Genomic DNA, 41096 nt, shown 5'->3' with positions numbered 1-41096 from the left:
ATAGTTCCCTTTTTCTCTAATTTACGTTGGACATTAATTTAGCAATCATTGGACAATGGTTACCGTCAATCGATGGACATTAAGCCGTGTCAGTAACATTTAACCTTTTCTTGAATGTCACCGATACGATTTAAAATCTTACCTTTCAAATTAACCCCTCCAATACTATTCCTTCCTCCACTAACCTGCCCCGTTAGTAAAAAAGGCACTACTCCTTCTTGAAGTAAAGCACCCTTTAGCTCAATATGAGATTTTCATCTTTTCACCAATCAAATCTCAATGAAGTCTTACCATATTAGTTTTATTATCGTTGAAATTATAAAATATAATATAAATCCTAATAAAAATATTTTTATTGTTCCTTTGTTAATATATTTTTTCATCTTAATTACTCCCTTCTTCCGTACAACCTATGTAGTTGAAGAAGTCTTAATGAACTAAAGCCCCTTTAGTGTAAGAAGAACAGCGACACTTATTTAAGAATCGCGCCCGGTTCTTGATTAACCCTCTCCTAATAAAAGTTATACAATCGATTCATCAACATAAATAATTTGAAAGACTAGAATGGATAACCTTCCGAAAAATAGAAAACTAGAAACAAAGCCAGAAACATCGTAGCACCTAAAGATTGATAATAATATGACTTTTCTTCCCGATTAAATGCCCAGAGCTCCAATCCTCTGATTACTTGAAGAGTGAAATGCAGCACAACAATAAGTTTTGGAATGAAGGTCCGAGAAAAATGCGCCGACTCAGCTAGATTTAAATAAACAATACCAATGACTGTGAATGCAATGATTGAGATGATTTCTGTGATTAAAAACAATTTATTTCTGTTTTTTGAAAAGGGGCGTAACCTTTTTTCTTCAATGTTTAATTTTCTTTTAAAAACGAAATGACTAATTAGGATATATAACAAAAGAATAATAGCCGAAACTGTAATAAAAACTAACACTCTTTCACTCCCCTCCCTAAGATAACTTGTCCCACAAAATTGCCCGATTGTTAAACACAAGTTAAACAACACTATGTTGATGAACTATTCATTATCATAGCACCATAATTACCCATTTAAAAGGCATTAAAAAAACACCTCAGATAAGGTGTTTATGCTACACATTATGGTCCGGATGTGCAAAAAAGCCAACTGAGTGTTGATTTAAATTGCTAAACTAAAGCACCCCGTTAGTTTAATAAGATTGATTTTGATAAATGTCATTTTTTGTTTTGTTTAGAATTTAACCGCCATTGATTTTGTTCCAAATTTTTAATGCACTTGGATAACAATTATTAATCGAATATACTTCATCAACCGAAAACATTATAACAAATACCTCATGTATCACTACAGCTAATTTTTCAACAGAAGTTGCTGTTGGTAATAGGTCTACAATCATCTCTATTTCTGGGTTATATTCATCTTCAGGTGTCTGATGTAAAAATTGCTTCGGGTCCCAATCATCAATTACTTCTTTTACAATTTGGTAATTGTTGTTCATAATATCCCTCTTTTAAAATATTGTATTGTTAGTGATTTATTCTATGCCCTTCTTGTTCAACAAACCCTCTTGTTAGTTCAATATAAAAGTGCCAGTCCCACCTGAAAGTAAAGCCCCCCTTAGAGCGCCTTCACTTTTGTTCAAAAATTTACATACTTTAACTTATTCAACACCATTCAAAATAAACCTTCTTCTTAAACTAACCTGCCCCGTTAGTAAAAAAGGCACTACTCCTTCTTTGAAGTAAAGCACCCGTTAGTTGAATTAAATTTTAAACGTTTGAATTAGACATAGCTCATCATCAATTAGGTCTTGTCTTTCATGAGTTTCTATATTTAACTCATTATAAACTTTTTTCCAAAATGCAACCGCACGCTTATTTTCAACAACCTGCATTACAAAATATTGCCCTGTTTTCTCTTCAAATATCTTTCCTGCAGCCTGTACAGCCAATCCTTTCCCTTTGTACTTATTGAGTATAAAAAAGTCGTTTATTCCATAATCATTGCTTTTTTTCAAAAATGGGCGTTCTAATAGTAATATAAAACCGATAATTTCATCATTCAACTTAATAAAATAGGGGGATAATCCATCTACGTCCCAGAATTTATCCAATTCCTCATAATGAAAGACACCATCTTCTCCAACATCTAAATTCGTGGTGAAATTCGAAAGCTCGTGAAGATACAACGAGTAAAAGTTACGCAAAATAGATTTTTCTATTTCCAAAACTTCTTTAAGTTTAACAGTCATCGTATAATACCCCTTATCTTTTTAAAAATTATAGCATATTAGTTGTCCCAATTTTCACATATTTTAATATTTTCTTATTGAACTAACCTGCCCCTTTAGTTCATTAAGAAAACAGCTTTACTCCTTCTTGAAGTAAGCACCCGTTAGTGAAACTAAAAAGCATTATGGCGATAATTCAAGAAAGTAATCCCTTATTTCTGTTGGTAACTCTTCAACTGCAAGAACTTTTAACTTTCGGATACCTTGTGTACCTGGTGAAGTCATAATCAGATAAGATCTTTCATCATATTCAAAAAGGGCAAATTGATTTATACTGTTTGCTACTGTTTTCGTTCCATTGATAAATTCAAAATCTTCTTCCTTAAAATTAGCCTCGTATCCTTCTAACATTAAACTTTGTGCCTCTTCAAAATCATCTGCAAAAGTCATTGATTGATATAGGTCTAATGAATTTTTAGGTTTGAAAAGATGGAAATAATAATTAACCGAAATAAGAATAACAAAAACGATTATGCCAGTTATTAACCTACTTTTTAATGACACTTTCTTCAAACGTTCCATTGTTCCACCTCACTTTTCACCTGATTCTATCATAAATAAAATATAAACCGTTCTTTCACTAACCTGCCCGGTTAGTTGAACAACAACAGTCCTAATAGTGATACGTTCTTAATGAGTTATAAGTTTCATTAACTGTAAATAAATAACTTAATACTATCATTTTGCTTAAAGACCATTATCACTTCTACACTTCGAAATATCCAGGAACTGGAATATACTAAAATTAAGGGCACTTACAGTCTCTATATAAAGTCATCTATTCTTTTCTTTCGAAGCAAATGCATTTTTCACTTGAAGATTGTTGAAACGCGGCAGGCAACTATTCGCAACAGGATTTCCGAAATAGTTGGAAATAGTCCAGTTAAAATGAAGGTTTTCAAGCCATTTTCACTAGTGTTTTATGCACGTAAATCGTTAAATAACAGACGTGACGCCAAAAATCTCCCTACAACTATTTCGTAGGGAGATTTTTGGTTATTTTTTAAAAAGTGAATCCGCCTGTCTGACAATCATAGAAAAGCCTTCACGCTCGATTAGTTCCCTTTTTTCAGTGTCATAAATAGGGATTGCCAAATTTTCTATAGAATCATTCATGTCAATCGCACAATGGATCTCTGCCAGCTTTCTTGATAAATGAAGCATATCTATATCTTCTTCGATTTTTTTACGCATGCCAGGGGTTAATTCATGTAAGGCCTCAATTACACCCTCAACCGAACCATATTCCTTAATTAGTTTAAGCGCAGTTTTCGGTCCAATCCCTTTAACACCAGGATAACCATCGCTGGTATCGCCTGTGAAGGCCTTCGTGTCTATAAACTGCTTTGGTGAAATGCCGTATTCTTCTACAAAACGTTCATATGTATAGATATCATAAACGTTGTATCCCTTTTTCATGAACGCAATTTGAACGCCCGGTCTGAGTAGTTGGAGCAGGTCTTTATCACCTGTTACGATTGTGATCTCCGCTTTACCATCCCACGTCTCGACCATCGACCCAATTAAATCATCTGCTTCCATCCCAAGTATTCCGTAGTTTTTCCATCCGATTAGTTCAGAAACACTTCTTGTCATATCGAACTGCGGAACAAGCTCTGGTGCCGGAGCAGGTCGATTCGCTTTATACCCATCGAATAAATCATTGCGAAACGTATGTGCACTCATATCCCAACAAACTGCCATATGTGTCGGTTTGAATATCGACGTTGCAGTCATCGTATGACGCGCAAATCCTTGTACCCCATTTGTCGGTACACCTGCGGCATTGGGAAAGTAGTGTCCCATAGCTGATGTTGCAAAAAATGAACGGAATAGAAGTGCCATTCCGTCGATTAATAAGATATGTGGTTTTTCTTGATTATCCATCGAAACTCCCCCTAAAATCATTGCTCGTTCTATCATAGCATAATGGCCAATAATCGATTTCAAATCAGATTCAGAATGAAAAATAAAGATCAGACATTCAAGTAGATGACTAATCTTCATTTTTATCGTTATACAATTTTTTGAATAGCATCGTGCAAAGATAACCTTTTTTAATGAATCAATTCATTTTTCTTATCTTCTCAATTGCTTCTTTATCCAGATGAGTTACCTTGGCAATAAAGTCAATTGACGCGCCCTCTTTTAGCATTTCAAGTACGACTTTCGCTATACCTTGCTCTATTCCTTGCTCTATACCTCGCTCTATTCCTTGCTCTATTCCTTTTCTTTCTCCCTCTTCTCGTTCCATGGCGAAGATTGCAGCTAGAGTTGGTGATGGGTTTTCTTCGTTAAATTGAACCATGTCGTTGGCCTCCTCTTTTAAAATAGGGCGAATTATTTTTGCGAGTTGTTCGGATAACTCCTGCGGTAACCGTAATAAGTAGTCTATAAAATAAAATACAGCTTGAATCGTCGTGCGCGAATAAATGGGGTGTTTAATAATTTCCCGCATTAATTTCATTTTAAACGCATAGCGTTTGTCAGCATCTTGCTTCGTTTCGTTCATATATTTGGTCGCAAGGACAACTTTACTGAATAGCTTATCTGACTGCTCCAATTCTTTATAATCGTAATCGGCAACCTTATAATTAGTATACGCATAATCCAGCTTTGTGCCAAAATAGGAGTAGCGAAATTGAGTAGAAAATTCGCTTTGATGCGGCGATGTCATGATGGCTAATGCAACAATTTCTCGATCAAACCGATCATAAATGCGATAAAAGTATTGAAACATTCGCTTAGCAAAATCTTTTTCATTGTCACTTTGCACTTCCACATGTACTAAAATCCACTTTTCTTCACCGTCAACCAGATACACTTTGACAAGTTGGTCTGCCATTCGGCGCCCTTTCTTTTCATCCATAATTTCTTGAAAAAGTTCCTGTTGCAAAAAATCCGGTGCTTTTGAAAAATCTACTTGTGCATGTAATGTTGGTGCGAAAAACAACAAAAAGTCTTCGAATAGTTCTCCAATCACTTTTTTCCATAGACCGTCTTGATCCAAGTCTCCCGCTTCATAATCCGCTGGCTTTTCCCATACTAACGCTCTCACCATACCGCTCAGCCCCTTCATACTGATTCTTTCATCCACCTTATAACAAAAGGAATATAAAGTGAATTTAGCAGAAAGACGAATAATTCCATTTTGGGTATGAAATCGTAACTTTTGATCAATTATGAAGCCAAAACGGGGATTAAAACTAATATTTGATATAGTGAAATTTAGTAAATTCGGGTGCCAGGTACCGGATGCGATGATCGGTTCGCGCTGCTTTATGATTGGTTCCAACTTTCATCACTTCATTCAACACAAAAGACCGAAGCTGTCAAATCTCGCTTCGGTCTTTTGCTCGTTACCCTACCAAAAACTGAGCAATCTTTTCAATATCCGGTGTAAAGATACGGTCTTCATCTATCGGACTAACAATGGCACTTAATTGCTCGAACTTCTCACGCGTTTTCGGAGCCATTTTTTCTACTTCTCGAATAGAACAGCCTGTCATCGCACAAAGCGCTTCAATCCCAAGCACGTTTCGCGCATTTTTAATGATGGCATGCGCATGCCTCGCGCCAATCGTTCCCATCGAGACATGGTCTTCCTGATTACCGGACGATGGAATCGAATCCACGGACGCTGGATGTGCAAGTGTTTTATTCTCAGAAACAAGGCTTGCTGCTGAATATTGCAAGATCATTGCACCCGATTGTAAACCCGGTTCCGGGCTAAGGAACGGTGGTAATCCTTCATTTAAATGTGGATTAACGAGCCGTTCAATACGACGCTCGGAAATACTTGCAAGTTCTGCCACGCCAAGCTTCAAGAAGTCCATCGCAAACGCAATTGGCTGACCATGGAAATTACCACCTGATACAACAGTATCCCCATCATCGAAAATTAGTGGATTGTCTGTCGCAGCATTCATCTCAATCTCCAGCTTCTCTTTTACATAGCCAAGCACTTGCCAGCTCGCGCCGTGCACTTGTGGAATACAACGAATTGAATAAGCGTCTTGGACACGTTTTTCGCCTTGGACGGTCGTAAGCTGACTCCCTTCCAACCAATCCAACATTCTCGCTGCAACATCCATTTGTTCCGGATAACCGCGCGCTTCGTGAATCGCTGGATGAAATGCGTCTGTAATTCCATAGAGCGCTTCCATTGTCATTGCCGCAATCCATTCACTAGCATACGCAAGTGATTCTGCCTCCAAATAATTGACAACGCCTTGCGCAGTCATCGCTTGCGTGCCATTAATAAGTGCGAGCCCTTCTTTCGCTTCGAGCACAATCGGCGACATGCCATGCTCTTTCCAAATAGTTGCAGCTGGAACATGCAAACCATCTTGCCAGACAAAACCTTCACCAAGCAAAACAAGTGCGAGATGGGACAATGGCGCAAGATCGCCTGATGCACCAAGTGATCCTTGCTGCGGAATGACCGGGTGAATGCGATTGTTCACCATATAAGCAAAGCGTTCCAACACTTCTGCACGGATTCCTGAGAAACCTTTCAAAAGCGCGTTCAGGCGAAGCACAACCATCGCACGCGAAACCGTTTCAGGAAACGCTTCTCCAACGCCGCATGAGTGGGATCGAATCAAGTGCAATTGCAATGCTTTCGTATCTTTTTCATCGATTTTAACGTCGCTAAATTTACCAAAACCTGTATTAATTCCGTAAACAGTCCGGTCTTCCCGAACAATTTTTTCGACAGCTGCACGGCTTTTATTCACGCGTTCCACGGCTTCCTCGTTCAATGAAACCCCAATCTCTTTATATAAAATGTCGTTCATTTGAGCCAGACTTAGAGACGAACCTGTTAATTCAATCATGACAACCATCCTTTAGTAAAATTAATCATCCAACGACTTTTACACCTTTTTTCCAAACGGACTTAACGTGGTTTACCCCAAACAAGTATTGAAGTTCTTGGTAGTTTGAAATGTCCCATAGAACGACATCTCCTTGTTTACCTGGTTCCAGTGATCCCGTCGCGTTTTCCATCCGAATCGCACACGCCGCGTTATATGTCGCGGCAGTAAGCGCTTCTGCCGGTGTTAGGCGCATCGATATGCACGCTAAGTTCATAACAAGTGGCATCGATGTTGTCGGTGAAGATCCAGGATTACAATCTGTCGAAATTGCGACTGGTACGCCAGCATCAATCATCTTGCGCCCTTCCGCTGCCTGCTCTCTAAGGAATAAAGCCGTTGCTGGCAATAAACAAGCGATCGTCCCCGCGTCTGCCATCGCTTTAATTCCTTCATCAGACGCTTTCAATAAATGCTCTGCTGAAATCGCTCCAACTTTTGCCGCAAGTTCCGCACCGCCATAGGGTTCAATTTCATCTGCATGGATTTTCGGTATCAGACCAACCTTTTTCCCAGCTTCCAAAATTCGTTGTGATTGTTCAGGTGTGAAAACACCGACTTCACAAAATACATCGTTGAAGACTGCGAGCTTTTCATTGGCAACAGCAGGAAGCATTTCATTGACAACTAGATCTATATAATCGTCTTCTCGCCCTTTGAATTCTGTTGGGACTGCGTGTGCACCCATGAATGTTGGCACAAGGTCAATCGCGTGTTCTTGCTGCAAACGTTTCATGACACGCAACTGTTTGAGTTCCGTTTCTAAATCTAAGCCGTAACCGCTTTTTCCTTCGACAGTCGTGACGCCATGTTTCAAAAATGAATCCAGACGTTTCTTCGCCTGCTCAACAAGTTCATCTTCAGTCGCTTCGCGCGTCATTTTTGTTGTCGCATGAATACCGCCGCCTGCATTCATAATGTCCATATAGGTCGCACCTTCAAGTCGCATTTCAAATTCACGTTCGCGACTGCCGCCATAAGCAACATGTGTATGTGGATCGACAAGCCCCGGTGTAACGAGATGACCTGTCGCGTCTGTGATTTCAGCTTCATGGGCGCGGTCTTTGAACTGCTCTTCAAGTTCCTGCGTTGTTCCGACCGCTTGAATGATGCCCTCTTCAATCCAGATACTGCCGTCTTCTATGATTGTTAACTCATTCATCGCTTGTTTTATTCGCGGTGCTGAACTTGGTTGGGCTAGCGTCGCGAGTTGTGTTGCGTGTTTAATCCAAACAACGTTTGTCATTCTTGAATCGCCTCTTTTGCCATCATTGGGATATTGACGCCTTTTTCACGGGCTGTTTTCTCGGCGAGTTCATAGCCCGCATCTACATGACGGACAATGCCCATTCCCGGATCCGTCGTCAATACACGTTCGATTCGAGCTTCCGCTTCTTTGGTTCCGTCTGCGACAATCACCATGCCTGCATGAACCGAGTAACCCATTCCAACGCCGCCCCCATGATGAATGGAAACCCAAGTAGCTCCGCCAACCGCATTGATCATTGCATTCAACAACGGCCAGTCAGCTACTGCATCCGATCCGTCTTTCATCGCTTCCGTCTCACGGTTTGGCGATGCAACTGACCCGGAGTCAAGATGATCTCGCCCAATGACAATCGGTGCTTTTAATTCGCCCGAAGCCACCATATCATTAATGATTTTCCCGAACCGAGCACGTTCCCCGTAACCTAGCCAGCAAATCCGTGAAGGCAATCCTTGGAATTGAATTTTATCTTGCGCCATCCGAATCCAATTGCATAAATGTTTGTTGTCACTGAATTCGCGTAAAATCACTTCATCCGTTTTATAAATATCTTCAGGATCTCCTGATAAAGCTACCCAGCGGAAAGGACCTTTTCCTTCACAAAACTGTGGACGTATATAGGCAGGAACAAACCCTGGGAAATCAAACGCACGCGTAACACCTTCGTCTTTGGCCACTTGACGGATATTATTACCGTAGTCGAACGTAATCGCACCTTTATCCATCATTTCTAGCATTGCCTCAACATGTTTTGCCATGGATGCTTTCGAACGTTTCACATACTCCTCGGGGTTATCCGAGCGAAGTTTTGCAGCTTCGTCGAGTGACATGCCAGACGGGATATAACCGTTTAACGGATCATGCGCAGATGTCTGATCAGTCAACACATCCGGAATAAATCCGATTGCAAGCATGGCAGGAAGAACTTCTGCTGCATTTCCTAGCAAGCCGATTGACAGTGCACGGCCTTCTTTTTTCGCTTCTAGCGCAAGACGAATCGCTTCTTCCAGTGAATCTGTTTTCACATCGGTATAGCGTGTTTCAATTCTGCGATCAATTCGGGTTTCATCCACTTCAATGCCGATACAAACGCCCCCGGCCATCGTAACCGCTAGCGGCTGTGCAGCACCCATTCCGCCAAGTCCGGCAGTTAGTGTGATCGTCCCTTTCAGCGACTCCCCGAAATGTTGCTTCGCCAGTTCTGCAAATGTTTCGTATGTCCCTTGCACGATTCCTTGTGAACCGATATAAATCCAGCTTCCCGCTGTCATTTGTCCGTACATCATAAGTCCTTTTTTATCGAGCTCATGGAAATGTTCCCAGTTGGCATAGGCCGGGACTAGGTTCGAGTTTGCTATTAATACTTTTGGTGCATCTGTATGTGACTTGAATATCGCAACTGGTTTCCCCGATTGCACAAGTAGTGTTTCATCATTTTCAAGTTCTTTCAACGAGCGGACAATTGCGTCGAACGACTCCCAATTGCGTGCCGCCTTTCCAATGCCACCGTAAACGACTAGATCATCGGGATGCTCCGCTACTTCCGCGTCTAAGTTATTCATAAGCATACGAAGCGCCGCCTCCTGCTGCCACCCCTTCGTGTTCAACTCAGTCCCACGGTAACGAATAACCATTTCAGATGCTTTCCCCACTATGAACCCCTCCTTACTAATCTACTAATATCGTACACGATGAAAGCGGTTTATTGTACGGTATTCAGAAAATTTAGTTCGTGCTAATAGGGTGCTATTGTAGTGGGATGAAGCGGTGAAGTTGCTATAATAGTTGGCAATTAAAAAATGGTGTGTGATTCCTATATCGCTTAGTCGCTTGGTGATGGCCTTACGCAATAAGCCCGTCAGAAGATCACTAGGGAGGAATTGAACTACATGCCTCCTAGGTATTATTGCTTCGGCGATATTGGGCTGCCTATCATTAGTGTCGCCCCTTCGCTAGATTTGCTCGTTATACGGGTGGGGTATAACGCCTGGTAAATCCTAAATAGATAGTACCAAGAATCTAATCGGAGTGAAGTTGATAAACTTAGTAACCCATAGAACGAACTGTAATACAGCATCGCGAATCTCTACAACAGCGACAATTCTTTATCAAATAAAAAAGGTTCTAGCATCCTCCTATAAAATGCATCTTTATATGTAAACATAAGTGACAGGTTAGCATCATGATTTACTACAATCGCTTTTTCCGCCAATTCCATAGCAGTCATCCCCACTCATACAGTAGATCCGCTAAACTCGAAAAAGCTTCCCGAGAATAAAAGTCCATTCCTTTTCACCCATTGTCGCATAGGATAAAGAGAATCGCTTGGAAGGAGTGGACGAATGGTTAACATGCAACCAGGTGGTCAAGGGGAACAGCAATGGTACCCGAAATTACCTGAAGGATATGAAGGCAACCGGGCGCAAGATACGTCAGGCTATGCGAATGACAGCTGGTCTCCAGGCATGGGGATGTCCGGACAAGGAATGCAAGGTTACGACATGCAAGCTTTTTCTCCAGGGCAAGAGATGCAAGGCTACGACACGCAAGCTTTTTCTCCAGGGCAAGAGATGTCAGGTTACGGGATGCCAGAACAAGAAATGGTTGCTTTCCACTCAGGACACGACATGCAGGGGTATGCTCCACCAGGCCAAGGAATGCCAGGATTTGGGCCTCCGGGACGACCACCTGGGCCAGGAATGCCAGGATTTGGACCTCCGGGACCACCGCCGGGTCAAGGGATGCCAGGATTCTGGCCTCCAGGACGACCACCGGGTCAAGGGATGCCAGGATTCGGTCCTCCAGGACGACCACCAGGTCAAGGACAGCCGGGATTTGGACCACCTGGACAGCCTGGTGGACAACAAGGTCCATCGTCACCGCCGCCAAACACAATACCCGCATATCCAAGTAATCAGTTGTTTGCAGTAGATCCAGGTGCAATCCGCGGTTGTCTCTACCGACAAACATATGTTTGGTTATCAAGAAGACAAGGTTTTTGGTTTTATCCAGTCTTCGTCGGACGTACATCTGTTGCCGGCTACAGATGGCGTAATAGGCAAAGAAGATGGGAATATACGGGGATCGACCTTAACCAAATCGAGAGGTTCTCTTGTTTTTAACAAGCTACATTCTATTACTTACACTCACTTATTGAAAAAAAACGATTCCATCACCAATGGAATCGTTTTTTCATTGTGCTTATTTGTTTAACAATAGAAAGAAAGGGGAATGAAAGGAGAAGTACGTGCATGGGATTGAAGATTAATGGACAAGATTAATCTAACTGTTATGTACCATTATTTTATTAAGAAAAATAGGTGATTAGATGAAAAAAGTATCAAGCGTTTTTTGGATTACGCTAGTTCTTGTAGTATTGGCGGTTTCATTCGGGGCCTTTGCGCCGGAAAGCTTTGAAAATGCAACAAATAATATGAAGAATTTCATCACTACCTCATTCGGCTGGTATTATTTACTTGTCGTCACTGGAATTGTACTGTTCTGCGTGTTCTTTATCGTCAGTCCAATGGGGCAGATTACACTCGGTAAACCTGATGAAGAACCTGAGTATTCTCGCATTAGCTGGTTCTCAATGCTGTTTTCAGCGGGCATGGGAATAGGGCTCGTCTTCTGGGGAGCAGCCGAACCTTTATCGCATTTCGCTATAGACCCTGCAACTGAACTACCGGGAAGTGCCGCTGCTTTTCGTGAATCCATGCGCTTTACATTCTTCCATTGGGGCATACATGCATGGGCGATCTATGCTGTCGTTGCCATGTCACTCGCTTATTTCCAATTCCGTAAAGGGGAACCTGGATTGATTTCCTCAACATTGAAGCCGCTTTTCGGAGATCGGATGAACGGCCCTTTAGGCACATTGGTCAATGTACTCGCTGTCTTCGCGACGGTAGTAGGAGTTGCAACGACTTTAGGATTTGGGGCTATTCAAATCAACGGCGGATTATCTTATGTATTCGATATCCCCATCAGTTTTTCCGTTCAGATTATCATCATCATTATCGTTACGATTTTATTTCTCGCTTCTGCTTGGTCTGGTATAGGTAAAGGTATTAAATATTTATCTAATATCAATATGGTACTTGCGGTCGTCTTACTGGTTCTGGTTATCGTACTTGGACCTACTTTATTAATCTTCAATACATTTACCGATACAATCGGCCTATACTTACAAAATTTAGCCCGTATGAGCTTCCGGGCAGCACCGCTTGATGTTGCCAATCGGGAGTGGATTAATGGTTGGACCATTTTTTATTGGGCATGGTGGATTTCATGGGCCCCGTTTGTAGGGATCTTCATAGCACGCGTATCTCGTGGACGGACCATCCGCGAATTCTTGGTCGGTGTCTTGATGCTACCCACAGTGCTTAGCTTTTTCTGGTTTTCTGTTTTCGGTGCCACAGCAATGGATGTGCAAATGAAAGGAACTGATCTATCTGGGCTGAAAACGGAAGAAACGCTTTTCGCCGTTTTCCAAGCGATGCCATTGTCAATGTTGCTATCGATTGTAGCCATAATCCTTATTTCAGTCTTTTTCATCACATCCGCGGATTCTGCCACATTCGTGCTCGGAATGCAGTCGACATACGGATCACTAAATCCGCCAAATATTGTAAAACTAACATGGGGTATCGCACAAGCAGCGGTTGCTATCATTCTGCTCTCGGCCAATGGACTAACCGCATTGCAAAATGCATTGGTAATTGCGGCACTTCCCTTCTCCTTCGTCATCATTTTCATGATGATTTCCTTTTACAAGGCTCTTGATAAGGAACGGAAGGAGATGGGTCTGATGGTGAGGCCTTATAATAAGACTAAGAGGAAATAGCCAAATATAAAAGACGCCCTGTATCTAATCGTATGACTAGATACGGGGCGTCTTTTTATGAATAACATTCTGAACTTGTACACTAAATCCTATAGGTCTGTCTCGATTACGTCAGACAAACCAGGTTTTCTCTTCCAGCCAGGAGCACTCTATATTTTCTCCAAAAAAGCTATCCATTGAACAGAATCATACAATCGCCTCGTATTCTAGCTCTATCAGAAACTTTTTCATCAAACCGAGAACGTCTTTTTTCAACTCTGGACGATCTAAAGCGAACGCCAATGTCGTCTCAATAAACCCCAATTGTTCGCCCACATCATATCTTTTGCCTTCAAATTTGTAAGCATATACATCCTGAATTTCCTTAAGCCGTTGAATCGCGTCGGTAAGTTGGATTTCTCCTCCTATCCCTATTCTTTTTTCTCCTAAAAATGAAAAAATTTCTGGTGTAAGTATATAACGGCCGATAATCGCCAAGTTCGATGGAGCAAGTTCTTTTGAAGGTTTTTCTACAAGATTTCTTATCTGCATTAGATCTGATCCCTTATAAAAGGTGTCAACGATTCCATATTTATGAATACTTTCAGCATGGACTTCTTGTACACCAATGACACTTGAACCCGTTATCTCATGTTGTTCAATCAATTGTTTCAACACTGGGGTTTCACTTCTGACAATGTCGTCACCAAGCATAACTCCAAACGCTTCATTGCCAATGAATTTCCGTGCACACCATATTGCATGACCTAACCCAAGGGGTTCTTTTTGGCGGATATAGTGAATATCTACAGTCGATGACTCTAGCACTTTTGCCAGAAGTTCAAATTTTTCTTTTGCGATAAGGTTGGCCTCAAGTTCAAATGCATTATCAAAATGATCTTCAATAGCTCGTTTACCTTTACCAGTGACAATAATAATATCTTCTATTCCTGCTGCAATAGCTTCTTCGACTATATATTGTATTGTTGGTTTATCAACAATTGGAAGCATTTCTTTTGGCATCGCTTTTGTTGCGGGTAAAAAACGAGTTCCTAAGCCAGCTGCTGGAATGATTACTTTTTTGATTTTAGATATTGGCGTTACTCCTTTCATCATTTAAGTAGCGTTCATAAATGTCATCCATTTCTTGTAGTACGCAATGCAAGCTATAGTTTTGAATCTTCTGCAGTCCATTTCGTCCATAATTCAACCTTAGTTGCTTACTCCGAAGTACTGTAACAAAGCTTTCAACGAGACTGGCTCCATCGCCAAGTCCTACAACTATCCCCGTTGATTCGTGTTCTACTAAGTCGCGTGATCCCCTGACATTTGTCGTCACAACAATTTTGGCGCATGCCATAGCTTCCATTAAACATTTGGGAAGCCCCTCATGCTTCGATACTAATGTGACAATATCAGAAGATGATATAATTTGATTTATATCACTTCGAAAACCTATCAAATGTACATTTGGTATTCTATTACTTTCAATATATTCTTTTATTTCCTTTTCACTTTTTCCCGTGCCAACAAGAACTAGATGGGCAGTCGGACACTTAGCCACAATGGATTTCCAATTTCCCAATAAAAAAAAGTGATTCTTCCTAGCGCTTAGTTCTGCAATACAACATACGATAAGCGCATCGTCCTCCACTCCCAATTCCTCACGAATATCCATGTCGCTATCCCTGACAGTCGATTGAAACTCCGCTAGATTGACGCCGACACCATGCACTTTAAACAGATTTTCTTTTTCCTTATAGCCAAGCTTCTTTCCCAACTGGTAATCTTCTTTGTTCATGACGATTAGACCATCAGTCCATCGTACTGCAAGTTTCTCGGCGAAATAAAACAACAACCAATTCTTCATAGGGGCCCCTTTATAGAAATGAAAGCCGTGCGCAGTATAAATTATCTTTCCTTGTTTATGTTTCGAAGCTATATATCTCGTGAGAAATGCGGCAGTCGGAGTGTGAACATGAATTAATTCAAAGTACTCATGTCTAATTAAATCATCAAGCGTCTTCAATGCCCGTATATTTTTACTCGATAAAGGTATTCGATAAAAATCCATGTCATGGCAAATTATCCCCATAGCTGTCAGCTCATTTTTTCTGCCCATAGAATTACTACCGATTGCATGGACTTCAAATCCTTTTTCATGAAACATTTTCATGAACGGTTTATGAAAGGACGCAAGATGATGATAGACAGTTGCTACAAATAGGATCTTTTTCATGTTCAGCCTCCCCATTTTCTTCGTTCAGCCTTATCGAAAGTAGCTATGGGTCCTCACACCACACTAAGGTTCTATAGTAAAGGCAAGCCAACTAAAACAAAGGATTGAAATAAATAGATACTGTCATTTATAAAATCATTTAATTTCTCCCGCTTTCTAACTATCTTAAATTCACTTTCCTCTACCGCGATAATGGGAGGCCTTTCTTTAATAAAAGGTGGATCTAAAACAATGGTATACGCACCTACGTTACTAAAGACCAAAAAATCGCCTGGCTTCGGAATTTCAGCTTGATAATTTATTGCCAAATAATCCCTTTCCATACACGTATAACCCACTACATTAAATATCCCTTTCTTGTATAGCCCTCCGTTTTTTTTTACATGTTCCATTGGTAAATTGATAGAATGCATAGTCGGCTTGATATTATGAATACTCCCATTGACAAGAACAAAGATTTCTTCTTGATTTTTCTTCACATCAATCACTTTGCTGTAAAACTTAAAAGTGTCCACAACGATTGATAATCCCGGTTCAATGATTAATAATGGATCTTTTTTAAAGTGAGATTTTTCCTTATTGATGACTGAGCAGATTGCTTCCGCATAGTCATCAAATGTTGGTATATCTTTTAACCCCATTTCTTCTGGTACATTTCCATACATTCCACCACCAACATCTATATATTCCAGCGTATCCAGCAAATATTCTTTTGACAGATCACATAACTTCTGTGTTATTTTCCGATAGATACTAACACTTCTTACCTTTGTAGAAAAGTGACCATGGAAACCGATCACATCAATACTTCCTATACATTTCAAACGCTTTATCGCTTTTTCTAAATTTCCATTTTCAACACAAAAACCAAATCTACTTTGGATAAATCCACTTTGATGTGGACTACTCCCCTCACCCGTTAAATCAAAACTCACTCGTAACCCTACTTTATAATTGCTGGCAGCATTTTTGTATACATAGTCCTCTAACAGATCAATCTCGTAAAACGAATCCAGATTAAGAATACTTCCATTTTCCAGCGCCAGTGCTATATCATCGTATGTTTTTAACGGACCATTAAAGATGATTTTTTTCGGTTCCACTCCAATTTTGAGAGCTAAATCATATTCTAATCTCGATACAACTTCAGCGTAAGCACCAAGTTTATACATTTCTTTTATAAGCGCGGGCAGGTAATTCGTTTTATAGGAATAACCGATAATAAAGTTAGTGTACCTACTAGTAAAAGCGGAAAACATTTCCATGTAATTCGACCTTAATTTCATTAAATCAAACAGATAAAAGGACTCACCGTATTTATTTTCTAAAGCCTCGACTGTTTCTTTACTAGTAGCACCTCGAAGTTTTTCTACATCACTTTTCTCCCTTGTAGTCTCTTGAATGTACATCATTTTTTTTGTTTTCTCCTCCCATTCACTGACTCTCTATCTTTATAGGTTGAACATATGAATGACTGTATAAACTTAGTTCTCCCGTCGTAGTGGGTTCAATGGAATTCTTTATTTCAACATATATATCATTTCCTATGAGACAATTTCACGGATATTAGCTGGTTCCAGCCGATCTGTATTATTTAAATACCATTCAATTGTCATCTTAAGGCCTCTTTCAAATGTAATGGCCGGGGACCAACCTAGCTTTTTTGTGATTTTCGAATTATCGATTGCGTACCTTTTATCATGCCCTAAACGATCCTCTACAGATTCAATAAGTTTCTCGTCTTTCCCTAATTGACTAATCAGAAACTTAACAACTTCAATGTTTGGTCTCTCATTGTTCCCACCGATGTTATAAACTTCTCCGATTTCCCCTTTATGAAGAACCGTATCTATGGCGATACAATGATCTTCTACATAAAGCCAATCTCTAACTTGTCTACCATCTCCATATACCGGAAGGGGCTCTTCTTTTAAAGCTTTGCTAATCATAAGTGGGATCAACTTTTCAGGGAATTGGTAAGGGCCATAGTTATTCGAACACCTCGTAATCATGATAGGCAGCGCATACGTTTCGTAATAAGCCCTAACGATTAAATCTGCAGATGCCTTAGAAGCTGAATAGGGGCTATTAGGGGCTAGATTTGTTTGTTCGGTGAAATAACCACTATTTCCAAGGGTTCCATATACTTCGTCCGTTGATATTTGAATATATTTCACATGATCACTAAATTTCCTACAAGCTTTATCGTCAGGATTGATTTCCCAGTGTTTTCTTGCTACCTCGAGGAGTGTTTGCGTGCCAAGAACATTGGTTTTCAGGAAAAGTGCAGGATCCGCAATACTCCGGTCCACATGTGATTCTGCCGCAAAGTTAATGACGACTTGAATGTCATATCTCTCAAAAATTTCTTTCAGCAACTGAGCGTCACAAATATCGCCTTTTACAAAGTGATAATTCTCGCTCCCTGCACTATCTTCAAGATTAGACAAATTCCCTGCATATGTTAATAAATCCAGATTAATAATTTTATAATCATATGTTGAAAGCATATGTTTAATAAAATTCGATCCGATGAATCCGGCCCCACCAGTTACTAGTATATTCATGGAAAACTCCTTCTCGTCCAAATGATTTTCATACAAATAGAAGCTCTTGCGTAAATAAGTTAATCAGTTGTTTTGATTTTGCAACTTCAACTAAATATTGACCGTAATCTGTTTTCAATAAAGGCTGAGCTAACTCTACTAGCTGTTCTTTTGTTATATAATTTCTTCTGAATGCAATTTCCTCAATGCAAGATACATATAAGCCTTGGCGTTTTTGAATCGCTTCGACAAAGTTTGAAGCCTCTAGCAACGACTCATGCGTCCCCGTATCCATCCATGCCAATCCTCTTCCCATGAGCTCAACCTTGAGTGTTCCCCTTTGAAGATAGACATTAATAATCGAGGTGATTTCTTTTTCCCCCCGCTCAGATGGCGTGACTCTTTTAGCGATTTCCACAACGGTATGATCAAAAAAGTAGAGACCTGGGACAGCATAAGAGGATTTTGGTTTTTCGGGTTTTTCTTCAATAGACAAGGCATGCATTTGTTCATCTACTTCAACAACGCCATATGCCCTAGGATCATTTACAGTACAACCAAAAATGATACTTCCGGATTCTAATGTAGCTGCGCGCTGTACTTTATTTCCAAAATCAGAGCCATAAAAGATATTATCCCCTAGGACAAGGGCAACAGGTGATTGACCAATAAATTTTTCCCCGATTATAAAAGCCTCTGCAAGCCCGTTTGGATTATCCTGGACTGCGTATTGCAACTCCATGCCTAGTTTGTTGCCATCCCCTAATAACTCCTTAAATCCTGCAATATCTCGCGGAGTTGAAATGATCAATATTTCCTTAATACCTGCAAGCATTAAGACTGATAAAGGATAATAAATCATCGGCTTATCGTATACCGGTAACATTTGCTTCGATATGGCTTTCGTCAGAGGATAAAGACGAGTACCTGATCCACCTGCTAATAGGATCCCTTTCATACAACATCACTCCACTTTTTATGACTTATATGCAGTTCTTCGATAATCTCACAAATTTTAATCACAGAAGATATCCCAAGTTCACCGTAAAAAGGCATCGCTAACACTTGTCCTACAGATTTCTGTGCTTGTGAAAGATTTTCTCGTTGGGTAGATTCAAGATGCCGATACCAATGGAAGTCACTACAAAGAGGATAGAAATACTTTCTTGTGAAAACGTTATAGTCTTTTAATTGTTCATGGAGCCAATCCCGAGATTTACCAAACCTACTTTCATCTATTTCAATAACAAAGTATTGATAACTACTGCTGTCCTCTTCTAAAGTCGTTAGCACTCGAATTCCGGGCAATAGAGCTAAATGCTGTTCATATGTTTTTTTGAGGATATGCCTCTTCGCTCTTTCTTCATCCACTAACTTCAAGACTTCCAGTCCCATCGCAGCTTGGATCTCATTCATTTTTGCATTTAAGCCAGATAACAGGACTTCCTCTGGGTTTGCAAGACCAAAGTTTTTAAGCAGGTCTAACTTTCGAGCGAGCGCTTCAGCCTTAAACGCTAATGCTCCACCTTCAATCGTATTAAAAAGCTTGGTCGCATGAAAACTTAACATTGTCATATCACCGTAATGACTGATTGGTTTACCATTGATTTTTGCGCCGAATACATGTGCACCATCATAAATAACTTTCAATTGATGGCGGTCTGCAATTGCCTGTATGGCTTCAACATCACATGGATTTCCAAAGACATGTACTGCAAGAATCGCACTCGTCTTGTCCGTTATTAAGGCTTCAATTTTAGTTGCATCGATTGTTAAGGTTCGGGGGTCAATATCACAAAATACTGGGGTAAGTCCATTCCAATCTAGGGCCTGAACAGTTGCAGGAAAGGTGAAGGGAGTCGTAATAACATCTCCTGTTAAATCAAGTGCTTTCAATCCAAGCAGCAGTGCTAACGTACCGTTTGAAAAAAGTGATAACTGGTCGACGTTTAGGTAATTCTTTAATTGGATCTCTAATGCTTGATGTTGAGAACCATTGTTAGTTAACCATTTGCTGTCCCATATCTCGCCTATTTTCCTCGATATATTGTACGTTGCCGGAAGTAATGGTCTAGTGATTAGGATGGGTTCATCAAAATAGTTATTCATCAGTTAAATCCCCTTTTCTACACTAATATTTCTACTAAAGTACGACAGGAACTGCATTTGTTTGATGTTCAATAATCATTAAACTCTTATAAGCAACTACGCCAGGGTTTGCCACTAATAATGATTGCTCCACTGCTTCACCATTCAACCAATGGATGATTGCCTTCGGAAGATTCACTCCAGCGATATGACTGAATGGATAACCTCCACCAAAACGAGCATTCATCTCTAAAATATAAGGGACACCCTCTACGATAAAAGCATCCACATCAAGGTTAGCAGTATGTCCCATCACCAGACTTAGTCTTTTCCCCATTGTTTCTAATTCGAGATTAATAACTGTTTCTGCGCAATCTGTTTCTCCAGCTCTCATAGCACGCTTTTTCTTTACAATCGTCGTTTGGTAATTGCCTTCAAGATCGTTGATGATATCCAAACCATATTCTTGACCTACTAATTTTTCTTGGATAACAACACAACTTTTAATATTCTGCTGCGATTCATATGATAAATAAGTAGCTTGAATCGTTTTTTCAACTTTATGATATAAGACATTTAGCTCATCCATATTTTCCGCTTCAAAAATGGAGATTGAACCCATCCCCCATCTCGGTTTAATGATTAACGGAAAACAAATATGACCTTGACGGATCGCATTGATTGCAGCTGGAAGTGTTACAAATGTCAGTGCTGTATGAAAACCCTTCTTCTTTAAGTAGTTACATGTCTCCCATTTGTCATTACATATCGCTATCACTTCTTTGTTCGATACAATTATTTCGACCCCGATTCTTCTAAACTCTGTTTTGTAATTTGATAGAATAGGTAAATCAATATCAAATAAAGGAATCAATGCATCAATATGGTGCTCCTTACAGTACGCTTTAAGAAAGGGAATATATGCATCATCATAAATTAAAGGCGTAACAACCGAATGATCGCCATACATCATAGCAGTTGAATGAATGGAACTATTCGCTACATGTATCTCACCTTGATTTTCTAACGCCTCTTTAAAATAGTTGACCAAGTAACCCCTTCGCCCAGCAGAAGTCAGTAATATGTTCACTTATTTCCTCCTATCGTCTCGTTCTCCAGTACGATCTTGTTCTCTACAATTTTCTTGTTTTTATGTTTCATGAGTCTACTCTTCATCACTAGGACAAGAAGTATGCGATAGACTGTTTCTAACTCTTGTACCCTCGCCATTTTACATCCAGCTATATATACAACAATTCCAATGCCGATTTGAATCGTCAAATTCATGATATGATTTACCGGCAGTACACTACCAATCGTAGCAACAGATACGCCCATAACAATTGAAAGTAAAAGCACAGGAAATAGGTCTTTCAACTGGTCTTTCGCCGAATAATCTATTTCCCTTGCAGAAAAGTAAGTGTTAATATATAAGGCTATATATGAGCTCAATACCGCCGCCACGATTAGACCAATGATTCCTTGTCCAAGTACTAAAGACACTGAGATTAGTAAGGTCAATACTAATTTTTTAATTATTTCAATCAGCAAAAACAAATCTGATCTTCCTTTGACCTGCAGTATGTTTAAATTTATCGCGTGAAGTGGGTACAGCATTCCAGCGATGCAAAGCAGTTGGAAATAGACTACTGAAGGCATCCACTTCTCACCCAGAAGTACAGTGAAAAGTGATGGTGCAATAGCTGCCAAACCAATCATCAAAGGAAAGTTTATAAAGGCAGATGTCTTAATGATTTTTCTAAATCCGGATTTCAGACGAATCTCGTCTTGCTGAATGCTACTAAGAATTGGATAAGATACACGTTGAACAGTGGCAGAGATTGCTTGAGAAGCCATGTTACTAATTCTCGCTGCATTTGTATAAAATCCGAGTTGCGTTGTGGAATAAAATCTTCCAATAATAACGAAATAGATATTGTTATATAAGGTATCTAATAGACCGGATAATAACAACTTGTATCCAAATTTATAAAACTTCCTAAATGACTGCATGTTGAATGCCATTGAAGGTACCCATTTATTAAAAATCCATAGTAGCAACGTCTGGATTAATTGCATGGACAGTGTATTAATAACAAGACTCCAAACACCATAGCCCATCATCGCAAGGGATATCGTAATGCTTCCAGATAGCAAGACCGCAATGACATTTATTTTTGCTATTGTTTTGAAATCGACATTCTTAATGAGCATAACTTTATGGATGATTCCTAAAGAATTAATAATAAGCACTAAAGAAAGTACACGAAGGATCGGAATCAGCTGAGGTTCATTAAAAAAATTGCTAATCGGAAAAGCAGAAAAGTACAAGATGCCATACATCACGGCAGCCATCATGATATTAAAATAAAAGACTGTAGAATAATCTGTCTGGCTCGTCTGCTGATCACGAATCAATGCCTGTGAAAAACCACTATCCACAATTGAATTTGAAATCGCTATGAAAATCAAAATCATACCAATGACACCAAAGTGTTCAGGCAATAATAGCCTAGCTAACAGGATTTGTATGACAAATTGAACACCGTGGTTTGCTAGTAGATCAGCGAAACTCCAAAACAAACCTGTCATCGTTTTTGTTTTTAACGGGTTTGAGTCTTGCATATGAAAGCTCCTATTTTTTATTCTATTGAGCATCTAAATATATGCTTTTAGGCGAGTAAAAAGTACATAAAGACTTGGGAAATTATATCTAGCATAATATCTTATTTTCCCGTTCAAACCTAAGCGATTAAAATATTCTTTATATCTTGGGATTTTCAACTTTTTTCGTTCTCTTTCTAATCTTACTATCTCAAGCTCAAACTGAATTTTAGCTTTATCAATTTCCGGTTTATATTTATCCTTTGTAAAATCATTGAAGTTATCGAATAAGTGTAAAAATCCTTCATTAATTAAAATTTGTTTTTCCTTATTTCCACTTTCTTTTTTCCAATTATACATAATTGAACCCTTCACTCCTGTTCGATATACACTCATAGTTTCATCTAAATAATGGGCATAACCATAGCTTGTTGTTATAAGTTTTATCGGGACATCACCCACTATAGCTGTAGAGCACCATTCTGGTAGATTATCCATTAAGTGTTTGGGATACATAAAAGAAGCCGTTGGAATAAAGCCCAATAAAGCCAATTCACCTACGGAATAATTACTATCTCCTCCATGAAAATAGTAATTACTTTTTTTAATTAAATGAGTTTGCACTCCAGGTATTACTTTCTTATTCGCTTTTACTAACACCGCGTTATGAAAACAAAAAGTACATTCAGGATTTTGTTCCAAGTAATCCACTTGTTTTTGAAGTTTGTAGGGGTCAGTCCAATAATCGTCTCCCTCACATTCTGCAATGTATTTCCCTTTACTGTTCTCGAAAATTCTTTGAGAGTTTTTCCGGAATCCTACATTTTGTGCAGAGGTGATGACTCTTATTTTTTCGGGATACTGATTGGCGTATCTCTCCACTATTTTTTTCGTGTCATCTGTACTGCAATCCTCACCAATCAAAATTTCAAAGTCAAAATTAGTTTTTTGCATTAAAAAGCTTTCGATAGCATCTGCTATATAGTCTTCGTGATTATAAGTGATACAGTTTATACTTACTAAACAACTCATCATCTTACCTCCTGTACATTTTTAATGCTTACCAAACCAAGACTTTCTTGAAGATATAGATAACTATAGATAGGGTATTTTGTGTATGGAAAGAGTGCTGCACCTATTAATATCAGGGTAGGGAACAATATTTATTTTAATTTCTCTTCTCCAGTTACTTCCCGATAAATCCTCAAATAATTTGATGCCATTTTCTCGATACTATACAAAATCATTTTTTGTTTTTTTTCACTATTTAATTCTTTTCCTTCTATTCGATCCTTTGGAGTATTCAAAATTTGTCTTTTCAAGTCTTCTTCATTTCCAACCTCGAAAAAAGTTCCTACCCCTTCGACAACTTCCCTTAAACCAGCAACATCAGAAACGATAATGGGTAAGTCGGCAGACATCGCTTCCACAGCCACTAATCCAAATCCCTCCCATTTTGATGACAAAACAAAAATATCACATGATTTCAAAATAGATGGCACATCAGATCGCCGCCCCAAGAAACTGATTTTCGGAGTCCCATATTCTTTGGCATATTCCTTTACGTCAGTTAACCGCTCTCCTATACCAACTAAAAGGATATGATAATTTTCGGGAAGTAATGCTGATGCCCTAATTAAAGTTTCATAATCTTTCTGTTCCCGCATAGCGGCTACCATCACAATTAGGATGTCATTTTCACGATAATTGCTAACTAGTTCTTTACGTTCTAATGGTTTCGCCTCTAGGTATTGTTTAATGCGTATTCCATTATGAACAACGACCGTTTTAACTGCCACCTTAGGGAGATAGTTAATCATCTCCTCTTTAGTACCTTCTGTATTCGCAATGATTTTTGTGTATTTCTTATACATCCAACTGTCAATAAACTTGAAGTATTTCTTTTCACGCCTTCTGTTATGTGTATTATGTTCAGTTGTAATGAGCACTGTCTTTCCACCCATAAATTGTTTGATATATGCTACATACAGTTGAGGCGCAAATAAATGAGCATGGACAATGTCAAAATCTCTACTAAGATAGTCCTTAATGACCTTAACTTGCAACAGATGGTACACTTTATTTATGGGACTGAAATGTATCGGGATTTTCAATTCTCTTATTCGCTCACTGTAGAAGTCCTCCGAATCAGAAAGCACGAGTACCTCTACCCAGACTCCCGCTTTCTTCATCTCTTCCACTAGATCAACTAACATTTTTTCGGCCCCGCCACTTGCTAAAGTAGGAATAATATGGAGAACTTTCAAATCGCAACATCCTTTGAAATACTTGTAGTTTTGTTTTCTATGATGCTAGAAAACATTTCTAATACGTCAAATTTAAATAATAAAATTTCAAACCAACCGGCTATATCAAGATTTCTGTATTTATTTTACTATTCTAAGGTTGAGTTTTTTCATTTCTTGCAATTTCAGACCTTTTTTACGTGTATAGTATTCACTATAATGCTTAGTGAATACTATAAAGAGTGGTATCCATCCTACCATTCGCAATCGTGCAGTCGTTCCCAAGTTATCATTCGAAATCGCTATTAACATAAACCAGGCCGTACTGTGCAAAATTAAAAGTAAGTCCATCTTTCCGAATTGCTTTCTCCTCCTGAAAAGAAATAGGAGAATTGACAAGAATAATAAAGTTTCCGAAAAAAAGACTAATAAGGTTGCTCCACTATTAATTTGCCAAGGTAATGGGCCTAATACATTGCTAATAAAACTGTGAAAATAATTGATAGCGAAAAGAAAGACGTTTGGCTGATCCAAAGAAATATTCATTTGACTACCCCCAATATTATACGGAGAGTGCCGGTAGTCCAAAACAGTTTGAAAAGAAAGATTCACATATGGAATTGTAGTATCTCGTAAGAATGTATAAGCAATGGAAAACCCGACAACGATAGCCATAATAATTTTCTTGAACGACAACCTACTATTTTTCCTACCTATAAAAATTAAATAACAAATAGAACCTATTAAAAAACTTAACAATGCATATTCACGGTATCCTCCAAGCATCCCTACTGATGCCATTAATAATATAAAATTGAGTAGAAATGGACATCTACTTTTCACAATCCATAACGTAGAGAATAGATAAATAGACAGCAAGTAATAGAAACAAATCCAAACGTCTCGATAAATTGATAATGTGGAATTCAATAGTAAGCTGGGGTAATATAACAAAAATAATATTAAAATAGCCGCCCCCGTACCAGATTCTTTCTTAACACCAACAGTCTTTCTTAAAGTGAAAAGTGCAGTAATCAAAAGAAAGAAATTACCTGTGATGTTAAACAATTTGAGTAGGAAAATACTTTCGCTATTGAATAATTTAAGTATCTGCCCTAAAATCCATGCATGTATTGAGGTTAATACCGCAGGCAAGCTATTGGCTATATTTCCGGCTTGTTCTGCGTAAATAGCACCATCGTCCCCACCACCGAAAAACGCTAACTCCAAACCATCTTTTCCTTGCGAAAGGCTTAATGTATAAAAAACTGTCGATAACATCAAATATGATAAACAATAAGTTAAAAATAGGATCAATGGAATTTTCAGTTGTTTATACATAGCCTCCCTCCTGATTAAACTCCTAAATGACATAAGTATTTTTTTTTACTTAAAGCGAGGTTAACCCACTCTAACTACTAGTAATAAAATTACCAAGATGCTTCACCTTGTTACGTGAATAATACTGAACGGTCTCTTTCAGTCCATCCACAAGGGAATAGTGTAAACGCCATTCCAACTCTTGAAGTGCTTTCGTATGATCCAATACACTTTGTACAATTTCTCCGACTCTCAAAGACTTATAAACCGGGATTGAAATGACATCCATCTCACTTGAAATCAGTTGAAATAGCTGATTAATCGTTGTTTCTGTACAGGAACTAATGTTATAAACGCCTTTTTGTTTCCCCACCATTGCAAGGTGGCAAGCAGCTGCCACATCCTTCACGTATATAAAATCTCTTGTTTGACTTCCACCGTAAATGTAAATTTCATCATTTTTCAAAAGGCGGTTAATGAAAATTGAAATGACACCGGCTTCCCCCTCCGCGTTCTGCCTTGGCCCATAAACATTTGAAAATCGTAATATACAGTAATTCAAATCTTGCATGACACCGCTCAATAATATAAAGTTTTCAGCTGAATACTTTGATAGAGCATAATAGGACTGCTGTTTTAATGGATGTTTTTCATCTATTGGAAGGTAAGAAGGTTCATCATAGACTGCTGCGGTAGAGGCAAATATGATTTTTTTCACATTATATTTTTTGGATAATAGTGAAACCCTAACAGTTCCTACTGTGTTCGTGAAGAAATCTAAATACGGATCATTTGTTGAAGTGATAACTGAAGCCTGGGCTGCCAAATGAAGTACAAAATCTGGTTTTTCTAGCTTAAATACGTCCTCTAACTCCAGGTCAGTGATGTCCCTTCGATACAATTTCGCATCTACGCATACATTTTCCGGGAAACCAGTTACAAAACTATCGACGATCACCACCTCATATTGATGATTCAGTAATTCTTCAACTACATGGGATCCAATAAATCCAGCACCACCCGTAACTAAAACTTTCAACTTGTCCCCTCCCTTTATTAACATCCAAACCTTTCCCTCTTTCAATATTGCTATATCTGCTAGACTCATCTTTTTATATCGTCATTTAGTACAGTACCTATGATGCTTCCATTTACTTTACTTAGTGATTGGAAGCTATCGATGGCCTGCTTTTCCGATGTTTTCCTTGCATTGACAATGAATATACAACCGTCTGTCATTCGAAGTAAACTGACCGCATCCGCAACTATCAATGCCGGCGAGTCAATGATAATGACATCAAACAGTGTTTTCAGCTCATCTAGTAGTTTGTCCATCTTTTCTGAAAGGAGGAAAGGTGTTGGGTTTGAAGGTAGTGGCCCTGTACCAATGAACGATAGATTCTTTATACCGGTTTCCTGAACTATTTCATTCAATTTATAATTCCCAGAAAGAACAGATGTCAGCCCTTTTCTTTCCGGTAAATCAAACAGTAGCCTACCATCTGACTTACGGAAATTAGTATCGACAAACAGCGTCTTCTTGTTATCCTTCGCCAATGCGACTGTCAGATTTACTCCAATAAATGTTTTGCCGTCTCCTGGATTAGAACTTGCCATCATTATAACTTTCACCTTTTTTTGTTCGATGAGATAATGAATATTCGCAGCAAGCCTACCAAAATCCTCATCGAAAGCACGTGAAAACTGCAAGTCACTTCTCAGCGTACGGGTCAATTCATATGGATTATTTACATCGTGGAATTTTTCACTATTTGAATTGATTGTCCCTAAAAGGGGTACCTGAAGAACTCTTTCGACTTTACGTTCTGAATCAAGAAATGAGAAATATACTTCCTTTATGATAATGACTGCAAGACAAACAACAGAACTTGTGATGAAGGAGAGCGTTAGATAAAAAAATAAATTAGATTTAATCTTCCGCGTATCTGTTTCTTCTACTGCTTCTTTTAAAATCGTAACGTTATTAAGATTCATGAGTGTTTTAATCTCTTCTTGAAATGTTGAGCCATATATGTTTACAAGATCAGTAGCCCTTTTAGGTGTTTTTTCATGGGCGATAATCGTAATGATTTGTGAATTGTTCCCAGACTCAATTCTTATATTTTTTTCCAGCTCGAATTTCATATTCAATCCTTCTAACTTCGAATTCACTTTACTTCTCATCCGATCACTTCTCATTATCTCCTTATACGTTTCAACCAAACGGAAACTCATATCTATTTCACTCATAGATAAAGTCGTATTCCCTGTACTTCCCGTTGTCGCATTAATGAGGACATCTATCTTCGCTTCATATGTCGGGGGGATGAAATAGCCTATTAGCCCACCGCAAAGGGTGAAAAGGAAAACCAATATGACAACTATCTTTAATCGTTTTCCAATTGCCTCCACCAAGTCTTTCATTTCCATTTCCTGATTCAATGTATTCGTATTGGGCTGACCGTTATAGTAAACATTATTTTCAATAAGCCCCCTTCCGTCCAATTATATGTGTACCTTTTTCATTATGCATAGACATCGTCATCGTAGGGAATCTCATATTATTTATACCGATTCTTTTTGTGTTTTTTTCCAGTTAGACTATGAAAATCAGTTCCCTGAAGAACACACACAGTATTTCCCATAATTTTCTTCACAGTGCTGGGCGTCATTCTTCTTTCCAAGTATTTGTATGCACCTCTTAAATGAGATGGCCTTTTTTCATCACCTGAGGAAAATGATGATATAAAGTGTACAAGCCCTTTCTTACAAAGTTTCACTGAAATTTCACGAGTTTTCCTACCATTTAAACCAATAATACTTGCCGCACTTACATGGACAAGTGCTCCCCTATTAATAAACTCCAGTATTTTTTTGGGATTCGTCATCAACTCCTGAATCCGTTCTACATTCGCTATGATTGGAATATAGCCCATAAGCTGTATCTCAAATAAAACTGATAAAGCAAATGGCGGTATACGATCATCCTGAAAAACTATCAATACATATTTATTGGTATCAGCAAGTGGGACCGCATTCACTTTTAGATCTTGTGCAAGTTGTTCATAAAGCGTAATTTCCATTCCCGGTAGAATGGTTATCGGTATCGCTAAGCTAACAACCTTATCATTCAGACTGTTCACGAGACTCTTGATAGACATCCTATCCGTTACAAAATCTCCGTATCTGAAAGGAGGAGTTGCAATCATATGTGTAATACCATCATCAGCAGCTAATTTAAGGATTCGGATGGTTTCTTCTTCATTTGTGTAACTACTTCCTGGTACTTGCAATAGTTGATTGTGCATATCTACAAGTATTGTCATTATCAAAAAGCCCCCTTCCCCCTTATTACAAATACAATTGTTGCAGCAATTATTTTCATATCAAGCAAAAGACTACAATTTTCAATATAATACAAATCATATTCTATTTTCTTGCCATGACTTATTTCAGATCGCCCATTTATTTGGGCAAATCCTGTGATTCCAGGTTTTACAAGTAACCTTTTTGCCTGATGGCCATTATACAAATCTGTAATTGCAGGTATTTCAGGCCGCGGTCCGACAATGCTCATATCTCCCATCAATACATTCAGAAGTTGAGGTAACTCGTCCAAGCTGCACTTTCGTAAAATTTTACCGATTGACGTTACAGTCGCATCACCTGCCGTTTTAAAAAGAAAGCTGTCGGGAACCCCTTCTTTCCATTCATACTTATGCCTATTGTCATCTTGTTTCACAGTTTTCATTGTACGGAACTTAAAAATCGTAAATTCTCTATTGCCAATGCCTGTCCTTGTTTGAGTAAAAAAGACCGGTCCACCCGAAAATAGGATAATGGCAATAGCCAATAAGATGAATAGGGGAAGGCAACAAATGAGGAGCAGTAGACTGACGACGATGTCGAAAAACCTCTTTCCTAAATGATACCGATGCATAACTGGTGTTCTTATCTCTAAACCGTGTTGCATCTTCTGCACTTACAACCCCTCCGTATACGTTCTTTGTTTCCTAGTATTATTGAAAATAGGATCGCACTCTAAGATAGATAATCTAGAACTCTTAAATCCACTTATTACACAGTATAGGCAGACAGACCTAAAATTATGCCAGTCATCAGTACAAAAAAAACGACCTCATCCGAAGATGAAGTCATCTACTCATAGCGGCACGATACTCAGACCCCGCTTTTCTCTTTGTGTTCCTCCATTTATATAAAAGCCTTCCCCACATTATTGCTGTGAAAATTGTACTTTCATAGATTAGAGCAATCTGCATATATTTCGAAGAGAGCTTTTAAGAATAAGATTTAGATTGATCGGGGTGATGAAAGTGAGCGCACTACTACTTGGCAGTTTTCTTTTTTTAAGTGTAAGCTTCGGCGGCGGTATCGCTTGGTTAGTCTCCAAGCTATTCCATAATTCAACTGCAGGATTATCACTCCTATGCGGTGGATTTTTAGTAGGGTTACTGGCACTCGATATCATTCCAAGCGCATTGAAGATGTACAAGTCTTTCGGCATTATTCTAGGCATATTCATTGGCTATCTATTTTTTCTAGTGCTCCGCAATTTAGCCCATCCATCTGCCGGTCAAAATCCATCCGTTTACTTACTCATGCTTGCCATACTCATCCATACAATCCCACTAAGTATGACCATTGGTAGCTTGATGGAAAATTCGATAGTCGGCATCACGATTACAGCCTCAGTCATTCTGCATCATCTCCCGGAAGGTTTTGCCCTTACCACCGCATTTATTTCGCAAGGGATAAAGCCATGGAAGCTGTTGTTTTGTTTCTTCGGCTTATCAATCTGTTTTAGCCTATTTATCTGGATTGGGCATTACGTGAATCTCTCTACAAAAGAGCAAGGTGTCCTTATGGGAATCTCTATTGGCCTCATTGCAGCTACAAGCATTAGCGAATTCATCCTGCATAATATAAAAGTTGTTTCTGTAAGCTCATTTATCACGTATATTGTCATGGGCTATTTACTAAGTACACTGTTTCATCTGTTGTTATAATTTCTGGCAATAAAAAAAGACGATTTCATCTCTAGTTAGATGAAATCGTCTTCGTTATTTTAACCTTTAAAAAGATTTCTTTTATGCCACTTGAAATAGGGCTTGTTCTCTTCAGTTCGAGCGATTTTCATTAATGAATGTATGCTGTATTTGTCATAATCTTGTTCGGGAATCTGAGATGAAATATGCAATCTACCTTGTCCATCGAATGCGATAAATCCGTTCTCATAAAGCGCATCATGATTACAACATAGAAGTACACCGTTAGTAGGATCCACTCTTTCAAAATCCATACTGTCTTTCCAAGGCTTAGAATAGCTTGCACGAAGTAGTGCCGGTAACTCAATCTCACAAAGTACACATTTGTAATCCCATAGCGGTAGTAAACCTTCTCTAAATTTTTGTTTCCCTAAACGAATCTTTGTTTTCAATTCCGATTCCGTTTCAGTAATCATCGGAATGAACGTGTTACGCTCTGTTTGTAGTACCGTACCAATTGCTAATTCTAGCTGCTCTTCATCTACTTGATAAATATTAAGGTCACCAATTAATTCTACTAATTTTATTGATAATTCCTCATTACAAGGATACAAATATCCCTGATTACCGTTTGCGTCTGATTGAAACGGTGAATATTTAATTGGTAGAAGCGGCATAATTTCATCAAATTTCGAAAGCACATTGATAGGTACTTCAAGTTCATGATAGTCCAGTTCTACTAAATAGCCATTATCATTCCCGCGTTCATGATTGTGCAAAGTTGACGGTTTACCCGCTATCTGGCATCCCGATTTAGCAACACTAACCGCAACAATATTTCCTTTTACATAATGAAATATGCGATCCCCTTCATTTACCTCTATCATTCGTAGCCGTGAATGACGTTCTTTCCCAGTACTGTCTTGTTGCAGCGACCAAATGATCCCTAATTCTTTTTCTTCTTGATACGTCTGACCTTGCATCACAACGAAACTTTGCATGTATGGAACACTCCCTAAATCGCAATTCAACTAGCTCTATACTCATTATAGCTGTTTTTTCCCTTTACACGGCTAATTGTAGTTTCAAATTGCTTTAAATGAGTAAAAATTTTTTTCTGCACAACCAAAAAGCCACAATCACCGAAACAGCTCCGGTAATCGTGGCTTTTAATTTTTCATCGTACTTCTTAAGACTTCACAGTAACGACTTTACCTTCTTTACGTTCTTTCGCATATTCTGCTGTAGCTGTAAACAGTACGTCAGACGATGAATTCAATGCAGTTTCACAAGAGTCTTGAACAACACCGATGATAAAGCCTACACCAACAACTTGCATTGCAATATCATTTGGAACTCCAAACAAGCTACATGCTAGTGGGATCAGTAAAAGTGATCCGCCTGCAACACCTGATGCACCTGCTGCCGAGACAGCCGCTACGATAGATAGCAGAAGTGCAGTCCCGAAATCAACTTCAATCCCTAGCGTATGGACTGTTGCAAGAGTTAATACAGAAATTGTAACTGCTGCTCCAGCCATATTAATCGTAGCACCTAGAGGAATTGACACTGCATAAGTATCCTCATCTAAGCCAAGTTCTTCACATAATTTCATATTCACTGGAATATTTGCAGCTGAACTACGTGTAAAGAATGCCGTGATACCACTTTCTTTTAAAACCTTGAAAACGATTGGATAAGGATTTCTGCGTATATAGACATACACGATTAACGGATTCACTACAAGCGCGATAAAGAACATACAGCCAACTAAAATTAAAACTAATTTACCATATACAAGTAAAGCAGAAAAGCCAGTCGTTACAATAGCATCAAATACAAGCCCCATAATACCAATCGGCGCTAAATTGATCACCCATTGTACTACTTTAGTAATTGCATCTGAAAAACTACCTAACACGTCTTTCGTATTTTGATTGGCATTTTTCAATGCAAGTCCAAGAACAACTGCCCACATTAAAATACCTAAATAGTTAGCGTTTAGTAATGCATTAACAGGATTGGCAACCACGTTAAAGAGTAATGTTTCAAGAACCTCAACAATACCTTCTGGAGGGGTAAGTCCTTCTGCTCCTGTAGTCAACGTTAGTGTAACTGGGAACATGAAGCTTACAGCAACAGCAACAACCCCTGCTAGAAGTGTACCAATCCCATAAAGAACAAGAATCGTTTTCATATTCGTTTTCGTACCGCTTTTATGTGCGGAAATTGCGTGCATTACTAAGAATAATACCAAGACTGGTGCCACTGCCTTTAGTGCTCCGACAAATAAAGAACCGAAAATAGATAGGCCAGTTGCATTAGGAACCGTTAAAGCTAAAATAATACCGACAATAATACCGATAATTATCCTTTTTACTAGACTTATTTGATTCCATTTAACTAGTAAATTCTTCATTATTCTACCCCCAACTAATTTTCTTAAAACCCCTATGATAAAAACGTACAGTCACTTCTCCCTAGTGAGGCAGAATGTACTTATTTCGCCTCAAAGTAGACTGTCAATTCATTTTAACACGGAGTTTCCGAATTGTGCAATGATTTTTTTATATCAGAATACATATGGGTTTTTTTATGAAATTAATCTACACGTTAATTGAAGATTAAGTTAAGTTGGTGTAATAAAAAAGCTACAATTACTGAATGTTCTTCAGGAGTTGTAGCTTTTGGACTTCATGAATTATAGTCAATCACATTAATATACTAGTTGTTGTTAGTGCTTTGAAAAATAGAACACTCGGTGCCTGGCATTGACACAATTCACACCCTTCGAATCATTGCAGTACCTGCCGTCACCCCAAAATTATGACTAGAGTCGAATCTTTAGCCCCTTTAGAAATGTTCGTTACTTAATTGTCTTCTTCGTTTTTATAAAAACCATACAGCAAGCAATAATTACAAAAGCTATTAATGCTAAAAATGGTATCGTTATAAATCCGAACCAATTTATATATTGGGAGCTACAAGGTACACCACTCACGCACGACTTGATACCGCCAAAGCCGGGTATCTTCTGCTCTAAATAATGCAAGAAAGATATGCTTCCTCCAATAAGTGCTAACGGAAGCACGAACTTTTTAACAGAACTGTCATTCTGAAAAGTTCCAATCCCTAGTATCAAAGTAAGTGGGTACATGAGAATCCGCTGATACCAACATAGCTCACATGGAATAAACCCTTTAATTTCACTGAAGTACAAGCTCCCAAACGTTGCAACTAATGAGACAACCCAAGCCCCGTATAATAAAAATCCCTGCGATTTGGATTCCGTTCTTTTAGTCTCGACCATTAGTCTTTATCCTTAATCGCTTGTTCTATTGCCGCCTTAATGGCTTCATAATCAAAGGGATCCTCCATCATTCTCCCGTTAATCATAATGGACGGAGTCATTGAAACTCCGGCTTCACTTACTAAATCTTTATCAATTTCAACGTTCTCCATAGTCGCTTCCTGTTCCATATCCTCTTTTAACAATGTTGGATCAATCTCGGGAAAACCGCTTGCAATTTCAAGGATTTTTTCCGGTGTTATCCATTGTTCATCATGGTTTTCAACTGGCTGTGCATCAAACAGTGCTTGATGAAAGCTCCAATACAAATCCGGGCTCCGCTCATAAACGGATTCGGCGGCAATCGATCCTAAAGTCGATTCTTTACCGTGGAATAATACGTTCACGAATGAAAATTTCACTTTACCAGTTTCGATATAATCATTAACTAATTTCGGATAAATCATTTCGCCCCATGCTTTACATGCAGGGCATTTAAAATCACCGAATTCAACAACCGTTACAGGAGCATCCTCTTCCCCCAGTGAGGGTTGCCCAGTAACATCAATTTGCTTTATTTCTGTAGGCAAGGATTCTTGTTTATTGCTGAGTACAGCGACCGCCGCCACTATTACGACTAAAGCGAGCGTTAATGCAACTACAAATTTCATATTTGAATTCTTATTCTGTTTCATCAAATACCTCTTCTCTATTATTTTTCTACTCAATTCATAAATTTGACACACATATTAGTCATTGCTAATATGATGATAACAAAACATATTAGTGTTGTCTAATATAAAAGGAGAGATATCATGATTCAGACAGATTTAGATCTTAAAGTGAAGTTTTTACGTGCGTTCGGAGATAAAACAAGGGTACAAATATTAGAGTGCATCAAATTTGAGGAAAAGACAGTATCACAAATTGTTGAAAGTATAGAAGGAAATCAGTCAAATATTTCGCAGCACTTAGCCTGTCTTAGAGGTTGTGGGATCATTGTAGGAAGGCCTGAAGGGAAATACGTCTACTACGGGTTGCGAAATCTGCAAATTAAAGAGTTGTTAGACACATTTGATAATGTACTTAATCAAATTGAAGACAATGTTGCTTGTTGTGATAATCATATAAGTTAGGAAGTGCTTAAAATGGATGAAAAATGCTGTTCGACCAAAGCAGCCCCCCCAAAAAAAGTGGAACAAAAAACCTGCTGCAGTAGCAACCAAGCAACTCAAATTGAAACAAAGCAGGATGATATGACAAATTGTTGTAGCAGTAACACTATAGATAAAGTAGTCGAAGATGAATGTTGTAACAAAAATTCGATGATTAGTGAGGAAAACACTAAAGTAGAGTCTTGCTGCAGCGGTATAGAACTAGATAAAACTTCGATTGTTTCAGTCGATTATTGCACTCATACAAAAGAAAATCTACATCCGGTTAACGTGAAATTCAATAAAAGATTGAAAGAGGAATTTCGAGTTTATGGAATGGATTGTCCAGCCTGTGCGGTAACGATTGAAAAAAGTTTAATCAGCCAAAAAAATATCAATGAAGTGAACGTCAACTATAGTACAGGAAAAATGCAGGTTAGTACGACTGATGAACTTGAACTTGAATTTAAATTCATCCAAAAACAAATGAAGAAGCTTGGTTTTGAAGTTGAACCTATTAAAGTTACTAACAACTTGAAGAGTTACTTTATTGAAGGAATGGATTGTGGATCTTGTGCCTTAACAATTGAAAACCACTTGAAAAATCTTCCTACTGTCAAACACGTTCAGGTGAATTTTTCAACGGGCAAAATGAAAATTGAACATAAAAATAGCCCAGAAGACATTATTAACGAAGTAGCTAAAGCTGGATTTAAAGCGTCACTCATCACTAACAATAAGCGGACGCCTTCCTCCACACGTTCTAGTAATCAGAATGGGGCTGTCATTTTTTCAGGTATATTAATTGCGCTAGGATTTATCGGAACTTACACGGGATTTCCTCCATATCTACCGATAACCATGTATGCAGTTGCAATGATAATAAGCGGATATAAACCTGTAAAAAGTGCTTATTATGCGATTAGAAGCCGCTCGTTAGATATGAACGTACTCATGTCAGCTGCCGCAATCGGAGCTGCATTTCTAGGCGAATGGCTTGAAGGTGCCACTGTTGTTTGGCTATTTTCATTAGGTCTAAATTTGCAAAATCGTGCCATTGAAAAAACACGGAAATCGATTCGTGGGCTAATGGAGTTAACCCCACCGGAAGCTTGGGTTAAAATTGGAAACGAATTAATCAAAAAGCCTGTTGAAGATGTAGCAATTAATGAAGTGATTATAGTGAAGCCTGGGGATAGAATCCCATTAGATGGGGATGTAATAGAAGGCGAATCCAGTGTCAATCAAGCGGCTATAACAGGAGAATCCATCCCCATTGATAAAGTAAAGGGTAGTTTCGTGTATGCCGGTTCCATAAATGTACACGGATCACTGAGCGTTAAAGTGACAAAACTAATAGAGGATACAACTATTTCAAAAATCATTCATTTAGTTGAAGAAGCCCAAGAGAAAAAGGCTCCTACGGAAGCTTTTATAGATAAGTTCGCTCGAGTTTATACACCTGTTGTATTCATACTCGCCCTTATGGTGATAATCATTCCCCCATCACTTGCCTTTGGTACTTGGGAGGCCTGGATTTATAAAGGATTAATGCTGTTAGTGATTGCCTGTCCTTGTGCACTTGTTATATCAACTCCAGTTGCAATTGTTACGGCCCTAGGAAATGCTGCTAAAAATGGTGTTCTTATCAAAGGTGGAACATTCTTAGAGAATGCTGGCTCTATAAATGCCATTGCCTTTGACAAAACTGGAACACTTACTGAAGGAAAACCAAAAGTTACTGATGTGCTAGTCTTTAATGATTCAGAAGAAAACATGTTATCTATCGCTCGAACTTTAGAGGAATATTCTACACACCCAATTGCTAAAACAATAGTGAATTACGCGAAAGCTAAAAGCATTCAAGCGAAGAGCGGTGCACAGGTTAAGAACCGTGCGGGAAAAGGAATTCAAGCGACAATCGGTAATGTACCCTACTTTGCTGGAAACTTAAAACTATTTGAAGAGGTCGGCACCCCTATCACTAACCACCTAGAACAAATTCTAAGCCTGCAAAATGAAGGTAAAACCATTGTCATCATAGGGACAGTTGAAAACATTTTAGGAATAATTTGTGTTTCAGACACGATTCGAAAAACAACTAAAGTGGCAATCGCAAATTTAGAAAAAATAGGCGTTAAGCAAATTGTAATGCTTACAGGAGATAATGAGGGGACAGCCAAAGCAATCGCTTTTGAAGCTGGCGTGAACCGCTATTTCTCTGAACTATTACCGGAAGAAAAAGTAGATGCAATAAAACAACTGCAAGAAGAAGGATATCGAGTAGCCATGGTTGGCGATGGAATAAACGATGCCCCTGCACTAGCTACTGCAAACCTCGGGATAGCGATGGGCGGTGCTGGCACAGATACTGCAATGGAGACTGCAGATATCGTATTAATGGCTGACAACTTAGATAAACTGCCACATACAATTAAGCTAAGTAGAAAAGCAATCTCTATTATCAAACAAAATATTTGGTTTTCTATACTAGTAAAAGTAGTAGCTTTACTATTAATTTTTCCTGGCTGGCTAACACTATGGGTTGCTGTATTAAGTGACACTGGAGCTGCACTGATTGTTATTTTAAATGCACTTCGTCTAGTAAAGGTCAAAAGTTAGTAACTTTATTATCTTTAACGAAATGGATGTCACGTAAATTGGCATTTGAGTTCTCTTCAGACATGCTAATTTGAATAGTATAGAGTCAAAAAGCACCTAAAAACTTTGGTTTTGGGTGCTTTTTGTGTTATGTATCTGAAGCGCAAATAACAGCTAATTTGGTGATAGTATTGACTATTTAACACCCTCGAGTTTCGAGGGTCAGGTTCTAAATTAATTCCTAATTCAATTAGAATCTGGTTCCATTCACTAAATGTCTGTTATCTAATCTGTTTATTCAGGAGCGTGAATTGTTTATCTTTGTTCGACATACAGCGTACCACAACTTTTTAGGGATGCTCTGATTCAAGTTATTCAATACTTTTCCTTTTGATAAATAGCTGAATGAGTTCTATGTCTTCTTTAGTAAGGTTTTCAATTTTCTCGATTGATTGTATTACTTCTAACACTTGTTTATCGTGAGACAGCTCGTTTTTCTTGCTAAAATAACTTGTAATGGCAGAGGTAAACGTACCGATGATTCCAATACCCACCAACATTAAAACTACAGCTAAAACTCGACCTAAAGGGGTGGTAGGTGAAAGATCACCATACCCAACAGTTGTTGTTGTTACAACAGCCCACCAGAGTGCATCAGTAAAAGTGTTAATCGATGGTTCAACCAAAACAATTGGAATAGGAATAATAAACAATAGAACAACAGCAACCATTAGCAATTTATCTAATCCGTTGGTCTTTAAAATACTGTAGACCGGTTTTAGAAACCGTGAGCCAATTCCAAGTAAACGAATAATCCTGAAAAACCGAACGAATCTAGCCACTCTAAATATGGAGTCGAAAGGAATAATCGCAACAAGCTCTAAAGGATGTTTTTTTACATAAGTCCATTTGTTTTCTGAACGTAAAAATCGTACTGTATAATCTATCACAAATATTATCCAGATAATACGATCGTACAATACAATTTGTTCGTTCTCTGAAAAAGCAAAAAGTAATGAAACGATAACAAGAATTAACATAAGAATTTCATATGTAATCGTAATCTTTTTCATATAATCGACCACCTAGATTCAATAATTTTATATCCTACCATTATACAGTTAAACATCATTTTATTTCCCATGAAAAAAACACCTCGAATTGAGGTGCTAGTTAAGGTTATATTTGGCTGACTAATCGGAATTTGTGAACCCAAACAGAATCGCTCAACATGTGATGAACCGATTTTTATATTATATTTCAAAGGTTTATCTCTTTCTGCTGAGTTCCGAGTCCCAGGTTCCCAGTTGACTCATAATTCAATAAGAATCTAGCACCCTTCACTAAACTTAATGACGCTCAAAGGGTTTGTCGGAATGACACTTGACTGGTTTTGGTTACGCCCCTCCTCCAGCCGCCCCACCAGCAGCAGACTGGGCTGCTTTTGCATAGTCAATTGCCACAACGAGCGCCACGAGAAGTGGTTCCATCTCATCATCTAGAATTTCCAACTGGTAGCTATCGCCCCATGTGAACCACTTCTTGCTGACAGCCCCAATCAGTTCCCCGTGTTGGTACACTTCGAAATCCATATCCCACCAATTCCCCTGTACTTCAATCCCTGCCGCGTCAATTGAATACCGTGCTTTCATAAAAGAAAATTCCTTTTTTATCATTACCGTTTCTTGCCCGTGCACTTCGACAAAAAAAGTCGGTAGGAAACTAAACGTCTTTTTCGTTATCATCGCAACTTCTTGTAAAGCCGCATCCATAATCGAAAATGTCTTTGGCATTTTCATGAAGCTTCCTTCTACGAAATACACTTCATTCTCTTCTGTATCCTTCACCGAAAACTTGCCGCTCAGACTAAATACCTTTTGTTTGATATACAACCGTCTCATTGAATCCCTCCTCGTACTAATAGACCCTTTTCAGTTAAACCCGTTATCTCTAATACGTATCGAATGACAAAACGTTTCACTTTTACTATAGATAATAAGCGAAATTTTCAGTCTTGTTACCACACTCAGGCCCGTATCCGCGCCAACACCCGCTCCCCCGCCCTGGCATGTCCTAAGTAGTACGGATAAGCGACCACTTTGTTGCGGTGGAAGTATAATATATTCGCAGCATCCGTTTCATCGAAATGAAAAAGCTTCGTCATTAAATGGGAGGCATTCGTCAATCGTTTTGGTGTCTCTCGGAACATGTCCTGGTGGAGTGCATGGGCTTCCAAAACATTTTCACTATAATAAAATGCGAATCGATCTGGCATTGTTGTTTCGGCAACGTATAGCTTAATCTTGCCAATACGTAACTGATTTCGTGCAACCATTTTCGAAATCGCCACTTCGTCATAGTCGATCGCATCCAGTCGCTCGGAATCTTCCTCCACTGTTACTTTCCCCTCGGCAATTGCCCAAAAAATCCGATGTGCCAAGTGCATCATGTCCATTTCAATCGCCAACAAAAATACTTCTTGTACAGATACCATATACATACCATCCTTTCTCTTTACCTAGGAAATCATTAAATCTCGTACTGGGAGAAAGTTTGTATAAAATGATTTGTCGTCTAGGCTCCGAGCGCCAGCCCCTTGAGTCATAAGCAACCCAGCTATGTGGCAAAAACCGCCACGTCGTTGGGTCGACTTATGCCTGGCGGGGCTAGACGACGCCCTACGCTTTTGTTGTCGTCTAGGCTCCGGGCGCCAGCCCCTTGAGTCATAAGCAACCCAGCTATG

Annotated in this window: 37 protein-coding genes and 1 pseudogene; 5 read left to right on the top strand and 33 right to left on the bottom strand. The window is 38.7% G+C overall.

The annotated features are described in order from the left end of the window. Window positions 1–559: 559 nt before the first annotated feature. From I2484_RS15125 to I2484_RS21575, 11 genes and pseudogenes are all read right to left on the bottom strand, one after another. On the bottom strand, window positions 560–955 hold the full coding sequence (locus tag I2484_RS15125; RefSeq protein ID WP_207151876.1) for a DUF4181 domain-containing protein: 396 nt from the start codon (window positions 953–955) through the stop codon (window positions 560–562). Window positions 956–1238: 283 nt separating this feature from the next. Then, window positions 1239–1499 (bottom strand): DUF1871 family protein, encoded by a 261-nt coding sequence (locus I2484_RS15120; protein WP_207151875.1) that lies wholly within the window; start codon window positions 1497–1499, stop codon window positions 1239–1241. 264 nt (window positions 1500–1763) lie between these two features. Then, window positions 1764–2252, bottom strand: a complete 489-nt coding sequence (locus tag I2484_RS15115; protein ID WP_207151874.1) for a GNAT family N-acetyltransferase — start codon at window positions 2250–2252, stop codon at window positions 1764–1766. Window positions 2253–2414: 162 nt separating this feature from the next. Then, window positions 2415–2813 (bottom strand): hypothetical protein, encoded by a 399-nt coding sequence (locus tag I2484_RS15110; protein ID WP_207151873.1) that lies wholly within the window; start codon window positions 2811–2813, stop codon window positions 2415–2417. A gap of 91 nt (window positions 2814–2904) precedes the next feature. Beyond that, window positions 2905–3032, bottom strand: a pseudogene (locus I2484_RS21580) (IS1595 family transposase); the annotation flags it as partial. A gap of 255 nt (window positions 3033–3287) precedes the next feature. Continuing rightward, on the bottom strand, window positions 3288–4178 hold the full coding sequence (locus I2484_RS15105) for a 5'-3' exonuclease (protein WP_207151872.1): 891 nt from the start codon (window positions 4176–4178) through the stop codon (window positions 3288–3290). A 178-nt stretch (window positions 4179–4356) separates the two neighbouring features. Beyond that, window positions 4357–5352: an RpnC/YadD family protein gene (locus I2484_RS15100; RefSeq protein ID WP_207151871.1), complete on the bottom strand. Its 996-nt coding sequence runs from the start codon at window positions 5350–5352 to the stop codon at window positions 4357–4359. 298 nt (window positions 5353–5650) lie between these two features. Continuing rightward, window positions 5651–7129, bottom strand: coding sequence for a histidine ammonia-lyase (hutH, locus tag I2484_RS15095; RefSeq protein ID WP_207151870.1), 1479 nt, complete (start codon window positions 7127–7129; stop codon window positions 5651–5653). A gap of 25 nt (window positions 7130–7154) precedes the next feature. Next, window positions 7155–8414, bottom strand: coding sequence for an imidazolonepropionase (hutI, locus tag I2484_RS15090; protein WP_207151869.1), 1260 nt, complete (start codon window positions 8412–8414; stop codon window positions 7155–7157). Next, a complete protein-coding gene (hutU, locus tag I2484_RS15085) occupies window positions 8411–10069 on the bottom strand; it encodes a urocanate hydratase (RefSeq protein WP_207151882.1) in 1659 nt (552 codons plus the stop codon). Before hutU ends, hutI begins: the two co-directional genes overlap by 4 nt. A gap of 452 nt (window positions 10070–10521) precedes the next feature. Beyond that, entirely contained in the window at window positions 10522–10653 is a 132-nt protein-coding gene (locus I2484_RS21575; RefSeq protein ID WP_255551473.1) for a hypothetical protein, read from the bottom strand. Window positions 10654–10777: 124 nt separating this feature from the next. Between I2484_RS21575 and I2484_RS21570 the strand changes: the two genes are divergently transcribed. Together I2484_RS21570 and I2484_RS15075 are read left to right on the top strand one after the other, a co-directional pair. Further along, window positions 10778–11557, top strand: coding sequence for a hypothetical protein (locus I2484_RS21570; RefSeq protein WP_255551471.1), 780 nt, complete (start codon window positions 10778–10780; stop codon window positions 11555–11557). A gap of 206 nt (window positions 11558–11763) precedes the next feature. Continuing rightward, window positions 11764–13281 (top strand): glycine betaine uptake BCCT transporter, encoded by a 1518-nt coding sequence (locus tag I2484_RS15075; protein ID WP_207151868.1) that lies wholly within the window; start codon window positions 11764–11766, stop codon window positions 13279–13281. A gap of 186 nt (window positions 13282–13467) precedes the next feature. Here I2484_RS15075 and galU read toward each other — a convergent pair whose 3' ends face one another. The 15 genes from galU to I2484_RS15000 all read right to left on the bottom strand — a co-directional run bounded on the left by galU (window position 13468) and on the right by I2484_RS15000 (window position 30276). Continuing rightward, complete coding sequence (gene galU / locus I2484_RS15070) at window positions 13468–14376, bottom strand: UTP--glucose-1-phosphate uridylyltransferase GalU (RefSeq protein WP_275956881.1); 909 nt, start codon at window positions 14374–14376, stop codon at window positions 13468–13470. Further along, window positions 14348–15499 (bottom strand): glycosyltransferase family 4 protein, encoded by a 1152-nt coding sequence (locus tag I2484_RS15065; protein ID WP_255551470.1) that lies wholly within the window; start codon window positions 15497–15499, stop codon window positions 14348–14350. Before I2484_RS15065 ends, galU begins: the two co-directional genes overlap by 29 nt. 71 nt (window positions 15500–15570) lie before the next feature. After that, window positions 15571–16911: a type III PLP-dependent enzyme domain-containing protein gene (locus I2484_RS15060; protein WP_255551469.1), complete on the bottom strand. Its 1341-nt coding sequence runs from the start codon at window positions 16909–16911 to the stop codon at window positions 15571–15573. A 132-nt stretch (window positions 16912–17043) separates the two neighbouring features. Next, complete coding sequence (rfbB, locus tag I2484_RS15055) at window positions 17044–18066, bottom strand: dTDP-glucose 4,6-dehydratase (protein WP_207151866.1); 1023 nt, start codon at window positions 18064–18066, stop codon at window positions 17044–17046. 28 nt (window positions 18067–18094) lie between these two features. Further along, a complete protein-coding gene (rfbA, locus tag I2484_RS15050) occupies window positions 18095–19003 on the bottom strand; it encodes a glucose-1-phosphate thymidylyltransferase RfbA (RefSeq protein ID WP_207151865.1) in 909 nt (302 codons plus the stop codon). Further along, complete coding sequence (locus tag I2484_RS15045) at window positions 19000–20154, bottom strand: DegT/DnrJ/EryC1/StrS family aminotransferase (RefSeq protein WP_207151864.1); 1155 nt, start codon at window positions 20152–20154, stop codon at window positions 19000–19002. Before I2484_RS15045 ends, rfbA begins: the two co-directional genes overlap by 4 nt. 34 nt (window positions 20155–20188) lie before the next feature. Continuing rightward, entirely contained in the window at window positions 20189–21223 is a 1035-nt protein-coding gene (locus I2484_RS15040) for an ATP-grasp domain-containing protein (RefSeq protein WP_207151863.1), read from the bottom strand. Further along, window positions 21220–22758 carry a lipopolysaccharide biosynthesis protein gene (locus I2484_RS15035; protein WP_207151862.1) on the bottom strand — a complete coding sequence of 513 codons (1539 nt, stop codon included), beginning with the start codon at window positions 22756–22758 and terminating at the stop codon, window positions 21220–21222. Before I2484_RS15035 ends, I2484_RS15040 begins: the two co-directional genes overlap by 4 nt. Window positions 22759–22791: 33 nt before the next feature. Next, complete coding sequence (locus I2484_RS15030; RefSeq protein ID WP_207151861.1) at window positions 22792–23769, bottom strand: glycosyltransferase; 978 nt, start codon at window positions 23767–23769, stop codon at window positions 22792–22794. Between the two features lie 131 nt (window positions 23770–23900). Then, on the bottom strand, window positions 23901–25004 hold the full coding sequence (locus tag I2484_RS15025) for a glycosyltransferase (RefSeq protein ID WP_207151860.1): 1104 nt from the start codon (window positions 25002–25004) through the stop codon (window positions 23901–23903). A 120-nt stretch (window positions 25005–25124) separates the two neighbouring features. Continuing rightward, window positions 25125–26324 carry a hypothetical protein gene (locus I2484_RS15020; protein ID WP_207151859.1) on the bottom strand — a complete coding sequence of 400 codons (1200 nt, stop codon included), beginning with the start codon at window positions 26322–26324 and terminating at the stop codon, window positions 25125–25127. 70 nt (window positions 26325–26394) lie between these two features. Next, on the bottom strand, window positions 26395–27342 hold the full coding sequence (locus tag I2484_RS15015) for an NAD-dependent epimerase/dehydratase family protein (protein WP_207151858.1): 948 nt from the start codon (window positions 27340–27342) through the stop codon (window positions 26395–26397). Window positions 27343–27407: 65 nt separating this feature from the next. After that, window positions 27408–28808 (bottom strand): tyrosine-protein kinase domain-containing protein, encoded by a 1401-nt coding sequence (locus tag I2484_RS15010; protein WP_207151857.1) that lies wholly within the window; start codon window positions 28806–28808, stop codon window positions 27408–27410. Between the two features lie 56 nt (window positions 28809–28864). Next, window positions 28865–29629: a tyrosine-protein phosphatase gene (locus tag I2484_RS15005; protein WP_207151856.1), complete on the bottom strand. Its 765-nt coding sequence runs from the start codon at window positions 29627–29629 to the stop codon at window positions 28865–28867. A 2-nt stretch (window positions 29630–29631) separates the two neighbouring features. Continuing rightward, the gene (locus I2484_RS15000; RefSeq protein WP_207151878.1) at window positions 29632–30276 is read right to left on the bottom strand and encodes a sugar transferase; all 645 of its coding nucleotides are present in this window, start codon (window positions 30274–30276) and stop codon (window positions 29632–29634) included. Between the two features lie 355 nt (window positions 30277–30631). Here I2484_RS15000 and I2484_RS14995 point away from each other — a divergent pair, with 355 nt between their 5' ends. Next, complete coding sequence (locus I2484_RS14995; protein ID WP_207151877.1) at window positions 30632–31330, top strand: ZIP family metal transporter; 699 nt, start codon at window positions 30632–30634, stop codon at window positions 31328–31330. A gap of 59 nt (window positions 31331–31389) precedes the next feature. Here the strand turns inward: I2484_RS14995 and I2484_RS14990 are convergent, their stop codons facing one another. The 4 genes from I2484_RS14990 to I2484_RS14975 all read right to left on the bottom strand — a co-directional run bounded on the left by I2484_RS14990 (window position 31390) and on the right by I2484_RS14975 (window position 35293). Further along, window positions 31390–32310 carry an HNH endonuclease gene (locus tag I2484_RS14990; protein ID WP_207151855.1) on the bottom strand — a complete coding sequence of 307 codons (921 nt, stop codon included), beginning with the start codon at window positions 32308–32310 and terminating at the stop codon, window positions 31390–31392. A 188-nt stretch (window positions 32311–32498) separates the two neighbouring features. Then, window positions 32499–33728 (bottom strand): serine/threonine transporter SstT, encoded by a 1230-nt coding sequence (gene sstT / locus I2484_RS14985; protein WP_207151854.1) that lies wholly within the window; start codon window positions 33726–33728, stop codon window positions 32499–32501. 447 nt (window positions 33729–34175) lie between these two features. Then, window positions 34176–34619 (bottom strand): disulfide oxidoreductase, encoded by a 444-nt coding sequence (locus tag I2484_RS14980; protein WP_207151853.1) that lies wholly within the window; start codon window positions 34617–34619, stop codon window positions 34176–34178. Then, window positions 34619–35293, bottom strand: a complete 675-nt coding sequence (locus tag I2484_RS14975; protein WP_207151852.1) for a DsbA family protein — start codon at window positions 35291–35293, stop codon at window positions 34619–34621. Before I2484_RS14975 ends, I2484_RS14980 begins: the two co-directional genes overlap by 1 nt. Before the next feature lie 120 nt (window positions 35294–35413). Between I2484_RS14975 and I2484_RS14970 the strand changes: the two genes are divergently transcribed. Together I2484_RS14970 and I2484_RS14965 are read left to right on the top strand one after the other, a co-directional pair. Then, window positions 35414–35734: an ArsR/SmtB family transcription factor gene (locus tag I2484_RS14970; protein WP_207151851.1), complete on the top strand. Its 321-nt coding sequence runs from the start codon at window positions 35414–35416 to the stop codon at window positions 35732–35734. Between the two features lie 12 nt (window positions 35735–35746). Continuing rightward, a complete protein-coding gene (locus tag I2484_RS14965) occupies window positions 35747–38374 on the top strand; it encodes a heavy metal translocating P-type ATPase (protein WP_207151850.1) in 2628 nt (875 codons plus the stop codon). A gap of 350 nt (window positions 38375–38724) precedes the next feature. Here the strand turns inward: I2484_RS14965 and I2484_RS14960 are convergent, their stop codons facing one another. The 3 genes from I2484_RS14960 to I2484_RS14950 form a co-directional block, all read right to left on the bottom strand. Continuing rightward, window positions 38725–39426 (bottom strand): potassium channel family protein, encoded by a 702-nt coding sequence (locus I2484_RS14960; protein WP_207151849.1) that lies wholly within the window; start codon window positions 39424–39426, stop codon window positions 38725–38727. 324 nt (window positions 39427–39750) lie between these two features. Continuing rightward, the gene (locus tag I2484_RS14955; protein ID WP_207151848.1) at window positions 39751–40254 is read right to left on the bottom strand and encodes an LURP-one-related/scramblase family protein; all 504 of its coding nucleotides are present in this window, start codon (window positions 40252–40254) and stop codon (window positions 39751–39753) included. Between the two features lie 125 nt (window positions 40255–40379). Beyond that, on the bottom strand, window positions 40380–40847 hold the full coding sequence (locus I2484_RS14950) for an immunoglobulin domain-containing protein (RefSeq protein ID WP_207151847.1): 468 nt from the start codon (window positions 40845–40847) through the stop codon (window positions 40380–40382). Window positions 40848–41096 lie beyond the last annotated feature (249 nt).

Source organism: Sporosarcina sp. E16_8 (assembly GCF_017347095.1).
In the GTDB taxonomy this organism is placed as follows: Bacteria; Bacillota; Bacilli; order Bacillales_A; family Planococcaceae; genus Sporosarcina.
Note: the sequence above shows the minus strand (reverse complement) of the source record. Positions and strands in the feature narration are given on the sequence as shown.

Coding starts and splice junctions, on each gene's coding strand:
- hutI (WP_207151869.1), bottom strand. CDS start 8,414: ATGACAAACGTTGTTTGGATTAAACACGCAACACAACTCGCGACGCTA.
- I2484_RS15020 (WP_207151859.1), bottom strand. CDS start 26,324: ATGTATAAACAACTGAAAATTCCATTGATCCTATTTTTAACTTATTGT.
- I2484_RS15110 (WP_207151873.1), bottom strand. CDS start 2,813: ATGGAACGTTTGAAGAAAGTGTCATTAAAAAGTAGGTTAATAACTGGC.
- I2484_RS15065 (WP_255551470.1), bottom strand. CDS start 15,499: ATGAAAAAGATCCTATTTGTAGCAACTGTCTATCATCATCTTGCGTCC.
- I2484_RS15045 (WP_207151864.1), bottom strand. CDS start 20,154: ATGAATAACTATTTTGATGAACCCATCCTAATCACTAGACCATTACTT.
- I2484_RS15060 (WP_255551469.1), bottom strand. CDS start 16,911: ATGATGTACATTCAAGAGACTACAAGGGAGAAAAGTGATGTAGAAAAA.
- I2484_RS14960 (WP_207151849.1), bottom strand. CDS start 39,426: ATGAAAAAGATTACGATTACATATGAAATTCTTATGTTAATTCTTGTT.
- I2484_RS15120 (WP_207151875.1), bottom strand. CDS start 1,499: ATGAACAACAATTACCAAATTGTAAAAGAAGTAATTGATGATTGGGAC.
- galU (WP_275956881.1), bottom strand. CDS start 14,376: ATGATGAAAGGAGTAACGCCAATATCTAAAATCAAAAAAGTAATCATT.
- I2484_RS15000 (WP_207151878.1), bottom strand. CDS start 30,276: ATGCAACACGGTTTAGAGATAAGAACACCAGTTATGCATCGGTATCAT.
- sstT (WP_207151854.1), bottom strand. CDS start 33,728: ATGAAGAATTTACTAGTTAAATGGAATCAAATAAGTCTAGTAAAAAGG.
- I2484_RS14990 (WP_207151855.1), bottom strand. CDS start 32,310: ATGCAAAGTTTCGTTGTGATGCAAGGTCAGACGTATCAAGAAGAAAAA.
- I2484_RS15030 (WP_207151861.1), bottom strand. CDS start 23,769: ATGAGTTGTTTAGTAAGTATAAACTGTATCACTTATAATCACGAAGAC.
- I2484_RS15005 (WP_207151856.1), bottom strand. CDS start 29,629: ATGACAATACTTGTAGATATGCACAATCAACTATTGCAAGTACCAGGA.
- I2484_RS14955 (WP_207151848.1), bottom strand. CDS start 40,254: ATGAGACGGTTGTATATCAAACAAAAGGTATTTAGTCTGAGCGGCAAG.
- I2484_RS15100 (WP_207151871.1), bottom strand. CDS start 5,352: ATGGTGAGAGCGTTAGTATGGGAAAAGCCAGCGGATTATGAAGCGGGA.
- hutH (WP_207151870.1), bottom strand. CDS start 7,129: ATGATTGAATTAACAGGTTCGTCTCTAAGTCTGGCTCAAATGAACGAC.
- I2484_RS14995 (WP_207151877.1), top strand. CDS start 30,632: ATGAAAGTGAGCGCACTACTACTTGGCAGTTTTCTTTTTTTAAGTGTA.
- rfbB (WP_207151866.1), bottom strand. CDS start 18,066: ATGAATATACTAGTAACTGGTGGGGCCGGATTCATCGGATCGAATTTT.
- I2484_RS15105 (WP_207151872.1), bottom strand. CDS start 4,178: ATGGATAATCAAGAAAAACCACATATCTTATTAATCGACGGAATGGCA.
- rfbA (WP_207151865.1), bottom strand. CDS start 19,003: ATGAAAGGGATCCTATTAGCAGGTGGATCAGGTACTCGTCTTTATCCT.
- I2484_RS21575 (WP_255551473.1), bottom strand. CDS start 10,653: ATGGAATTGGCGGAAAAAGCGATTGTAGTAAATCATGATGCTAACCTG.
- I2484_RS15115 (WP_207151874.1), bottom strand. CDS start 2,252: ATGACTGTTAAACTTAAAGAAGTTTTGGAAATAGAAAAATCTATTTTG.
- I2484_RS14980 (WP_207151853.1), bottom strand. CDS start 34,619: ATGGTCGAGACTAAAAGAACGGAATCCAAATCGCAGGGATTTTTATTA.
- I2484_RS15035 (WP_207151862.1), bottom strand. CDS start 22,758: ATGCAAGACTCAAACCCGTTAAAAACAAAAACGATGACAGGTTTGTTT.
- I2484_RS14970 (WP_207151851.1), top strand. CDS start 35,414: ATGATTCAGACAGATTTAGATCTTAAAGTGAAGTTTTTACGTGCGTTC.
- I2484_RS15075 (WP_207151868.1), top strand. CDS start 11,764: ATGAAAAAAGTATCAAGCGTTTTTTGGATTACGCTAGTTCTTGTAGTA.
- I2484_RS14965 (WP_207151850.1), top strand. CDS start 35,747: ATGGATGAAAAATGCTGTTCGACCAAAGCAGCCCCCCCAAAAAAAGTG.
- hutU (WP_207151882.1), bottom strand. CDS start 10,069: ATGGTTATTCGTTACCGTGGGACTGAGTTGAACACGAAGGGGTGGCAG.
- I2484_RS14975 (WP_207151852.1), bottom strand. CDS start 35,293: ATGAAACAGAATAAGAATTCAAATATGAAATTTGTAGTTGCATTAACG.
- I2484_RS14950 (WP_207151847.1), bottom strand. CDS start 40,847: ATGGTATCTGTACAAGAAGTATTTTTGTTGGCGATTGAAATGGACATG.
- I2484_RS21570 (WP_255551471.1), top strand. CDS start 10,778: ATGGTTAACATGCAACCAGGTGGTCAAGGGGAACAGCAATGGTACCCG.